This is a genomic window from Cyanobium sp. ATX-6F1 (assembly GCF_047395825.1).
Taxonomy (GTDB): Bacteria; Cyanobacteriota; Cyanobacteriia; order PCC-6307; family Cyanobiaceae; genus ATX-6F1.
This window is the reverse complement of record NZ_JBCEBF010000003.1, coordinates 111,764-168,238: the sequence shown is the minus strand read 5'-3', so window position 1 is coordinate 168,238 and position 56,475 is coordinate 111,764. Positions and strand designations below refer to the sequence as shown.

Below are 56,475 nucleotides of genomic sequence, written 5' to 3'. Positions count from 1 at the left end.
CTGAGCCTGCAGGATCCCCTGATCGAAGTGCTCGAGAGCGCCAAGGCACCCGTGCGTTCGGAGCGCATCGGCCGCCTGTTGCCGGTCTACGGGCTCACCGAGGGTTTAGGAGCAGACCGGCTGCGCCAGGCGATCCAGTCGCTGTTACCGGCCGTGAAGAGCTGGGGGGATCCGGTGCCCAGGGGGCTGCTCCAACAAGAGGGGCTCATGGATCTGCCTGCGGCCCTCCTCCAGATCCACGGGCCCAGCGACGCCGAGCAGCTGAGCGCCAGCCGTCGACGCCTGGTGTTTGATGAATTTCTGCTGTTGCAGCTCGGCCTGCTCCGCCGCCGCCAGGAGCTCACCAGCCGCCCGGCCCCACCCCTGGTCCTGCCGGCCGGCGAGGGCGGTCTGGTGCGCCGGTACCTGGACCTGCTGCCCTTTGCCCTGACGGGGGCCCAGCGGCGGGTGCTGGCGGAAATCCGCGCCGATCTTTCGCGGCCCCAGCCCATGGCTCGTCTGGTCCAGGGGGATGTGGGCAGCGGCAAGACCGTTGTGGCGGTCGCCGCGCTGCTGACCGCCGTGGAGGCCGGTCACCAGGGGGCTCTGATGGCACCGACGGAAGTGCTGGCGGAGCAGCATTACAACAAGCTCTGCGAGTGGATGCCCCAGCTGCACGTGACCGTGGCGCTGCTCACCGGATCCACCCCCCAGCCCCGTCGGCGGGCCCTGTTGCAAGACCTGGAGAACGGCAGCCTGCGCCTGCTGGTGGGAACCCACGCCCTGCTGGAGGATCCCGTTCGCTTCGATCAGCTGGCTCTGGTGGTGGTCGATGAGCAGCATCGCTTCGGCGTGCGCCAGCGCAACCGCCTGCTGGCCAAGGGCCTGCAACCCCATCTGCTGACCATGACTGCCACACCGATTCCCCGCACCCTGGCGCTCTCGATTCACGGGGATCTGGATGTAAGCCAGATCGATGAATTGCCCCCGGCCGCACGCCGATCCAAACCCGTCTGCTGCGGCCCGGGGGTCGCAGCGAAGCCTACGAACTGATCCGCGCACAGGTGCGCTCAGGCCAACGGGCCTACGTCGTGCTGCCGCTCGTGGAGGAATCGGAAAAACTCGACCTGCTCTCGGCCATCGAGGTCCATGCCCAGCTGCAGGAGCAGGTGTTCCCCGAGTTGCGGGTGGGTCTGCTCCATGGGCGTCTGAGCAGCGCCGACAAGCAGGCGGCGATCGGAGCCTTCGCGCGCGGCGAAACCGATGTACTGGTCTCCACCACGGTGGTGGAAGTGGGGGTGGATGTGCCGGAGGCCAGCGTGATGGTGATTGACCATGCCGAGCGCTTCGGCCTCTCTCAGCTGCACCAGCTGCGCGGTCGAGTGGGGCGGGGGGCGGCGGCCTCCCACTGCCTGCTGATCGACGACAGCAGCAACGCTGGCGCCCGCCAGCGCCTGGAGGTGTTGGTGCGCAGTGGCGATGGCTTTGAGATCGCCGAGATGGATCTGCGCCTGCGGGGCCCCGGCCAGGTGCTGGGCACGCGCCAGTCGGGGCTGCCGGATCTGGCCCTGGCCAGCCTGTGCGATGACGGAGCGGTGCTTGAGCAGGCCCGCGAGGCCGCCCGGCGCCTGCTGGCGGAGGACCCAACCCTGGAGCGCCATCCCGCCCTGGCCCAGGCCCTGGCCGAGCAGCGCCAGCGCAGCAGCGAAGCCGCCCAGCTCAATTAGGGCGGCAAGGCCGCTTCAATGGGCCCAGTCGTGCACCGTTGTCATGGCGCCACCTAGGCCCTGGAGCGCCATTCCGATCCAGGAGCGGCAGGATCCGCTGCAGGAGATCCCGGCGGTGCTGCTGCGGATCGAACCCCATCCCTACCAGGTCCTGGGGGCCCCCTACGGTCCTGGAGCCTCCCCGTTTCGACTTCGCCGGGCGGTGGTGAACAGGCTGGTGCAGGCTCAGTCGACTCTTGAAGCCCTCGCCCCGGGGCTGCGCCTGGCGATCTTCGATGGCTGGCGTCCGGTGGCCGTGCAGGCCTTCATGGTCGATCACGCCGTGGCCAGCACCTGCCAAGAGCGGGGAGTCGATACCGGCCAGCCCACCCCGGCACGCTTGGCGATCGAGCTGGAGGTGGCCCGCTTCTGGGCGCCGCCAAGCCTTGATCCCGCCACGCCGCCACCCCACAGCACCGGCGCCGCAGTGGACCTCACCCTGGCCGATGCCCAGGGGCTGCCGTTGAATCTGGGCTCCCCCATCGACGCCATCGGGGCCGTATCGGAACCTGACCACTTCGCTGAGGCCGCCGCTTCGAACCCTGAAGCTGAGGCCGCCCTCTGGCACGGCCGGCGTCAGTTGCTCCTTGAGGTGATGGTCTCAGCGGGCTTTCGCCGTCACCCGAACGAGTGGTGGCATTTCAGCCATGGCGATCAGCTCTGGGCGTGGCTCTCGGGGGCCGATGCCGCCTGCTACGGCCGCTACCTGGGCGAGGAGGGATCATCCTGAGCCTTCGGCTCGATCGGGGAGATCCGAGCTGGGTTCCGTTCGATCGGCGACATATCGAAGGCGGACGGTTTGGGGCTCGAGCCAGGGCCCGATCTGGGTGTCGTGGTGGCTGGTTTGACCGCTGCTGGCGTGACCGCCATTGGCTTGGGCGCTGTTGGTCTGGAGGCTGACGGCACGAGCGGTGCCGGCTGGGGGGTTGCCAGCACAGGTGAATCAGACGGCAGGGGAGCCGCTGCTGGCACCGTCAAGCCCATGGTTTCCCTCAGGCGCTCCACCTGATCAGCTTTGAGCAGGCCCTTCTCCAGGCAGACCTTGAGGCTGCGGGCCGTGATCTGGCGCTGCAGTGCGCTCAACTGCTCCAGTACCGCGGGCGGTTGATCGGCGTAGGCACCCAGCCCCTGGCGGTAGCCCGCCAGCAACTGCTCTGGCTTGCAGGCCTGTTGATCCGGCTGGTAATACCTGGTGGGGGATTGTGGCTGCGGGGGCATCGGCCGCTGGGCCAGCAGGGCCGCCGCTGCCAGCGCCAGCAGCGCACTCATGGACGCGCCGGCAAGGAGGCGGCATCCCCCTGGTTGAGCAGCTTCCAGACCTCATCGTTGCCCAGCCGGGTCACGAAGTCTCCGAAGCTTGTGCCCAGGCCCGTGGACTGCCAAGCGAGGAACAGGGGCTCGAGGATCGGTTCGAGCACCACCAGGGGCATCCTGAAAATGTATGGCTCGGCCAATCTGGTGAGTCCAGGACTTCCCCCAGCCAGAGCTGGTAATCCCCGTCAGCGGTACCCACCAAGCCGATCTCCGCCATGTAGGGCCTGGCGCAGCCGTTCGGGCAGCCCGTGACACGCACGAGCACGGAACGATCGATCCCAAGGCGTTTCAGCTGGCGGTCCAGACGATCAAGCACATTCGGCAAGATCCGCTCGGCTTCCGTCACCGCCAGCCCGCAATTGGGCAGGGCCGGGCAAGCGAGGGCATGGCGTGCCAGGGGCGGCGGCGCCTCTGGGCGGGCAAAGCCAAGCGCCTCGAGGGCGGTGCGCACGCTGCTGCGCTGGCTGCTGGCGATGTTGCAGAGAAGCAGATCCTGGTTGGGTGTCAGCCGCACATCCAGTTGGTAGGTGGCGATCAGATCACGCAGGCCGCGCTTGAGCTCGCCCTGCAGGCGGCCGCTGAGCACGGGCAGGCCCACGAACCAGAGGCCGTTGCCCTGGCGGTGCCAGCCCAGGTAGTCCACGAGCTTGCGTTTCGGCTCAGCCTTCAGCGGCAGCAGGGTGGAGCTGAAGTAGCGCCCCAGCTCGAGGCGGAACCAGTCGATGCCGCGGTCGTGGATCAGGTACTTCATGCGGGCATGTCGGCGCTGCTCCCGATCACCGTGGTCCCGTTGCAGGGCCACGATCGACTGCAACAGAGGCAGCACATCGGCGGCGGCCACATAACCGAGCGGATCGGCGATTCGGGCGAAGGTTTCCTCCTTGTTGTGGGTACGGCCCATGCCGCCACCGACATAGACGTTGCAACCCTTGAGACGCCCCTTGGTGTCGCTGAAGGCCACCAGTCCGATGTCCTGGGTGAGCAGGTCGACGGAGTTGTCGCCTGGAACGGTGACGGCGATCTTGAACTTGCGCGGCAGGTAGGTGTCGCCGTAGATGGGTTCGGCCCCATCGCCGCTGAACACGGGTCCTTGAGCCGGGCTCGTGCGCAGCTTGCGAATCCCAGCAGTGGGCTTGATGCGGTGGCTGAGCTCACCGTCGAGCCAGATGTCGAGGTAGGCCCCCTCGGCCGCCTGGGGCAAGAGGAGGTCGTTGATGCGCTCAGCCAACTGGCGGGCGGCCGGATAACCACCGCCCTCGAACGGAGCGGCCGGGGCCATCACATTGCGGTTGATGTCACCGCAGGTGGCCAGGGTGGAGCCCATGTGGCGCAGGATGGTGGCGATCACCTCCTTGAGGTCACCCTTGGCGATGCCATGCATCTGAAAGGTCTGACGGGTGGTGGCCCGCAAGGTGCCGTTGCCGAGCCGGTCAGAGAGTTCATCGATGGCCAGATAGAGCGGCACAGGGATGCGGCCACCGGGGCTGCGCAGCCGCAGCATCATCTGCCAGTCCTTTTCCTTGCCCTTCTGGCGGTTGTCGCGGTTGTCCTGCTGATAACTGCCGTGGAACTTGAGGATCTGAACGGCCGGCTCGGTGAAATGCTGACTCGTGTTGGTCAGTTCGCTCGCCATCGGTTCGCGCAGGTGTCCGCTTTCCGCCTTGAGGCGTTCGAACTTGCTCGGAGCCTTGGTCGGCTCAGAGGTGACGGTCACGGCAACTCACCCGAAGGCGTCGACCGTAGCGAATGGACGGTGCCAGCAACGTTGTTCAATACAGTCGTGGGCTGCTGAGACCTGCTTTCGTGGCCACCTTCCTGCTGGAAATCGGCACCGAGGAACTTCCGGCGGATTTTGTTCGTCTCGCCTTGCCCCAGCTGGAGGCGGCTGTTCGCCGCGACCTGAACGAACTGCGGCTCGCCCATGGGAGCCTGCGCAGCCTGGGCACACCCCGGCGACTGGCGGTGCAGGTGGAGGGGTTGCCGGCGGGCCAGGAGGATCTGCTGGAGGAACGCAAGGGACCACCGCTGGCCCAGGCGATCGTCAATGGCGAGCCCACTCAGGCGGCCATCGGCTTCGCTCGCCGCTGCGGCATCGAAACCTCCGAGCTGGAGATTCGCGAGACCCCCAAAGGTGCCTTCGTGTTCGCCCGCCAGCGCTCGATCGGACTCCCCAGCGCTGAGTTGCTGGTGGAGCGCATCCCCAGCTGGATCACGGATCTGCAGGGGCGCCGCTTCATGCGCTGGGGCGAAGGGGAGATCCGCTTCAGCCGCCCGGTGCGCTGGCTGGTGGCCCTGCTCGATGCGACCTTGCTCGAATTCCAGCTCGAGGGCAGTGATCCTCCGCTCAGGAGCACCCGCCACAGCCGTGGCCATCGGCTGCTGGCCGAGAGCGTTCCCCTGGAGCACGCCGAGTCCTACGCCAGCTCGCTGGCGGCGGCGGGGGTGCAGGTGGATCGGCTCGAACGTGCGCGCTGGATCCGTCAGGCGCTGGAGCAGGCCGCCGAGGAGCGTGGCGCCCGCCTTGACCTGCCCAGCGAACTGTTCGATGAGCTGGTCGATCTGGTGGAGTCCCCCAGACTGATTGAGGGCAGCATCGCCGAGCGCTACCTGGCCCTGCCGCCGGAGGTGCTCTCCACGGTGATGCGTCTGCACCAGCGCTACGTGCCCCTGATCCATGCCGAGGCGCCCAGCGATCCCCTGGCCCTCAGCGCCGAGGGGCGGCTGCTGCCGAGCTTTCTCTGCATCGGCAATGGCCTGGAATCAGCCGCCAGCACCGTGAGGCGCGGCAACGAGCGGGTGCTCAAGGCCCGGCTCGCCGATGCCGAATTCTTCCTGCGCTCCGACCGCAGCTTGAGCAGTGAGCGCCGCCTGGATGAACTCGATCGGGTGACCTTCGCCGAAGGCCTGGGCAGCCTGCTCGATCGCTCCCGGCGCCTGGAGTGGCTCACGGAGCTGTTGCTCGAAGCCCTGCCCCTGGAGGGCGACGTCTGCGCCCATGCACGGCGGGCGGCCCAGCTGTGCAAGCACGATCTGGTCAGCCAGCTGGTGGGTGAATTCCCCGAATTGCAGGGGGTGATCGGCGCCAAGTTGCTGCTCGCCGAAGGGGAGCCGCGGGAGGTGGCCCTGGCGGTGCTGGAGCATTACCTGCCACGGGGTGCCGGCGATGACCTGCCGAGCTCGGCCGCTGGGGCGGTGGTGGCCATGGCCGAGCGCCTGGAGCTGCTGCTGAGCATCTACGCCAAGGGGGAGCGGCCCACGGGTTCCTCCGATCCCTATGCCCTGCGACGTGCCGGCAACGGGCTGCTGCAGATTCTTTGGGAGCGAGGCTGGGCTTTGGATCTGGGTGCCATGCTCCGTCGCGCCTGCGCCCACTGGCACGACCTCTTCCCGGCCTTTGCTGTGGAGGCGGGGGCCCTCAGCGGCGAGCTGAGCCGATTCCTGCGTCAGCGGCTCCTGAGCCTGCTGGAGGAGCAGGGCTTCGCCCCCGATCTGGTGCAGGCGGTGGCGGGGGAGACCGTGCCGCTGAATCGGCTCCTCACCAACCCGAGCGATGCCCTCGGCCGCGTCCGCCTGCTGGCGGAACTGCGGCTGGAGGGACGGCTGGCGGCGGTGCAGGCCGTGGTGCAGCGGGCCTCGCGGCTGGCGGAGAAGGCCAGCCTGGCCAGCGATGTGCTCAGCCCCGAGGGTGTGGTGGATCCCGCCCTGTTCGAATCCGTCAGCGAGCAGGGCGTGCTGGATGTGCTGGTGGGACTTCAGCCCACGGCCGCCCCTTCGGGCCGCGCCATGGGCAGCGACCGCTACCGGCAGCTGGCGGCTAATCTGGCCGATGGGGCGGCGGCCCTGGCGGCCTTCTTCGATGGCGACACCAGCGTGATGGTGATGAGCGACGATCCCGCCGTGCGCACCAACCGCCTGAACCTGTTGGCGGTGCTGCGCAACCAGGCCTCCGTGCTCGCGGACTTCAGCCGTCTGGCGGGCTGAACCTGGCCCGTCTGGGTCGTTGCGGGGGCGCTCAGCTGAGCAGGGCCACCTCCACGCACAGGCCCGGGCCGAAGGCCATGGCCAGGCAAGGGCCGGGGGCCTGCTCCTGCCGCAGGCGCTCGAGGATGAACAGGATGGTGGCCGAAGACATGTTGCCGCAGCTCTTCAGCACGGATCTGGAGGGCTCGATCAGCTTGGGAGCGAGATCCAGGGCCTCCGTCACCGCCGAGAGGATGCGCGGCCCACCGGGGTGCACCGCCCAGGAACCAATCGTTTCGAGGCTCTGCCCCTGGCGGGAGAGCCAGTCCTGCAGCCAGGGCCGCAGATGTTCAGCGATCAGGGCCGGCACCTTGGCGGAAAGCGTCATCACAAAGCCGTGATCCTCGATGCTCCAGGACATCGCCCCCTGGCTATCGGGAATGAGCAGCGAACCACTGGCGATCAGACGCTGGAACCCTGTGGGCATTTCCTTGGCGCCCGTGGCAATCAGGGCCGCGGCGCCGTCGGCGAACAGGGCATTGGCGACGATCCGCTCGGGATGCCAGCCGTACTGGAGGTGCAAGGTGCACAGTTCGACGGCACAGATCAGCGCGCAGGCCCCAGGATCAGCGCCGATGAATCCAGCCGCGACCCTCAGGGCGTTGAGCGTGCCGTGGCAACCCATGAAGCCCACATGGGTGCGGGCCACCTCAGGGGCCAGTGGCAGCTCCCGCATCAGGGCCAGATCAAAGCCGGGCGCCTGGAAACCGGTGCAGGACACGGTGACCAGGTGGGTGATCCCCGTGGATGGGAGTTCGGCCTGCTCCAGGCAGCGGCGCACCGCCGCCAGGGCCAGGGGCTCGCTCTCGCGCCCGTAGCGCTCCATGCGCTCGCCTGTGCTCGGGCTGGTGGATCCAAAGAACGACTGCTGGCTGACGCTGCCGTCCTCGCCGGGTTCGAGCAGCACGCTGTGCCTCCTGCCGACGCCGGAACGCCGATGAATCGCCTCCAGCAACCTCAGCTCACTGGGAGCGGCGGGACGGTCCGGTGTGGCGACGGTCTGGGCGATCCGGCAGGCCTCGCTCTGGGCGATGTGATGGGCTGGCAGTGCGGTGCCGAGTCCGCGAATCATCAGGGCCATGGGCTCAGGGGATCGCGTGACGGTGGAAGGATCCATTGAGGTGGTTCAGGGCCGGTGTCACCAGGATGGGCAGATGGGTCGCGGCCAACAGCAGGGCGTGGCTGATCCGGGGACGACGCAGCGCAAACGCGAGGGTGTGGCAGAGCCGCTGCCTTCGTCCGATCAGGGTCGCGTGCCGATGGGCCCAGTCGCGCTCGAGGCGGGGATCCCAGTCGCTCAAACCCTGAAGCACCAGCGGCACCACCGCCAAGGCGCTGCTGAGCGCCCAGCCGATGCCTTCACCAGTGAAAGGTTCGACATAGCCCGCCGCGTCGCCGAGAACCATGAGGCGATCGGCCGCCAGGGGGTGCTGCTGCGGGTCAGGGCTGCCGTGACGCGCCAGGGACCACCACTGCCGAGGGGCAGGGGCTCGAATCCGGCCTCCTCCAGCACCTGCCGGGCCGCGGCGGCTGGACCACCACAGGTTTTCAGGTGAGTTCTCTCGAAGGCAGCGGCCAGATTGACCTGGCCGCTCTCCGTGCGCACCACGCCGACATAGCCATGGCGACCCACGGCCATATGGATCGTGCCTGATGTGTAGGAGCTTGGGGCGGCCTCAAGCACACATCCAGCACCGATCCTCGAGCTGGGGCTCACCCGGGAGCGGATCGGAGCAGGCGGCTGAAGGCAACGGTCAGCCAGACCCGTTGCAACGAGAACCACCCGAGCCGTGACGCTGCGCTGGCCCTGGGCGGAGCGCAGCTGCACCGAGCGGGCGCCCGGAGACGCAGCAGCCACGAGTGCCTCCGTTTGAGGCAGCAGCTGGGCTCCCGTGGCCTGGGCTTCCTCCACCAGGGCCTGATCCAGACGGCTGCGGGAAAGCGAACGGCCCTCGCTCAAAGGGAGGTCGGCGCTGCGCCCCCCAGGGCGAGCCGCAGACGCGCAAGCCTGACGCCCCCCAGTTGAGCGGGAAGATCGCCCAGCCCTGCGCTCTCAAGGGTCTTGAGGGCGTGGCCATTGAGGCAGGTTCCGCAGACCTTCCAGCGGGGAAAGGCCTGCTTCTCCACCAGGAGCACCCTCAGCCGCTGGGCCGCCAGCTGACGGGCCGCGAGGGCACCGGCGGGCCCGGCCCCGAGCACGATCACGTCCCAGTCGGGCCGACTCATCCTTGCGGTCCTGGTGCATCGCTTTGGCTCCACTGCAACAGGTAGCGCTCCGGCCAGCAGCGGCGCACCAGGGCGCCCTCAAGGCCAGCCTGGATTGCCATGGCGGATACCTCCTGGGTTTGGAACGCTCCCTGCACCGACACAGGACCGTCGTAATGGACGATGGCGGAGCGGCTCAGCAGGCGACAGGCCGACCAGGCCAGCACATACCCCAGCGGACTGCGGATCAGATCGTTGACGAGCACCAGGTGCCTGGTTGCCGCGGCCATGCGCCGAAGCAGGCCTACGGCGTCGTCGGTCTCGAGATGGTGGAGGAACAGCGAGCAGAGCAGGACGTCGTAGCCGCCTGGCAGCGGATCGCTGAGGGCGTCGGCCTTGAAAAATTCGCCTCCAGTCCCCTGGCAACGGCGTTTCCTGTGGCGACCGCCACGGCCTGCACACTGAGATCGCAGCCGTCGAAACGGATGTTCAGCCCCTCACGGCGGGCCAGCTCAGCGAGGGCCAGGGTGTTGTCGCCACCGCCGCAGGCAAGATCAAGAACCCTCAGTGGCCGATCGGGCAAGCGGCGGGCAAGGGCGCGAATCGGAGCGAACAGACTGCTGGCGGCACGGCTGAGGCCATTGATGCGCTGGAGACCCCGCAGGGCTTCGGCGTGATCCAGTGGATCGATTCCTGGATCATCCATCCACTCGGGCTGCAGGTTTCGTTCCTTGAGGTTGACCATGACAGCCATTCAAATGCCTTGAAGAAAACCTGGCGACGAAGGTAGCCAAGGATTCTGGCGCAGACTTGCCCTGCAGAATCCAAGGAATAGGATCAAAATTGTGGAAACATCTGAATACAGCCATGCTAGAAGCCTGGCTGCATGAGCGTGAACAGCACCGCGGTCGTCATCGTCAAGCTCTCAAAAAGGCATTGGAAAAGTCTAAAGAATCAGACAGAACCATTGTTCCCTCATCGAGGATGGCATCCATCGAAAACATCAGGCAGAGCATGCATCAAGCTGATGACATGGTTCTTGGCCTCACGCTGACGCTCAAGGCATTCGTCTATAGCCTCGTGAGCCGTCACAGAAAAGCTCTCACAGTCTGCTGACGCAGTCTTGTGATCGTCAGTCTGGGGAACTGATGAGTTCTCATCAAAGGCGTTCAGACCTCAGAAAGCCCCACCATAAGGAGGGGATTCAGTCTCACTTGGCAGCGAGAACCGGCTCCCGTTCCTCCTTGGACTCCGCGTCAGGCGACGACATCGAAGGGGCCGGCGTCTTGACGACGGGCTTCGATGCTTCAGCCATGGAGACCATGATCGCTTCGGCCTCCTCCGAGGAGCGCACGGCGCTGGCCACGGGCTTGTAACCCTCCGGCGCAAAGGCCTGGCCCCGCAGGTAGGCGCCGATGGTCAGCAGGGTCAGCTTGAGCGTCTGCCAGGGATTGACGGGCACCACGCGCTTATACAGGTAGCTGTCGAAGGTGAGCCGCTGCACGTCCTTGTCATCACACATCTCGACAAAGGCTTCCCGAGCCGGATCGTTGCTGTAAAAACGTTCTGGAGGATCTCCAGCACCTTGTAGGTGGCGCCGTAGGCCTTGTCCCACTTCTTGATGTAGACCTTGAGATCCTTATCCGTGGGGATGCGCGTGCCCTGGGCACTGGCGGCCACGATCTCCTCGGCGCACATGCGGCCACTCTTGGCGGCGAAATAAATACCCTCGCCCGAACTCTTGGTCACATAGCCCGCCGCATCACCCACCAGAGCCATGCGGCCCACCACACGACGGGGACGGGGATGCTCGGGAATCGGATGGGCCTCCACCTTGATCACCTCACCATTGAGCAGCCGTCGGCTGGCCCGCTGGCGGATCCCCTTCTGCAGACTCTTGATCAGGGACTGATTTTTTTGCATGGTCCCGGTGCCCACGGCCACATGGTCGTACTTGGGGAACACCCAGGCATAGAAATCAGGCGACACATCGGTACCGACGTACATCTCGGCCAGATCTTCATAGTGAGCCATTTCCTCCTTCGGCAGGCGAATGCGCTCCTGGAAGGCAATGGCCATGTTGTAGTCGCCGGCATCCATGGCCTTGGCGACGCGGCTGTTGGCCCCATCGGCGCCGACAATCAGATCCACCTCAAGGGTCTTGATCTCTCCTGTGGCGCCGCCAGCTGAATAGTCGGCATAGCGAAGGGTGTAGGGACCCTGGCGGTTCTTGCCGGTGTCGATCGATTGCACCAGGCCGTTCACCAGCTGGGCCCCCAGGTCGGCGGCACGGTTGCGCAGGAAGGCATCCAGCACCTCCCGGCGGCACATGCCGATGTATTCGCCCTGGTTCTCCAGATGGATGTCCACCTCGCGGTTGGAGGGGAAATCATCTTCATGTGGCGGACCTTGCGGTCGATGATCGATTCAGGCAGGTCGAACTCCGAGACCATGCAGAGCGGAATGGCGCCGCCACAGGGTTTGGCGTTGTCGAGCTTGCGCTCGAACAGCCAGGTTTTGATACCAGCCTTGGCCAGCACCTCCGCAGCACATGAACCGCTGGGGCCACCACCAACCACCGCCACTCGCAACATCTTGAAACCTGCTCTGCTGGAACGATGTTGACCGGAAGCTAACACCGTTCCTGGCCCCGCTGCTGGGCGTTTGGTCACTCACCCTTACGATCGCCTCAAAGCTTGAAACGAGGGCCGTGGCCCGACCGGCCTCGCGCGATGACATCCCCGTGGCACGGCGCAAGGTCAGCCCGGCGCTGCGCCGTCGGGGGCTGGCGACGGGCGATCAGCACCGCTGTCGTGCTTGTGGTCTTTGGGGCCGTGATGGTGGTGGTGTTCCCTGAACCGCTGAGGCGGTTGCTTGGGCCGCCACCGGTGAAGGGGTTGGCGGTCCGTCAGGGGCTCGACGGTCGCCTGTTAGGTCACTTCCCCTATCCCGAGGCCAAGGCCGCTGATCTGATCGAGGTGGCGCCCGGACTGACCCTGCGCCGCGAGGCTGCGGTCGCCCTGAGGGAACTGCTTCAGGAGGCGGCCGCCTCGGGCATTGATCTGCGGCTGCTCAGTGCCTTCCGCTCGGTTGCGCTTCAACAGCACCTGTTTTTCGATGTGAAGGCTGAGCGCAACCAGAGCGCCGAGGAGCGAGCCCAGGTGAGCGCACCGCCTGGCTTCTCCGAACACAGCACCGGCTATGCCGTCGATCTGGGCGATGGCAGCCGGCCCCAGACCAACCTCTCCGAGAGCTTCGACCAAACCAGGGCGTTCGCCTGGCTGGTGAAGAACGCCAACCGCCACCACTTCCAGCTTTCCTTCCCACGTCAGAACCGCCAGGGGGTGAGCTATGAGCCCTGGCACTGGCGCTTCGCGGGCTCGGCCGAAGCCCTCAAGCAATTTGAGGCCGCCCAGCGCTTCAACCGTTGATCAGCGGGCGACCCCGATGGAATCAGTGGCCCCCCCGCCTCAGGCTTTGTGGGGGTGGTGGTCAAACCGCCACGGACTCGATGATCCACCAAGGTTGAGCCGGGCTGCCGATGCTGAGTTCCCAGCCACAGAGGTCGCTGAGATAAAGTGTTGCTTCAGCTTTCCAGCAGGATGTCAGCGCTGAGCAGTCCCAGCAGCGCAGACCCAAATTCCCTCCCTGACAAGCATTACCGAGAAACCATCCATGAGCGGCGAGCACAAGAGCGCCCCGATCCGCAACATTGCGATCATCGCCCACGTCGACCACGGCAAAACAACCCTGGTGGATGCGCTGTTGAGTCAGTCGGGCATTTTCCGTGATGGCGAGGCCGTGCCCACCTGTGTGCTCGATTCAAACGATCTGGAACGGGAACGCGGCATCACGATTCTCTCCAAAAATGCTGCCGTCAACTACAACGGCATCCGCATCAACATCGTTGACACTCCCGGTCACTCCGACTTCGGTGGAGAGGTGGAGCGCGTCCTCGGCATGGTCGATGGCGCCCTGCTGATCGTCGACGCCAACGAGGGCCCCATGCCCCAGACGCGTTTCGTGCTCAAAAAGGCCCTGGAAAAGGGTCTGCGCCCGATCGTTTTCGTCAACAAGATCGACCGTGCCCGGGTTGACCCCGAGCAGGCCGTCGACAAAGTGCTCGACCTGTTCCTCGAACTGGGGGCCGACGACGATCAGTGTGACTTCCCCTATCTGTTCGGCAGCGGCATGGCCGGCTATGCCAAGCCCGACATGGCCACGGAAAGCGAGAACATGAAGCCGCTTTTCGATGCCATCCTGCGCCACGTGCCACCCCCGGTCGGTGATCCGGAAAAGCCCCTGCAGATGCAGGTCACCACACTCGACTACAGCGATTTCCTCGGTCGGATCATGATCGGCCGGGTGCACAACGGCACGATCAAGGCCGGTCAGACCGCCGCCCTGATCCGCGACGATGGCACGATCAAGCGGGGCCGCATCAGCAAACTCCTTGGCTTCGTGGGTCTCTCACGCGTCGACATCGAAGAGGCCCGCGCCGGCGATCTGGTTGCCGTGGCCGGCTTCGATGAGGTGAACATCGGCGAGACGATCGCTTGCCCTGACCATCCCGAAGCGTTGCCTTTGATCCGGGTGGATGAACCCACCCTTCAGATGACGTTCGTCGTCAACGATTCCCCCTTCGCGGGTAAGGAGGGCAAGTTCGTCACCAGCCGCCAGCTGCGGGAGCGCCTGCAGAAGGAACTGCTCACCAACGTTGCCCTGCGGGTCGAAGACACCGACTCTCCCGATCGCTTCGCCGTCAGCGGCCGGGGTGAATTGCACCTGGGCATCCTGATCGAAACGATGCGCCGGGAGGGTTACGAGTTCCAGGTCTCCCAGCCCAAGGTGATCTTCCGCACCATCGATGGCTCCCCCAGTGAGCCCTACGAAACCCTGGTGATGGATGTGCCCGAAGAATCGGTGGGCTCCTGCATCGAAAAGCTCGGTCTGCGCAAGGGCGAGATGCAGAACATGGAAACAGGTTCCGATGGCCGCACCCAGTTGGAGTTCGTGGTGCCTGCCCGCGGCCTCATCGGTTTCCGCGGAGAATTCGTGCGCGCCACCCGCGGCGAAGGGATCATGAGCCACTCCTTCTTCGAATACCGCCCGATGCACGGGGAGTTCGAGAGCCGCCGCAATGGCGTGCTGGTGGCCTTCGAGGAGGGCACCGCCACCTTCTACGCCCTCAAGGGCGCCGAAGACCGCGGTCAGTTCTTCATCACCCCCGGCACCAAGGTCTACAAGGGGATGATCGTGGGCGAAAACAACCGCCCCCTGACCTGGAACTCAACGTCTGCAAGGCCAAACAGGTCACCAACATCCGTTCAGCCGGCGCCGAGGTGCTCGACACCCTGCAGACACCGATCCAGATGACCCTCGAGCGGGCCCTGGAATACATCGGCCCCGACGAAATGCTTGAGGTCACCCCCGAGTCGATCCGGCTGCGCAAGCTGGCGGTGAAAAAGCCCGCCAAGCGTTGAACCCGGCTGCGGAAGGCCCGGAGCGAGATCCGCGATTCCAGGAAGGCCTGGAATGGTTCAATTCCGCTGACTGGTATCGATGCCACGATCTTTTCGAGGAGCTATGGCACGAAACCGTTGGCCCGGACCGCTCCGCGCTGCAGGGGCTTCTGCAGATCGCCGTGGCCCACCTGCACCTCGAACGGGGCAACAGCAATGGCGCCACGCTCCTGATCGGTGAGGGCCTCGGCCGTTTGGCGCCCTATGGCGATCACGCCCTTGGCCTCGATCTCCAGCCCTTCATAAAAGTTTTGACAGCCCGTCTCCAAGCCCTGCAACGGGGCGAGGTTGGAGCGGCCGACGCACTGCCCCCACTGGAGAAGCTGGCCTGATGGGCTCTGTAGATTGAGCGGTTTGAAGTGAAGGGTCGGTTGCGGTTGCTGTCCTGGCTTCGAAACTGCCGAATGCTGGTGGTGGGGTCGTTCACCCTGACGGCATGGATGGGGACCGGCGGCCTGTTGGGGGATGCCTGGGCCCAGGGGCCCTATTCGAGCCAAGTTGCCCCTGCGGCGCCGGCCATTCCCATGCCGATGGATTCCTCAGCGCCGGTTCAACCTTCCCTGGCCCCGCTGCGGCCGAACTCCCAGCGCATCGATGCCACCCCAGGCGCGCCCGCCGGCGCACCCGCAACGACGCTCGTTTCACCGACCGCTCCCGCAGGACCAGCGACCCCTGCGGCTGAGGGCACCACTCCGACAGCCACCGCCCCCGCCCCAGCGGCCAGGTCACGATCGATTCCGATCTCCAGCAGGCCGACCAGGCCACCGGCATCATCACCGCCACCGGCAACGTGCGCATCCTCTACCCCGATCAACGGGTGGTGGCGACGGCGCGCCAGGCCCAGTACTTCACCAAGGAAGATCGCGTGGTGCTCAGCGGTGATGTGGACGTAATCCAGGAGGGGGAACCACCTGCGGGCCGAGCGCGTGATCTACCTGATCAAGGCCGATCGAGTCATGGCCGAACCAGCCCCCGGCCAACAGGTGTTCAGCAAGATGGTGATTCAGCAGAAGGCTGCCGTTCCGGCGGCGCCGGCAAAACCGAGCCTCCCGCCCCCTTCAGCCCCCGTGGCTCCGGTAACCCCATGAGTCTGGCCCTGGAGAAGGTAGCTCTCTCCATTGGCGGCAGGCCCCTGGTCCAGGACCTGAGCCTGGTGCTGCACGCCGGAGAGGTGGTTGGTCTGCTTGGCCCCAACGGAGCCGGAAAGACCACCACCTTCAACCTCGTCACCGGACAGTTGCGTCCCGACCATGGGGTCGTGCGCCTCGACGGCGAGGAAGTTCAACACCTGCCGATGCCCAAACGGGCTCGCCTGGGCATCGGCTACCTGCCCCAGGAGGCCAGCGTCTTCCGCCAGCTCTCCGTCCGCGACAACCTGCTGCTCGCCCTGCAACAGAGCGGTACGGCCCGCTCCGGTCGCCGCGCAAGGCTCAATGATCTGATCGCTGAATTCCACCTGGGGGCGTTCCAGCACCGGCTCGGCTATCAGCTGTCCGGCGGCGAACGCCGCCGCTGCGAGGTGGCCCGAGCCCTGGCCGTGGGCAGCAGCGGCCCTCGCTACCTCTTGCTGGACGAGCCCTTCGCCGGTGTGGACCCCTTGGCGGTGGCCGATCTGCAGGAACTCATCGGTCGGCTCAAGGAACGGGGCATGGGGCTGCTGATCACCGACCACAACGTGCGCGAGACCCTCAGCATCACGGATCGGGCCTACATCCTCACCGAGGGTCAACTGCTGGCCTCGGGTCCATCGGCCGTGGTGGCGGCCGATCCGCTCGTGAAGCGCCACTACTTGGGCGAGAGGTTCGAGCTTTGAAGCCTTTTCACTACGACTTGAACAAACTCGCCCGTCGGTCCTGGCATCGCCTTCCGCTGATGGACCGCTGGTTGGCATTTGAGCTCCTTGGACCCTTGCTGTTCGGGATCGCAGCCTTCACCGCTGTCTCGCTTTCTGTGGGTGTGGTGTTCGATCTGGTTCGTCGCGTGGCCGAATCAGGCCTGCCGCTGCTGGCCGCGATCCAGGTTCTCGGTCTGCGGTTGCCTGGATTTCTGGTGCTCTCCTTTCCGATGGCCACATTGATGGCCACCCTGCTGGCCTACAGCCGCCTGTCGGCGAACAGTGAGCTGACGGCCCTGCGCAGCGTGGGGGTGAGCACCACAAGGATGGTGGTGGCTGCTCTGGTCGTCTCCATCTTGATGAGCATGATCACATTCATGTTCAATGACTTGATCGTGCCCAAGGCCAACCTGCAGGCGAGCGACACGCTCAATCTGGCACTTGGAAAGGCCATCGCAGGCGAGAAGGGGAGCAACATCATCTATTCGCGCTTCAGTCGTCGACTGGACAAAGAAAATGAAACTGGTTCGAGGAAGTATCTCTCTCAACTTTTCTATGCAGGTCAATTTGAAAAGGGAGAGATGAAGGAGGTAACTATTCTTGATTTCACACGTGAGAACAACACGCAGATTCTCACAGCCGAACGAGGCCTCTGGAACGAAGCCAAGGGTATGTGGGAATTCCGCAATGGCCGTGTGGTTGTGATTGATGCCAACTCCGACACCACCACCTCGGCCCGGTTCAACCGCTATCTCTATCCGCTTGATCAAGGTCCACTCAAGCTGGCGGATCTGCCCAAGGACGCGGCCAGCATGACCGTCGCTGAAGCCATGAGGGCCGAGCGCCTGGTCAGCGATGCAGGGGATCAGAAGGAAGCGCGGCGCTTGCGCCTCCGTATCCAGGAAAAATTCGCCTTTCCCGCCATCTGCCTGGTGTTCGGTCTGATCGGCAGCAGTCTGGGGGTTCGACCGGATGCCCGGACCAGTCGTAGCCAGGGCTTCGGGATCAGCGTTGTGTTGATTTTCTCCTACTACCTCATGTCGTTCATTTTCAGCTCCCTCGGTGTGAAGGGAACACTTTCCCCGATCTTGGGAGCCTGGCTCCCCGTGCTCATCGGACTAGGGTGCGGCTTGTTGCTCTTGCGTCAGGCCAGCCGCTGATCGGTAGGCACCGCGCCAGAATTGCTGAACTCCTATCGCGTTTCGTGAACGATCCCGTCATCGCCCTCGGTCTGACAGCCTTCGGCCTGCTGCTGTTGGCCCTGCCCCTGGCCTTCTGGGATGTGAGCACAGGCCGCAGCGGCCCTGCCGTGCGCCTCATGGTGGCCTCGGCGAATCTGGCCCTCACCGCCCAGCTCGTGCTGCGCTGGTGGGACTCCGGCCACTTCCCGATCAGCAACCTCTACGAATCGCTTTGTTTTCTGGCCTGGGCCTGCACCCTCACCCAACTACTGGTTCAGCGTTCCTGGCCTTCGCCGCTGGTGGCGGCCGCCTCCACCCCGATGGGTCTGGGTTGCGTGGCCTTCGCCAGCTTTGCGCTGCCGGACACCCTCCAGCAGGCCTCACCCCTGGTGCCAGCGCTGCGCTCCAGCTGGTTGATCATGCACGTGAGCGTGATCATGGTCAGCTACGCGGCTCTGCTGGTGGGCTCCCTGCTCTCGCTCGCCGTACTGTTCACCGGTCGTGGCCAGCAGCTGGAGTTGCGCAGCAGCTCGATCGGAAGCGGCGGCTACCGCCAGGCCCAGCTGGCCACGGCTGAGGGGGCAGGCCTTGAGCTCTCGAGCGTGGCCATCAGCGTCAGCGAACAACTGGACAGCCTCAGCTACCGCACGATCACCGTGGGCTTCCTGTTGTTGACCGTCGGCCTGGTGAGTGGCGCGGTCTGGGCCAACGAGGCCTGGGGCAGCTGGTGGAGCTGGGATCCGAAGGAAACCTGGGCCCTGATCTGCTGGCTGGTCTACGCGGCCTATCTGCACACCCGCCTGAGCCGCGGCTGGCAGGGACGCCGGCCCGCCCTGGTGGCCGTGGCCGGTCTGGTGGTGATCGTCGTCTGCTACATCGGCGTCAACCTGCTGGGCATCGGCCTGCACAGCTACGGCTGGTTCCTGAGCGCCTGAGGCGAAGCCGCAGCCGCAGCCGCAGGGCGGCTTGGTTCAGGAACCCCGCAGGATTGGGCGAAGCACCGGCAGCAAAGCGGACAACAGGCCCTTGGGCCTTCAGCTGATGGCAGGTGGTGGCAGACCTGTGGCTGGAAATCAGGCAGCAGGTCTTCAAGAATTGAACGAACAGGTGACCCAGGAGCAGCTCCCGGATCACCGGAATGATCTGTGTTGTCTCTGGGCCTTGGTTCAGGCGTGAACCGCCTGGGGACGGCGGCTGTTGCGGATGCCTGCAATCGCCTCGGCATAGCTGGGCTGGTTGAACACACCCGAGCCCGACACGATCGCATTGGCGCCCGCTTCGATCACCTGCCAGGCATTGCTGCCCTTGAGGCCACCATCCACCTCGATCCAGGGATCAAGCCCCTTCTCATCGCACATCCGGCGCAGGCTGCGCACCTTCTCCACCGCCGAGGGGATGAAGCTCTGTCCACCGAATCCAGGGTTGACGCTCATGATCAGCACCAGATCGCACAGCTCCAGGCAGTACTGGAGGGTGTCGAGGGGGTGCCGGGGTTGAGCACGGCGCCGGCCTGTTTGCCCAGGTCCTTGATCTGGCTGAGGTTGCGGTGCAGATGCGGGCAGGCTTCCACCTGGACGGAGATGAAATCAGCGCCGGCCTTCGCGAAGTCGGCCACATAGCGCTCCGGCTCGACGATCATCAGATGCACGTCCAGGGGCTTGGCGGTGACCGGCCGAAGCGCTTCAACGATCAAGGGGCCGATCGTGATGTTGGGAACGAAGCGGCCGTCCATCACATCCACGTGGATCCAGTCGGCACCGGCCTCGTCGACGGCACGCACATCGTCACCGAGGCGGGAAAAATCTGCGGAGAGGATCGACGGGGCGATCACCAGGGGCTTGGTGCTCATCGAAGGTGCCACCGGGGCGAGGGAGCCCACTGATTGTATGGAGCGGTCGTCGCCACTGATACAGTGAGCCCCGCTTCAAGCTTGAGAAGCATTGCCACGCCAGGATCCTGACGATTCCGCCAGCGGACTCGACAGGGCCTGGCTGGGTCGCTGCTCTTCTCGTTGACGCCCCTTTCTCCCCCACCCTGCCGGACTGCCGTGGATCGCACCCTCATCCAGGAAATTCTCGAAGTCGTTGAACAGGCCGCCATCGCCTCGGCCGAGTTGACGGGCCTGGGAATGAAAGACGAAGCCGACGCCGCCGCCGTGGAGGCCATGCGCAAGCGCATGGGCCAGATCCAGATGCAGGGACGCATCGTGATCGGCGAAGGGGAGCGCGACGAGGCCCCGATGCTCTACATCGGCGAGGATGTGGGCAGCGGCACCGGCCCGGGGGTGGATTTCGCCGTGGACCCCTGCGAGGGCACCAACCTCTGCGCCAATAACCAGCGTGGCTCCATGGCCGTGCTGGCCGCCTCCGATCGCGGTGGGCTGTTCAACGCCCCTGACTTCTACATGAAGAAGCTGGCCGCCCCCCGCCGCCAAGGGCAAGGTGGACATCCGCAAGTCCGCCACCGAGAACATCGAGATCCTCAGCCAGGTGCTCGGCCTGGCCAAGGGCGAACTGGTGATCGTGGTGATGGACCGTGCCCGCCACAAGGATCTGATTGCCGAGATCCGCTCCACCGGTGCCCGCGTGCAGCCGATTTCCGATGGTGATGTGCAGGCCGCGATCGCCTGTGGCTTCGCCGGCACCGGCACCCATGCCCTGATGGGCATCGGCGCTGCCCCCGAGGGGGTGATTTCCGCCGCTGCCCTGCGGGCCCTGGGGGCCACTTCCAGGGTCAGCTGGTGTATGACCCCGCCATCGCCCAGACCTCCGAATGGGCCGACTACACCGTGGAGGGCAACATCGCCCGGCTCAATGAAATGGGAATCACCGACATCGATAAGGTTTACGAAGCTGAGGAGCTGGCCTCCGGTGAGAATGTGGTCTTCGCCGGCAGCGGCATCACCGATGGGTTGCTCTTCGATGGGGTGAAGTTCGAAAAGACTGCGTCCGCACCAGCAGCCTGATCATCAGCACCCTCGACAACTCAGCCCGCTTCCACCAACACCATCCACATCAAGCCAGGTGCCCAGAGCATCGCTCTGCGCTGATCCGGTTCCCTCAGCGCCCACGAGGTCTGCCTCCATGCACATCGCCGTCATCGGTCTGAGCCATCGCACGGCACCGGTGGAGATCAGGGAGCGGCTGAGCATCCCCGAACAAAAACTCGAGGATTCGCTCCTGAAGCTCGGATCGGCGGACCAGGTGCTTGAGGCGTCGATCCTCAGCACCTGCAACCGCCTCGAGATCTATGCCCTGCTGCGCCACCCGGAGCAGGGCATCTCGGCTGTGGGCTCTTTTTGAGCGAGCACTCCGGCCTGGCGTTCAACGAACTCACCCCGCACCTGTTCACCTACCACCACGAGGAGGCGGTGGCCCACCTGATGCGGGTGACCGCAGGCCTCGACAGCCTGGTGCTCGGGGAAGGTCAGATCCTTTCCCAGGTCAAGAAGATGGTCCGGTTGGGCCAGGAGCACCGCTCCATCGGTCCGATCCTCAACCGCCTGCTCAACCAGGCGGTGAGCACCGGCAAACGCGTGCGCACCGAGACCAACCTGGGAACCGGCGCCGTCTCGATCAGCTCGGCGGCGGTGGAACTGGCCCAGCTCAAGGTCGGGCAGACCCGCGGTCTCGACGAACTGGTGAGCCTGGACCAGGAGCAGGTGGCAGTGGTCGGTGCCGGGCGCATGGCCCGGCTGTTGTTGCAACACCTTCAATCCAAGGGCTGCAGGGCGGTGGTGCTGCTGAACCGGACCGTCGAGCGGGCCGAGGCCCTGGCCGCCGATTTCCCTGACTTCCCGGTGCAATGCCGGCCACTTGAGGATCTCGACCATTGCCTGAGCACCTGCTCGCTGGTGTTCACCAGCACCGCCGCCGACCAGCCGATCATTGACGCAGCGCGGCTCTCGCTGCTCAATCGCCGCTCCTCGCTGATGCTCATCGACATCGGCGTGCCCCGCAACATCGGCTCCGATGTCCAGGCTCTCCCCGGCGTTGAGTCCTACGACGTCGATGACCTCCAGGAGGTGGTGGCCCGCAACCAGGAGGCCCGCAGGGAGATGGCGGCGGAGGCCGAGGGGATGTTGCAGGAGGAGAGCCGCCTGTTCCTGGAATGGTGGGATGGACTTGAGGCCGTGCCGGTGGTCAACCGTCTGCGCCTGCAGCTGGAGGACATCCGCGAGCAGGAGCTGCAGAAGGCCCTCAGCCGCATGGGCCCCGATCTCTCCGCCCGGGAGCGCAAGGTGGTGGAGGCGCTGAGCAAGGGCATCATCAACAAGATTCTCCACACCCCCGTCACCAACCTGCGTGCGCCCCAGGCGCGCCAGCAACGCCATGTGGCCATGAAGGTTTTGCAGGATCTTTTTGAGTTGCACGAACCCCTGAACGACCTCTGAAGAGGCAGCCGCTCCAGTACGGTGCTGGGACCCTGACACCCTCTGGGGTCAATCATTTATGAAGCGTGTCCTGGCCATCATTCTCGGCGGAGGAGCCGGCAAGCGGCTTTACCCCCTCACCAAGAGACGCGCCAAGCCCGCCGTACCCCTCGCCGGCAAGTACAGGCTGATCGACATACCGATCAGCAACTGCATCAACTCCGGTATCAACAAGATGTACGTGTTGACTCAGTTCAACAGTGCCTCCCTGAATCGTCACCTCAGTCAGACCTACAACCTCTCCGCCGGCTTCGGCCAGGGTTTTGTCGAGGTGCTGGCCGCCCAACAGACCCCTGAAAGCCCCAGCTGGTTTGAAGGCACCGCCGATGCGGTTCGCAAATACCAGTGGCTGCTCCAGGAATGGGATGTGGATCAGTACCTGATCCTTTCCGGCGACCAGCTCTACCGGATGGACTACAGCCTGTTCGTGAAGCACCACATCGCCACCGGCGCTGATCTCACCGTGGCGGCCCTGCCGGTGGATGCCGCCCAGGCGGAGGGATTCGGTCTGATGCGCACCGAATCCGAGGGGCGTATCCGCGAATTTCGTGAGAAGCCCAAGGGAGAGGCCCTGGAGGCCATGCGTGTCGACACCTCCCGTTTTGGGCTGACGGCTGAAGACGCCGAGAAGAAGCCCTTCCTGGCCTCCATGGGGATCTACGTGTTCAACCGGAGCACCCTGTTCGATCTCCTGGAGGCCCACCCAGGCTCCACCGATTTCGGCAACGAAATCATTCCGGCCGCCCTTGAGTCAGGCAATAATCTGCAGAGCTACGTTTTCAACGACTACTGGGAAGACATCGGTACGATCGGTGCCTTCTACGAAGCCAACCTGGCGCTCACCGTTCAACCGGATCCGGCCTTCTCCTTCTACGACGAAAAGTTTCCGATTTACACCAGACCCCGCCATTTGCCTCCGAGCAAACTCCTCGATGCTCAGGTGACCCAATCGATCATCGGCGAGGGATCAATGCTCAAAGCCTGCAGCATTCACCACTGCGTGCTGGGGGTGCGAACCCGCGTCGAAAGCGAGGTTGTTCTGCAGGACACCCTGGTGATGGGAGCCGATTTTTGAATCCAGCGAGGAGCGCGCCGTGCTGCGTGAACGGGGCAGCATCCCCATTGGGGTGGGCCGCGGCACCACGGTGCGCAAGGCGATCCTCGACAAAAACGTTCGCATCGGCCGCAATGTCACGATCGTCAACAAGGACCACGTGGAGGAAGCCGATCGACCGGAGCTGGGGTTCTACATCCGCAACGGCGTGGTGGTGGTGGTCAAGAACGGCTCAATCGCCGACGGCACCGTGATCTGACGGGGCCCTGGCTTCACCCTCCCGTGATCTGTTGCTGACAAGCAACCCCGGGGCATGTCCATCGGCCGTTCCTCTGGCCACACTGGTCCGCGAACACCACGGAATTGCCCACGCATGACAAAGGCTCACTTTGGTCTGATCGGGCTGGGGGTGATGGGGGAGAACCTGGTGCTCAACGCCGAGCGCAACGGCTTCTCGAGCGTCGTTTACAACCGCACCTACGCCAAGACCGAGGAGTTCCTCCATGGCCGTGGCGCCGGTAAGCAGATCATTGGCGCTGACTCCCTTGAGGATTTCGTCGCCAAACTGGAACGTCCCCGGCGAATCTTGATGATGATCAAGGCCGGTCCTCCAATCGACGCCACCATCGCCGCCATTGCCCCCTACCTGGAGGAGGGGGACTTACTGATCGACGGCGGCAACTCCCTCTACACCGACACCGAGCGGCGGGTGAAGGAGCTGGAAAGCCGCAGCTTCGGCTACATCGGCATGGGGGTGTCCGGTGGCGCCAAAGGGGCCCTGGAGGGGCCGAGCATGATGCCCGGCGGCACCCGAAGCGCCTACGACGCGATCGAGAGCCTGGTGCGCAAGATGGCCGCCCAGGTGGACGACGGCCCCTGCGTCACCTACATCGGCCCCGGCGGTGCGGGCCATTTCGTCAAGACCGTGCACAACGGCATCGAGTACGGGATCGAGCAGATCCTGGTCGAGGCCTACGACCTGATGAAGCGCTGCGCCGGCATGGATGGCCTGGCGATGGCCGAGGTGTTCGACGGCTGGAACCAGCTGGAGGAGCTCTCCTCGTACCTGGTGGAAATCACCGAGGTGTGCTTGCGCACCCGGGATCCCGAGGATGGTGGGGATCTGGTCGAGAAGATTCTCGATGTGGCCGGTCAGAAGGGCACCGGACTCTGGACCGTGGTCAGCGCCCTGGAGATGGGGGTGCCCGTGCCCACCATCTATGCGGCGCTCAATGGCCGGGTGATGAGCTCCCTGCACGCCGAACGCCAGGCGGCGGCGACCGTGATCGCCGCACCGGAGCCGGCGACGATCGACCTGGGTGAACCCTCCGAGGGCATGCCAGCCCTGCGCGATGCCATCACTCTCGCCTGCATCGCCAGCTATGCCCAGGGCATGGCCCTGATGGTGGAAGCCTCCGCCCTGCACGAGTACAACCTCAACCTCTCCGCCATCGCCCAGATCTGGAAGGGGGCTGCATCATCCGCGCCAAGCTGCTGCAGCGCATCCAGAACGCCTACGACGCCAACCCGGCACTGACCAACCTGATGGTCGACCCCTGGTTCGCCGAACAGGTGAATGCGCGACTCCCCGGCCTGCGTCACGTGGTGGCAGGGGCGGCCCTGGCCGGCATCCCCGTGCCCTGCCTGAGCAGCACCCTCGATTACATCGACAGCTACCGCACGGCGCGGCTGCCCCAGAACCTGCTCCAGGCCATGCGTGACTGCTTCGGGGCGCACACCTACGAGCGGGTCGATCGCCCCGGCAGCTTCCACTCCGAGTGGCAGCCTTGACCACCTACCGCCTGCGGATCAGCGACGACGCCACCGCTCTGGCCCACCAGGCCTGTTCCACGATCGCCGCTCGAATCGATCTGGCACTGGCCGAACGGGATCGGGCCCAGATCGCCCTCTCCGGCGGCAGCACCCCCGCCGAGACCTACCGGCTGTTGGGGCGCCAGCATCTGGCCTGGGGGCGGGTGGATGTGCTGCTCGGCGATGAGCGCTGGGTGCCGGCGGATGACCCGGCCAGCAACGCCCGGCTGTTGCAGGAGACCCTGCTGGTCCAGGCTCCTGGCCAGGGCGCCCGCTTCCATCCGGTCCCCACCGGGGAGACCACGCCCGAGCTGGGGGCCGCCGCCTTCGCCCATCTGCTGCGGCAGCTCTGCCCCGGGGATCCGCCGGTGTTTGATCTGATCCTGCTCGGTCTGGGGGATGACGGCCACACGGCCTCCCTCTTTCCCCATACCGCCGCCACCGATGATCGCGGCCTCTCGGTGACGGTTGGGATCGGCAAGGGCCTGGAGCGCATCAGCCTCACCGCCCCGGTGCTCAGCGCCGCCCGCCAGGTGGTGTTCCTGGTGTCAGGGATCAGCAAGCGTCAGGCCCTGGCCAGGCTCCTGGATCCCGATGAACCCGCCGAGCGCACCCCGGCCCGGCTGGTGCAACCCCGGGATCCTGTGCTGGTGCTGGCGGATCGGGACGCCGCTGGTGAGCTGCAGGATCAGGATCGGGCCGAACGCTCCGCTCCCTAGGCTGAAGGGAGCGGACCCGGTCGTGGTGCTGCCCCTTCCCATGATGGTTTCGGCGATGGTTGAGCATCCGAGCAGCCTGCCGATCAAGCCGCTGGTGATCGTTGCCGGTGACGGCTTTGCTGGCTGGCATGCCCTCAATGACACCGTCATGGGTGGCCAGAGCAGCGGGGGCTGCAGCATCAGCAACAAGGGACTGGTGATGGACGCTGAGGTGATCGAGGCAGGCGGCGGCTTCGTCAGTTGCCGGTCTCCCAAGTTCTCGCCTCCCCTGGATCTCTCGGCCTACAGCGGTCTGCAGATCGACCTGCGGGCCGATGGGCGCCGCTACAAGTTGGCCCTGGCCTGCGCAGATGGCCTGGGTGGACTGACCGAGCTGATCCCCGGCGGCCTGCGCTGGGTGGCTGAATTCGCCACCGAATCCAGCGGCCTCACCCAGGTGACCATTCCCTTCGCCAGCCTCAAAGCCAGCGTCCGGGCCAGGCCCAAGCAGCGACCCTGGTCCTTCGATGCCTGCCGCATCACCCGACTGCAGCTGCTGCACTCCAAGTTCAGTGACGATGGCGGTCTCAACAGTGGATTCAGGCCCGGCGACCTGCACCTGGGCCTGGAGGCGATCCGCGCCGTGCCGTGATTCCGCTCCAACTTGTGGCCGCCGCGGCTGACCTCTGCCTCAAGCCCCTGCGCCATGCGGTCGTTCCCCAGGTCCCGGAGGATCAAGAGGCGGCTGGTTCGCCCGACCTCGCCGGGGATCAAGACTGGGCGCTGCGCCTGCAGGCCAGGGATGGGGAAGGCCGGCGGCGGCCCGATCACGACATCGAGCTGGAGATTTATCGCAGTGGCACGCGCCACAACCTGATGCTCTGCCGGGCTGTGCCCGAAGATCAGCCGCTGCTCTGGCATGGCGGCCACCCCGTCTGGATGGATGGGGCCAACGGCCAGCGCTGTGAACGCCCACCCGACGGCGAGGCCCTCGAAGCCCTCGCCCGCCGTCTCCACGCCCTGCTCTGAGCTGATCAGAGCGTGGCCTAAAACACGATGTCGGTGACAGCTCCTTGGCTGCTACTGCTCACCAGGCGTGCGTACTTGCCGAGCACACCCGTGGTGTAGCGGGGCTCCGGCTTGACCCAGGCCGACCGGCGCCGGTCGAGCTCGGCCTCGTCCACATTGAGCTGAATCAGCAACTGCCTGGCATCCACGGTGATGCTGTCACCCTCCTGCACCAGGGCGATGGTGCCACCCACGGCGGCCTCGGGGGCGACATGGCCCACCACCAGACCGTAGGAGCCGCCACTGAAACGCCCATCGGTGATCAGCGCCACCGACTCCCCCAGGCCCTGCCCAACGATCGCAGCCGTGGGCGAGAGCATCTCGCGCATGCCGGGGCCGCCCACGGGACCCTCATTGCGCACCACCACCACGTCACCGGCCTTGACCTCACCGGCAAGAATCGCCGCCAGGGCGTCCTCCTCACTTTCGAACACCCTGGCCGGGCCGGTGAGCACGGGTGTCTTGATGCCGCTGATCTTGGCCACGGCCCCCTCGCTGGCCAGGTTGCCCGTGAGGATGGCCAGATGGCCCTGGGCATAGAGGGGATTCGACAGGGGCCGAATCACGTCCTGACCGGATGGGGGCACAGATGGCACATCCGCCAGCACCTCATGCAGGGTTCGGCCCTCGATCGTGCGGCAGTCGCCGTGCAACAGACCGGCCTCCAGCAGGAGCTTCATCACCTGGGGAATGCCGCCGGCCTGATGCAGATCCACGGTCACGAAGCGACCACTGGGCTTGAGGTCGCAGATCACGGGCACCCGCTGGCGGATCGTCTCGAAATCCCCGATCTCCAGCGGCACCCCGGCGGTGCGGGCGATCGCGAGCAGATGCAACACCGAATTGGTGGAGCCACCCACGGCCATGATCACGGAAATGGCGTTCTCGATCGCTTCGCGGGTGATCAGGTCGCGGGGGCGGATGCCTGCGGCGATCGCCTCAACCAGCACCTCCGCCGAACGGGCGGCGCTGTGAGCCTTCTCGGGATCCTCGGCGGCCATGGTCGAACTGCCGGGCAGGCTCAGGCCCATCGCCTCAAAAGCGGAACTCATCGTGTTGGCGGTGAACATGCCCCCGCAGCTGCCCGCACCAGGACAGGCGTTCTTCTCGATCGCCGTGAGCTCTTCCGCATCAATCCTGCCGCCTGCGTACTGACCCACCGCCTCGAAGGCGCTCACCACGGTGAGGTCGCAGGGGCCGAGTTTGCCCGGCTTGATGGTGCCGCCGTACACGAAGATCGCCGGAATGTTCATCCGCGCCATGGCGAGCATGGCGCCGGGCATGTTCTTATCGCAGCCGCCGATCGCCAGCAGACCGTCCATGCTCTGGGCATTGCAGGCGGTTTCGATCGAATCGGCGATCACCTCACGGCTCACCAGGGAATACTTCATCCCTTCTGTGCCCATGGAGATGCCATCGCTCACGGTGATGGTGCCGAAGGTCTGGGGCATGGCCCCGGCGGCGTGGGCCGCCAGCACGGCCCGCTCCGTGAGCTCGTTCAATCCCAGATTGCAGGGTGTGATCGTGCTGTAGCCATTGGCGATGCCGATGATCGGCTTGTTGAAATCACCGTCGCCGAAGCCCACCGCCCGCAGCATGGCCCGATTCGGCGAGCGCTGGACCCCTTGGGTGATGGCGGCGGAGCGAAGCATGAGAGCAGCGGTTCACTGAAAGAAACCTACTGATCGATGCATCCCACCCGGTTCAGGCAGGGGGCTGGGCCCAGCGCAGACCCAGCGCCAGCTCAGGCCTTGGGGGTCAGGCTTTCGAGCTGGCGGCGCACGTCTTCGATGGCTCGGTTGAGCTTCTGCACCTTGTTCTGGAGCTCATGGTCCAGTACGGGTTGGCGTCCCAGCACCACGGGTTCCTCAGAGCCGTTCTGCAACCGCGAGAGCTCAAGCCCCCGCCGCTGGCGCCGCCGCTGTTGGCGCCGCTCCGCCTCTGAGAGCAACCACCAGGCCAGAGCCGTGGCCCCGAGGACGGCCCCGGCCACGGCGCCGAGCAGAACGCCGCTGCTGCTGTCGTTGACTTGGGCGTTCCTGGCCATGGGAGATCGCTGCCTCTGGAATGTGTCTGGATCCCCTCAGCCTAGGTAGTGAGGGGTATCAGTTCCATAGAGCCGATCGCCCGCATCCCCCAGCCCCGGCACGATCTTGAAGGTCGAATCCAATTCGGCATCGATGCAGGCCGTGTAGAGGGTGAGGTCGGGAAAACGTTCCCCCAGCCGCTTCAAACCTGGAGCCGCCGCCAGGGCGGAGATCACCCGCAGCCGCTTTCCAGAAACCCCCTTGTGCTCGAGGCGTTCGAGCACCTGGCTGAGGCTTCCGGCCGTGGCCACCATCGGATCGAACACCAGTACCCCTACGCGCTCGCCGATCGTTTCGGGCAACTGGTCGAGGTACCAGGAGGCTTCACCGCTGCGCTCATCGCGGCGCAGACCCACGTGGGCCACCCGTGCCGTGGGCAGCACCGCCTGGGCCCCCTGCCAGAGGCCCAGGCCGGCCCGCAGGATCGGCACCACCAGGAGAGGCACCGCCCCATCCACCACCTGACCATCGGTTTCGGCCCGGGGGGTTTGGACCCTTACGGACCGGTGGGGCAGCCAATCCCGCAGGGCCTCGTAGGTGAGCCAGCGCCCCAGCTCAGCCATCGCCGTGGCGAACAGGGCCGGCGGGGTGGTCCTGTCGCGCAGCAAGGTCAACCAGTGACCGATCAAGGGGTGGGGCGGCACCACGACCCGCAGGGACATGCTCATCGAAGGGTCACGGTGCTGCGCAGGCCTGCCATAACTTGAGGATCCACGGTAAAGCTGCGCTGATGCAAGCTCTATTCAGCGTCATCACCCTGCTGGTACTGCTTCTGGGCGTGGCAGGGGGCTTGGTGGCACCGGCCTTGGTGGCACCGGCCTGGGCGATCACCGCCCCCGAAGTGCGCAGTAAAAACAACGCTCAGGACCTCAGCCCCGACAGCCACGGCCGAGATCTGCACCTCCAGGAATTCCTGAAGGCATCGCTGAGCGGCTTCGATCTCAGTGGCGCCGACCTCCGCGGTGCCGTGTTCAACAGCAGCGATCTCCAGGGCAGTGACCTGCGCGGGGCGGACCTCCAGGACGTGGTGGCCTTCGCCAGCCGCTTCGATCGCGCCGACCTGCGCGGTGCCGTGTTGCGCGACGCGATGCTCATGCAGAGCAAGTTCTTGGGGGCGTCGATCGAAGGGGCCGATTTCACCGATGCGGTGCTGGATCTGAGCCAGCGGCGCGCCCTGTGCAAGCGGGCGGAAGGGGTCAACCCGCGAACCGGCGTGGATACCAAGGACAGCCTGGAGTGCCGGTAGATTCGTCATCCGGTTCCGTTGGTGATCAGCCTGCGGAGGAAACGGGGAAAGACCGGTGGGGAGTTCGCTCCGAGTCCGGCACTGTCCCGCAGCTGTGAAGACCCTGGAGCCCATCGGGGCCCCTGCCGGTCTAGTCAGAACGCCCGCCGGATTCGACCCTTCCATTCCGGCGCGGACCGGGCTCCACCATGAACATTCCTGTTGAGGCGCCCTTGCGCCTCTCGATCTGGCGCGCAACTTCAGGCTTGGCCGTGGCACTGCTCCTGCTGGTGCTCCTGGGCGAAGCGCCCGCCTCGGCCCATCACCTGATGGGCTTGTTCCAGCTCAAGCCAGGGCCTGCGGCGGGAATTCTCAGCGGCCTGGGGCATCCCGTGCTCGGTCCTGATCATCTGCTGTTCCTGCTCTCCTTGGGGCTGGTGGGTCTGCAGCAGCCCCGTCGCTGGATCCTGGGCCTGCTCGCCACGGGTCTGGCGGCCTCAGGGCTGGGCCTCTGGCTGCCGGGTCTCCCTGGCGCAGAGCTGCTCGTGGCCCTCTCACTGGTGGCGGTGGGCCTGGTGCTCACAGGCCGCCTGCCCCGCTGGATCCTGCTGCCGGCTTTTGCGCTTCACGGCTACGTGCTCAGCGCCGCGGTACTGGGCTGGGAACCCACACCGATCGCCTTCTACCTGCTGGGCCTTCTGATCAGCCAGGCGCTCTTGCTGACCGCCGCCATCACCCTGGTGCGCCGCTGGGGCAGCCAGCTGAGCCCCTCCGATCTCAAGCTCGCCTCCGGGGTTCTGATCGGCATCGGCGCCAGCCTGGCCTGGACCAGCCTGGTGCCCTGAGATGGTCGCCACCCCAACCAGGCGCTTACCGGTCACTGTGGTGACAGGCTTTCTCGGCGCCGGCAAGACCACCCTGCTGCGGCACCTGCTCCTCCACAGCGGCAAGCGCCTGGCCGTTGTGGTCAACGAATTCGGCGAGGTGGGCATCGATGGCGACCTGTTGCGCAGTTGCGGCTTCTGCCCGGAGGAGGAACTGGGCGGACGACTGGTTGAGCTGGCCAACGGCTGCCTCTGCTGCACTGTCCAGGACGAGTTCCTGCCCACGATGCAGACCCTGCTGCTGCAGGCCGACCGCCTCGATGGCATCGTTGTCGAAACCAGTGGTCTGGCCCTGCCGGAGCCCCTGGTGCAGGCCTTCCAATGGCCCGAGATTCGCACCCGCACGCGGGTGAATGGCGTGGTCGCCGTCGTTGACGGTGAGGCCCTGGCCCAGGGAAGTGTGGTGGGCGATCCGGCAGCCCTCGAGGCCCAGCGGCGCGCCGACCCCAGCCTCGATCACCAGGACGATCTGGAAACCCTTTTCGATGAACAGCTGGAGGCGGCGGATCTGGTGCTGGTGAGCCGCGGCGATCGTCTCGATCCCGACCAGCTGGCCGTGGTCAGGCGCAGGTTGGCGGCAGGGCTGCGCCCCGGGGCGCGGGTGCTCACCATGGAGCGGGGGGTGGTGGATCCCCAGCTGCTGCTCGGGGTGGAGCTGCGGGAGGGTGGCAGCGATGCCCACAACCTCCCGCACCAGGACCACGATCATGACCACGGCCATGACCACGTCCACGTGCCGATGCAGTCGGTGGCGCTGACCCTTGAGGGTCCCTTCGAACGCAGCCGGCTGGAGACCATCCTGCTCGATCAGATTCGCCAGCAGACGATCCTGCGCCTCAAGGGACGGCTCTGGCAGGCCGGAAAACCTCGGCCGCTGCAGATCCAGGCCGTCGGTCCTCGCCTGGAGTGCTGGTACGACGCCGCCCCCGGCCCCTCGGCCAACGCCAGCCGCGAAACCCTTGAATTGGTGGTGTTGGGCCTCGACCTCGACGCCGGCCAGCTGGAGGCCGCCATCTTTCAATCAAGGGGCAGTTCCCCCTGGCGCAGACCCCATCCCAGCAGAGGGTCTGAGCGGCGATCCAGCGGCTGCTCACCACCTGAAGCGGGGCCCCGGGGCGCTTCAGGATCACCTGACCGCTGCCGTCGTGGCGGAAGTCAAAGCGTTTGGATCCAACCTGAAGGCGCCATTGCTGGCCCGGAGAGGCAACGGTCATCACACAGGCGCGCCAGGGCCCCTGGGCGATGCGGCAGTTGAGTGGGATCGGTTCCGCCGCTCCCTTCGCCGCGGCGGCAACCAGCACCAGGGCTCCCGCCAGCAGTTGACAGGCCAGATGGCAGACCCGTTGGCTTCCCTGCTGTGATCCGGTCATCCCCAGGTCTCCGGGGGAAGGTCTGTCTTCAAGCTGAAGACCAGCGGCCCCTGGAGGGCGGCAGGCTGCGAAGATTTAACAAACCAACCCCAGCTCTGGTGCCCCTCTTCACCGCCCGCGTCCTGGTCTCCCTGAGGCCATCGGTTCTCGATCCAGCTGGGGAGGCCACCCGGGCGGCGGCCGCCCGCCTGGGGGTCGATGGCCTCAGAAGCCTGCGCATCGGCAAGGCGGTGGAAGTGGAGCTGGAGGCTGCCGATTCCGCCAGCGCCCAAGCCCAGCTCGAACTCCTGAGCGACCGTCTCCTGGCCAATCCGGTCATCGAGAACTGGACGCTGGATCTCCAGCAGCCCTCCTGAGACCGGCGACCGAAATGACCCTTGGTGTGGTGGTGTTCCCCGGTTCGAACTGCGACCGGGACGTTCGCTGGGCGGCGGAGGGATGCCTGGGCATTCCCACCCGCTTCCTCTGGCACGAGGAGCGGGATCTCTCCGGACTGGAGGCGATCGTGCTGCCCGGCGGTTTCAGCTATGGCGATTACCTGCGCTGCGGCGCCATTGCCCGCTTCGCCCCGGTGCTGGAGGAGGTGAAGGTCTTCGCCGAGCGGGGTGGAGCGGTGCTGGGGATCTGCAATGGCTTCCAGGTGCTCACCGAGCTGGGTCTGCTGCCTGGGGTGCTGACGCGCAACCGAAATCTCCACTTCCTCTGTGAGCCGGCCCGCCTGAGGGTGGAGCCGGGTCCTTGCCGCTGGCTGAGCGGTTACGCCAGCGGCGAAACGATCACCTTGCCGATCGCCCACGGCGAAGGGCGATACCAGGTGGATCCCGAACAACTCAAGTCCCTGGAAGACCAGGGCTCGATCGTGCTGCGCTATGCCGCCAATCCCAACGGTTCGGTGGGCGATGTGGCGGGACTGAGCAATGGGGCCGGCAATGTGCTCGGTCTGATGCCCCACCCGGAGCGTGCCTGTGACCCGCTGACCGGTGGGGTGGATGGCCGCCGGCTGCTTGAGAGCCTGCTCGGCTGATGGCCCTCGGGCGCCGTGGGCTCTTGTTGGCTGGCGCGACATCTCTGCTGGCCAGTGGTGCACGCGCACTCGGCGGAAGTCGTGCTGCCCATGGCTCCGGCGGCCTGGCCTTTCCGCCACCTTTGGGGCCCGGCAGCCACCTGGTGGCGTTCAACCCCGCCAGTCGGCTGGAGCGCCCAGCCCCCTGGCTCGATCGTCTGCGTCTGCGGATCGAGGCAGAGGGCTGGCAGCTGCTGGTGCCCGAGCAGGTGTTCGGCCACTGGCGCTGGTTTTCACAGACCGACGAGCGCCGCAGCCGTGACCTGATGAGCCTCTGGAGCGATCCTCAGGTTCTGGGCATCCTGCAGGTTGGGGGAGGCTGGGGTAGCTCCAGGCTGCTGGAAGCCGGTTGGAGTGTTCCCCGGCGGCCGCTCTGGAATGTGGGTTTCTCCGATGCCAGTGCCCTGTTGCTGGCGCAATGGGCGGCTGGCCTCGGTGGCGGCGTTCACGCTGGCCTGGGGGGATCGGCCGCAGACGGGCAACGGCTGATGTCCCTGCTGGCCGGCCGCCCGGTAGCTCCCCTGCAGGGTCGAGCCGGCCGCACCGGCCGCGCGGAGGGGCCCCTGGTGGTGACCAACCTCACTGTGGCGACCCATCTGATCGGCACCCCCTGGCTGCCGGACCTCACGGGCGCGGTGCTGGTGCTGGAGGATGTGGGCGAAGCTCCTTACCGGGTGGATCGTCTACTGACCCAATGGCGTGCCAGTGGGCGATTGCGGGGCTGGCCGGCGTCGCCCTGGGGCGTTTCAGCTGGACACCTGAAGACGTCCAGCCCGGGGATCTGAGCATGGAAGAAGTGTTGCTCGATCGGCTCGGGGACCTAGGCATTCCCCTGGTTCTTGATCTTCCCGTGGGCCACGGCCAGCCCAATGCCGCACTGCCCATGGGACGAACGGCCCGCCTGGATGGGGGGCCGGCACGCTCAGCCTGCTCTGATCAGGGCCCCGTCAGCATCGGGCAGCGAGCGGGATGTATCTGGGCCCGGAGGCTCAGTTGACCGCGGCGAAGAACTCCTTGCTCTTGATGGGATCAGGATTCATCGTCTTCTCGCCAGGGGTCCAGTTGGCGGGGCAGACCTCATCGGGGTGAGACAGCACGTACTGGAACGCCTGAAGCACCCGCAGGGTCTCATCGACACTGCGGCCCACGGGCAGGTTGTTGATCGTGGAATGGTTGATCACGCCATCGGGATCGATGATGAACAGCCCCCGCAGGGCCACACCAGCCTCCTCATCGAGAACGTTGTAGGCCCGGGCAATCTCCTTTTTCAGGTCGGACACCAGGGGATAGGCGATGTCGCCAAGACCACCCTGTTTGCGATCGGTCTGCACCCAGGCCAGGTGGCTGAACTGGCTGTCCACCGAGATCCCCAGAACTTCGGTGTTGCGGCTGGTGAAATCGCCATAGCGCTCACTGAAGGCAATGATCTCAGTGGGACAGACGAAGGTGAAATCGAGGGGATAGAAGAACAGCACGACGTACTTGCCCCTGTACTGGGACAGGGTCACCTCCTTGAATTCCTGATCGACCACGGCGGTGGCGGTGAAATCGGGGGCGGGCTGGCCCACCCGGAGGGCTCCGGTGGTCGTCATGAAGTGTGGATGTTGAAGGTTTGGTTTGGCTGCCCCCGCGACGGAAACGGCCGGGCTGCGGGAGATAAAAGCGAAGTCGGTACGACTACTGCTTGTCAGGCAACAATTTATCACGGATCCTGGGGTGGCTGCCGCCATAGGCTGGTGGCCTGACCTCACCGCTTTGGTGCCCCGATGGCTTGGGATCCGGCCCTGCTTCGCAAATTCAACGCCACGGGCCACTTTCGGCTCTTGAACCAACTGCGCAGCGAACTCAAAGCCCATCCCCTCACCCGGGCCGCCGATGACCTGGCTGCTGGGGTGCGCCCGAGCCGCAGGGTTCGCGGCCTTGAGCCACGTTCCCAGGGTCAGGGCGGAGGCCGCTTCCGGCGCTCCCAGGGCCAGGGGTCGGCACCGGCAGAGATCAGACCTCAACCGATCTCCGATTCCAGCGGCTTTGACGCTGATGACACCCTTTCGGCCTCCAGTTTCCGCGATCGGCTCAACGCCATCGACATGCGCTGAGCCTGGCCAGAGCGCCATGAAAAAAGACCAACGTCTTCGGACCTTGGTCTTCCATTGGCAGATTCCCTGGTCAACAGGATGGCTCGGGGGAGACTTGAACTCCCGACCTTGGGGTTATGAATCCCACGCTCTAACCAGCTGAGCTACCGAGCCGCGGTGATCGGACTCTAGTTGATCGGGGGAGGGGAAAGGGGCTCAAACCCGCTGGGATCAGGCCTTACCGGGAAGGAACTGCAGGGGGTTCATGGCGCCCTGGCCGGGCGCATGGATCTCAAAATGCAAATGGGGGCCAGTGCTGTTGCCGGTGCTGCCCATGAGCGCAATCACGGATCCCTGGGCCACCTCATCCCCGACGGAGACCATCACACGGCTGTTGTGGCCGTAGCGCGACAGGCTGCCGTCCCCATGGAGGATGTCGACGACGTAGCCGTAGCCGCCGTTGCTCCAACCGGCGGCGGTCACCCGACCGGCTTTGGCCGCCACAATCGGAGTTCCGACATTGTTGGCCACATCAATGCCCTTGTGCATGCGCCCCCAACGCCAGCCGTAGCCGGAGGAAAACACACCCTGGGTGGGCCAGATCCAGCCATTGCCGCTGAAGGAGGGATCGGTCTGTTGGGGTTGACCAAAGCGGGGCATCTCTGGCCAGCTGAGACCGCCACTGCCGACGGGGTTGAGGCCAAGCACCATGCGGCTGCGCCCTGGAGCGGACTGGGCCAGACGAATCTGGGTGCCCACGGCCCAACGGGCGGCTTCCAGACCGGGGTTGAAACGCAGGATCTCCTGGGGGGTCAGCCCGTAGCGCTGGGCGGTCTTGAGCAGGCTGTCGCTGAAGCGAGGCGAGGCCGACGCCTCAATGGGAGGGGGGTCTGTATCGGTGGGTTACGACGTAGGTCCGAGGTGTCCAAAGAGGCGAGAAGCTTGGCCTTACGCGTCTGCTGAGAGGGAAGCACCAACCAATCACCGGGGTTGAACCGGTGGTCTTCATCAACCTCGTTGAGCTTGGCCAGCCTGGTTTCGTTGAGCTCCAGCTGCTGGGACAGCTCTTCGACCGAAACCTCGGAACGAACCTTCACCCACAGCTTCTCGGCTCTGGGAAGCGCAGCCAGTTCAATCGGAGGGGGAACCTCGAGGGCACCGAGCTCGAAACGCTCGGGCTTGGAATCAGCAATTCCTGGTATGGCACCAACGGCCAGGAGGCCGGTGATTCCCAGGAAGGGTAGGCCCGCCATCGACAGCCGTGTCAATGGATGGCGTATCAGGTTTTTCGAAGGCTTCATGCAAATTTCCCCATCGGACAAGACCCGTCGGAGAAGCCACTATCCCCGGGTCGGCCAGAGAGTAGCGGGTTGAACCATTCTCGGCAAGTTTTCGTGGGGAGTTCAGCGCGCGAAAAGTGGAAGAACCCAGTCAGGACAGGGCTTCCAGCTGGCGAAGGGCTTCGAACAGCACCACCCCCACCGCCACCGAGAGGTTGAGACTGCGCACTCCCCCGCCAGCCCTGGTGCCCCGGGGCATCGGGATCGTCAGGCAGGCATCGGCCTGCTCAAGCAGAGGTGCCGGCAAGCCATCCGTCTCGCGACCGAACAGGAGCCAGTCGTCAGGGCGGAAGGAGAAACGGTGGTGCTGGGCGCTGCCCTGGCTGCTGAGGGCCACCAGGCGGCCCCCTGGGCCAATCGCTGCCGCTCGAACTGCTCCAGGTCGCTGTGGCGCTCCAGCGAAACCCAGGGCCAGTAGTCAAGCCCGGCGCGCTTGAGCTGACGGTCATCGATCGTGAACCCCAGCGGTTCGATCAGGTGCAGTGGTGTGCCCGTGGCGGCGCAGGTGCGGGCCACATTGCCGGTGTTCGGAGGGATCTGGGGCTGGTAGAGCACGACCTGGGGCATGGATCAGCCCTCGGGCACAGGAACGCTGCAGGCCAACAGATCAATGGCCCGGCCATGGAGCACCAGCCAGGCGGCCCCCGCACGGTCCATCAGCAACTGCTCCAGGCGGCCGAGGCGATCCCGGAAGCGACCACCCACGGCGGTGGCCGGCACCACGCCCCAGCCGCATTCCTCGGCCACCAGCAGCATCGGCGCAGCGCAGGAGCCCACGGCGCTCAGCAACGCCTCTTGCCGAAGCTCCCACTCCCCATGGCCGAGATCAAGGTGATGGGCCAACCAGGAGCCCAGGGAATCGATCAACAGGAGGTGACGCTTCGGCGCCATCAACAGGAATTCCGGCAGGTCCGCCCCCACTTCGTGGGTGACCCAGGCCGCGGACCTGCGGCTGCGGTGCAGTCCCAGGCGGAGCTGCCACTCTTCGTCGCCCGGTAACTCGGGACCCGTGGCCAGGTACAGCACCGTGGAATCCTGCTGCTGGGCGAGGTGTTCGGCCCAACGGCTTTTGGCGCCACGGCTCGGGCCGGTGATGAGGGTGAGTTCAGCCCCCACCGTTCATGTTGCGCAGGGTGGCGACCGAGGAGGGCGAGACGCGGTTGAGGTAGCGGAAGATCCAGTACTTGAAAACTGTCGCCAGGATCACGGGGAAGGTGGCGATGAAGAGCAACACGAAATTCTCCTGCTCCGGCAGTCCAAAATGGCTGGCGATACCGCCGAGAAGCACGGTCCAGCCCTCAGGGCTGTGAAAACCAACGAAAATGTCGGTGAACAGGATGATCGCGAAGGCCTTGGCGCTGTCGCTGAGGCCGTAGATCACCTCGTCGAGGAAGCCCCGCAGCACGCGCAATTCCTGGCGTCCGAACAGGCAGACCAGCAGAAAACCGATCAGGCCAAAGCCATCGGCGATGACGTTCTTGAGCGCCTGACTGCTCTCCCCCACGGCCTCTTCGTTGAGCGCAATCGCCCTGGTGGCCAGCTTCTCCCTCAGCTCCACGGGTGTTGGCAAGGGCAGACCCGTCAACAGAGCCTCAAACTCCAGCTGAGAGCGATAGGCGCGCAGCCTCTCGGCCGCTTCTTCGGCCATGTGGGGCCGTGGCTGACTCAGGAATGACTGGCTGATCGCCAGCTTGTCCATAACCGGCGCGATCACGTAGGTGCGGCTTAACTGCTGAACCAGCACCGGCACCAGGATCAACAGCAGCAGAATGCGCAGCGACACCAGGGTGGAGTCGCGCCGGCGGCGGAAACCGGCCACCACCGTGGCCTCCGCCTCCGGGTCCAGCTGACGCCTGACCCGATCAAACGCCCCCAGCAGGCTGCGCGGCAACATCTCGGGCGAGCGGCTGAGGCTGGGCAGCGGGCTGCGGCCCAGGTAACGGGCCGTGACCGACTCGATCAGCTGCAGCTGGCGCAGTTCCTGGCCGTCGAACTCCGCTCGCTTCGGCTCAAGCTCATCGAGCGCCTGGCGACAGAACCACAAGGGCGGCGCGGAACCGACGCAGCATCTGGGCCTTGGTGGAGCGCGGAATGCTGAGTTCCAGCTCCGGGCGTACGGGCCTGTCGTTGTAGTACTCCAGCTCGAGGCTCTGGATCAGCAGCGCCGCCTCATAGGCCCGCTCCAGATCGTTGCTCAGGTCCTGGGCCTGGGCCTTGCCGAACGTTCCCATCCAATCGGTCAACCCCATGAATTGATCAACGGGAGAACACCCACCAGGTCAGCATCGGCACGATTGTGCCAACGATGAGCAAAACAATCACCCAGGTGAAGGCATGGCTGGACGCGGTCTCATCCGCGGTGGGGATGTTGGATTCGATGATTTCTATAAGTTGCTGCACGGGCGGACCGGGGTCCTCCCCACCGGAGAGCACCACCTGCAGGCGCTGGAGCGCATCGATCGAGGCCTGGCGATAACGGGAACCGTCCCGCAGGGGCTGTCCCATCGTGGCGGCCGCCGTGCTCTCCAACAACGCCGGAGGAAGCTGCTCGAGCAGCTCGGGTGAGGCGCCGATGGCGGCGGAGTTGTTCTGGGTCTCGATCAGCAGCAGCAGCGTGGCGTCATCGGGTTCCGCATCGCTCCATCGCCCCACCAGCTGCTCGGTCAGTTCAGGGAGGGAAAGGCCGTAATCCAGGCGGCCCACGGTCAACAGGTGGGCGTCGATGTGATCAGCCGAGAGTTGCTTCAGGCGACGATCCAGATCGGCAATCGCGGCACGGCTGAGCACGTCGGACGTGTCCAGCACCCGCTCGGCAGGGGGCTGGGCGGAAAATCATCCAGAGCCATCGCCCAGGCGGCGGGGGCCGGCAGCAGGCCCAGCAGCAGACCCAGCAGCAGAGCCGGCAAGGCCAGGAGAAGGCGTCGAAGGGCGCGGACCACAGGCCTGCGGTGAAAACGTTGCACCAGTTTGCCGTCAGGGGCACGACCTGTCGCGGGGATGAAGCCAGCGGAGGGCCCTCCCTGTGCCAGCGTTGGAGGCGGTGCCGGCTGTGGAGGCCATGGGGATGCCCCTCCCCGCAAGGGTGACGCTGGCGGCGGGGGTGCTGGGGCTGTCCCTCTGCCTGAGCAACCAATGGACGACGGCGGAACTCAGCCCTGCCCTGCAGCGATCAGGCGTGCTCGCCGGTCTGCTCTCGGTGGGTCTGATGCTCGTGGCCCTGCTCTGGACCAGGGCGGTTCCGGAGGCGCCGGAGCGGGTGGAGCTCCCAGGCGATCAGGGCCTCGATCTGGTCGGAGATTTACCTCAGACCATCGCCGAGGAACTGGGCTGGGGCAGCCAGATGCTGCTCACCGCGACGCCGGCGGCCTCGGTGTTGGTCCATTGGCAGGGACGCACGCTGCTGCGCCGTGGGGTGCTGGCTCAGGCCTCCTTCAACCCCGGGGCGATCTGCGCGCGTGCCGCCTCCACCGATCGGGCCATCTCACTGGTCAACCTGGCCCTCTACCCAGGCCGCGATGAATTCAAAGGCCTTCCCGAGGGCGTTCCGGCGGTGCTGATCCAGCCCATGGGCCCCCAGGGCTGGGTGCTGCTGGGGGGCTGGTCGGCGCGCTGCTTCAGTCGCAGCGATGAAACCTGGCTGAAGGGCTGGTCCCAGCGGCTCAGAACGTCACTGGAGCGCTGGGACGCTGCTGGGGAGCCTTCGGTGGCAGCTCCAGGCGGGAGCTGACCCGACCCCCCGGGGTGGTGAACACCGCCAGACCTTTTTCGCCCAGGCTGCCGTTCACTTCGCTCGAGCGGGTCAGCTGCCTGTTGGCAGTGCGCCGCATCACGACGCGCCCGCTCGCGTTGAAGGCCTGGGTGGTCCAGTTCCAGCGACAGACCTGGGCCTGGAGCCACTCCCCCGGCTGACGCAGGTCGCAGGCCTGCGGGACGTGCACGATCTGCTCCTTCTGGAGAATCTCGAAGGCGGCTCCCCGGATGTGGAGTTGGCCGATCACGGCCGTGAAGGGCACCGTGCTGCTAATCCGCTGGCTGCCGAACTCCCAGCGGCTGGGACCGGCCTCAAGTGCGGCCTTCTGGGCCCTGTCGGTGAGCCTGACGGGCTTCTGGAAATCGAGCCACTGCTGGCGGGTGTTGCCCACCAGAGCGGAGGCGGTGAGCACCTGAGAGCTGCCTTTCCTTCCCTGCCGCTCACCCCGCACCGGGCCGCTGCCCTGGAGGTTGCCGCTGCCGGGGTTCCAATCGGCCTTGGTCAGCTTGAGCACGGTTTGGGGTGGACCCTGACGCTGGCCCTGGGGCTTGGACGTTCCTTCCCAGCGCTCCAGACGAGGCTGGCCCCGCAGTTCAATGCGATCAAGGTCCAGGCGAAAACGGGCGTTGGTGGCACTGAGTCGCGACTGCTGGTCGAAGGCCACCGGTCGGCGGTCGATCTCCATCAGCTTCTGGCGTGGAATCCAGCGCACCCGATCGCCGGTGATCAGCACGGGCCGGTTGCTGATCACCTCGATGCGCACGCCCTGCTCAAGGGTGATCTGCTCACCATCATTGAAAACGGTGCCTTTAGCCGCCTGCACGCGATACCGAGCCTGCCCATTGGCATAGATCACCCCTTGCGGCTCCCGCGCGAAGGCCAGGCGAGCGGTCATGTCGTAACGGGCCTCGGGGCTGCGCAATTCCCAGGCGGGTCGTCCCTTGGAATCCTGCTGCCGCAGGTTGAGGCTGCGGAACACGAACGGCAGGGGCTTCTCCTGGACCACCGGCGCCGACCAGCAGCCCGCCAGGGGCAGCAGCAGGGCCAAGCTGAGCAGATGGTGGCGTTTCACAGCGGACCGTCCAGCTCGAGCCGAGCCATCACAGGCTGGGGCTCCGGAAGGGGCAGGGCGGGCTGAAGGCCACCCCAACGCAGGCGCTCCAGCCAGGGGGAAGGGCTCGGAATGCCAGCAATTTCTGGCGGGGCTCCAACGGTTCCTGGGCCCTCGATCACGCTCGGCGTGCCACTGGCCGCCGGCGGTTGACCCAGCTGGGCCAGCATCCGCTCCGAAAGCTCCGGCACCAGTGCAGCGATCAACAGGGCCACCAGCCGGGCCGACTCCAGCACGGCGTAGAGGTCCTCCCCCACCACCGCGAGCTGACCCTCTTGTTTGATGCGGCTCCAGGGAGCCCGTTCGTTGAGGAAGCCGTTGGCGCTGATCGCCAGGTGCAGGGCCGCCTCGGCGGCCGCCTGGAAATCAAGACGATCCATGGCCTCGATCACCACAGGACCGGCCCGCCCAGCGGCCTGGGCGAGGGGATGGTCGCTCAAGGCGGCGGCGCCGGGGGAGGCACGGCGCCATCGAACCAGCGACGTGCCATCGAAGAGGTGCGGTTGAGCAGATTCCCGACCGTGTTGGCCAGATCATTGTTGACCAGGTCGACGAAGCGCTGCTGCTGGAAGTCACCGTCATCGCCGAAGGCGATGTCGCGAAGGAGGTACCAGCGCACGGCATCGCGGCCGCAGCGCTCGAGCAGCACCGCCGGATCGAGCACGTTGCCCAAGGATTTGCCCATCTTCTGGCCCTCACGGGTGAGGAAGCCGTGGCCGAACACTTGCTTCGGGGGCTCCAGGCCCGCCGAGAGCAGCATCGCTGGCCAGTAGACGGCGTGGAAGCGCAGGATGTCCTTGCCGATCACGTGCAGGCTGGCGGGCCAGCCACGGGCCAGGGCGATCTCCAGATCCGGCTCATCGCCTGGCTCCAGCAAGGCCGTCAGGTACCCCAGCAGGGCATCGAACCAGACGTAGAAGGTGTGGCCCTCGTGGCCGGGCACGGGGATGCCCCAGGGCAGATTGACCCTGGAAATCGAAAAGTCGCGCAGGCCCTGGCCCACGAAGTTCTCCACCTCCCGTCGCCGGCTGGGTGGCTGGATGAAACCCTCCCGGGCGACGAGCGCCTCGACCGGGGCCTGGTACCTCGAGAGGCGAAAGAACAGATTGAATTCATCACGCCACTCCAGGGGCCGCCGATGGGTGGCGCACTCCGGGTCCTGAGCCTCGTGGGGGTCGTCCTTGAACTCTTCGCAAGCCACGCAGTACCAACCCTGCTGGCGTCCCTCAACGATGTCGCCATTGGCCTCCACCCGGGCGAAGAACTGCTCGACGAGGCGACGGTGACGTGGATCGGTGGTGCGGATCAGCCGGTCGTTGCTGATCTGCCAACGCTCCCAGAGCTCCCGGTACTGGGAACTGACGGCATCGCAATGGGCCTGGGTACTGAGCCCCGCCGCCTCAGCCGTGCGCTGGATCTTCTGGCCGTGCTCATCACAACCGGTGATGAACAGCACCTGCTCGCCTTTGAGCCGCCGATGACGGGCCACCGCATCACAGGCCAGGGTGGTGTAGGCGCTGCCGAGGTGGGGCTTGTCGTTGACGTAATAGAGCGGTGTCGTGAGGGTGAAGGTCATCGGCGCTCAAGGGGGGCCGCTGCGCCGCCAAGGCGGTCCCGTGCCGAGGAGGCATCATGCCCCAAACGCAGACCCCTGAAGCGATGGGCGATCAACCCGGCCACCGGACCACCTTGCCGGAGGTGGGTTGATGGGGTTTGAGCAAGATCGGGCCGCCGTGGTGGTCTGGGGTGGCGGCAGCGGTGGGGTGGCGGCGGCCCTGCAGGCGGCCCGCAGCGGCGCCGACACCTTGCTGCTCACCCCCGGATCCTGGCTCGGGGGCATGGTCAGCGCCGCTGGGGTCTGTGCCCCCGACGGCAATGAACTGAGTCCCTGGCAGACGGGTCTGTGGGGGGCGCTGCTGCGGGCCCTCCAGCAGGAGGAGCCCGAGGGCCTCGACCACAACTGGGTGAGTTGTTTCGGCTACAGGCCAGCCACTGCCGAAAGGGTGATCCAGCGCTGGGTGGCGGCCGAACCGCAGCTGCGCTGGTGGCCTGGCTGCGGGCTGAGGGCTGTGCAACGCCAGGGAGCGCGGATCACGGCTCTGGAGCTGGATACCCCCGATGGTCCCCGGCGCGTGGGCCTGGAGCTGGTGGTTGATGGCAGCGACCGCGGCGATCTGCTGCCCCTGGCCCTGGCCCCCTTCCGCCTGGGCTGGGAACCCCAGGAGCAGTGGCAGGAGCCCAGCGCCCCCGCCCGAGCGCGCCTGGAGAGCGAGCCCTTCTTCCAGCAGCAGCCCGTGCAGTCGCCCACCTGGGTGGTGATGGGTCAGTTGGGAACGGGCGATCCCCCAGACCACCCCGGCCCCCTGGCGGCTCCGTTCGAGCCAGCCACCGAAGCCTTCGGCCTCGAGCGCACCTTGACCTACGGGCGCCTGCCCGGGGGACTGGTGATGCTGAACTGGCCCCTCCATGGCAACGACTGGCACGGGGACCTGGGGCGGGCCTTCAGCGGTGATCCGGCCCAGGAGGCCGCCCTGGCCATGGAGATGCGCTCGCACAGCCTGCGTTTCCTGAGCGCCCTCGAGGAAGCCAGCGGGGGCTGGTTGCGACCCGGCCAGGCGTTTCCAGCCAACAACCAGCCACCGGGAGATCGAGACGATCTGTTGGGTGACCAGAGCCTGGCCCTGATGCCCTACTGGCGGGAAGGCCGCCGGCTCGTGGCCCGTGCGTTGGTGAGGGAACAGGACCTGCTGCCCTTGGGGCCAGGCGCCTCGATCGCTCCTCTGCCCATCGATCAACAGGGCAGGGTGCAATCGATCGCCGTCGGTAACTACGTCAACGACCACCACTACCCAGGCCCTGACTGGCCCCTGGCCCCCAAGTCCTGCCCCTGGGGCGGGCGCTGGAGCGGCACCCCTTCACGATTCCCTACGGAGCCCTGGTCAGCGCCGAGCTGGAGAACCTGCTGGCCGCCGACAAGGCGATCGGCACCAGCCACATGGCCAATGGAGCCACCCGTCTGCAGCCCCTGGTGCTCAATGTCGGCCAGGCGGCGGGCCTGGCGGCAGCCCTGTGCGTGCGGCGGGGTCTCCTGCCGGCGGAGCTGCCGGTGCGCGAGCTGCAGGAGCAACTGATTGGCGATGCCCAGGCCCCCGCGGGCCCCTTGCCCCTCTGGGACACCCCCTGGCACCACCCCGCCTGGGCCGCGCGGCAGCGGGCGCTGCTGGAGCACCCCGAGCGTCTGGGTTCCAACGGGCTCTGGCCCGGTGGACCTGGAACGCCGATGCAGCGGCCACCGGCCGAGCGCGGCGAAACGCTGTGGGCAGGCACCCTGATTCCCGATGGCCAAGGCCGCTACCGCCTGGAAACCGCATCGGCCGACTGGCCCGTGATCACCCTGGAGCCGGACCTCCACCACTGGCTGCAGCAGCTGGAACGCCCCAGCCAAGTGGCGCTGATCGCCACCGCCAACCCCTGGGGCCCCTGGTTGCGGGCCTCAGCCCTGGCCGCCTGAGCGAACGGCCTGGAGGCGCAGCCGATCTGCCAGGGAATCCACCTCACCCACGCGCACCTCAAGCGAATCACCGGGCTCGCAACCCTCCGGCACCGTCGCCGCCAGATCCATGGCAAGTTCGTCGAGATGCACCAGGGCGAGGCAGTCCTGCTGGCGCAGCCAGCGCAGAAAAAGGGCAGACCAGGAGCGGCCGGGATGGCGCTCGAACCACACCTGCTGCCAGTGGCGCTGGTCGTCGCGGGCAATCTGGACCGTCTGGCGCAGGACTGGATCGAGTTGATCGAGCAACGACCCAAGGGTCGCTTGATCGAGGCTCGCCTCCCCGCCTGCTGAGCTTGAAGTTGGCGTTGGACGATCAGGTCGCCATAGCGGCGGATCGGAGAGGTGGCCTGGACGTAGGCCGGCAACCCCAGACTGAAATGGGGAGCTGGCTGGGTGCCGGTGAGGCCACGGGAGAGCCCCCGACGCAGCAGCGCATGGCGCACCGGAGCTGATTCCAGGTGCTCCAGTTCGGCAGCCGATGGAAGCGGGCTGACCGGTTGGCTGCGGTAGGGCAGGGCGAGGCCTTCACGGGAGCCGTAGTCGGCCACCACCGCGCCGGCCAGGATCATCGCCTCAGCCACCAACAGCCGCGCCGGCGAGGGCTCCACCACCTCCAGCACCGCTTCCTCACCCTCCCGGCAGATGCGCCCTTCGCTCTGGTCCAGCAGCAGGGCCCCCTGGCGCAGGCGCCAGCGGCGACGGTTCTCCAGCAGGGTGTGAATCTCGGCCAGATCGGGATCCTCCGGGGGCGCGAGATCGATCAGCTCATCCCCGTCTTCGTAGCTCAGCCGGTAGGTGGGCCGCACCCAGCTGCGGCGGAGCTCATAGCCCGCGACGCTGCCGTCGTCATCGAGGTCGATGCCGTAGCTCCAGGCGGCGCAGCGCTCCCCTGGCGCAGGCTGAACGGGCCCGCCGCCAGCTCCAGCGGAAACATCGGCACACTGCCCTCCGCCAGGTAGAGGCTCGTGGCCCGGCGCCGGGCTTCCAGATCGAGCGGACTGCCGGCCGTCACAAGCCGCGACGGATCGGCGATGTGCACCCACAGGCGCCCGCGGCCATTCGCCAAGCGCTCGAGGGCGAGACCGTCATCGATCTCTCTGGTGAGCGGATCGTCGATGGTGAAGGTGCGCAGGCCCGTGAGATCCAGCCGCTGACTGTCACCGGGCTGGGGCTCGACGCTGCGTTGGGCCAGCTCCCGGGCCTGGGCGATCAACTCAGGCGAAAAGCCATCCGACCAGACGCTCCGGCGCAGGGAGGGCAGGCTATGGGGTTGCCACTGGCCCAGGTCCACCAGCAGATGGCGCAGGGCTCCCGGTTCCGGGGCCACCTTGGCCTGCTGGAGAGCTTTGAGCAGCTCAGCGCCCAGGGGTTGATCCTGCTCACCGGAGCCCCAGGCCAGCAACTGCTCCAGTTCCTGGCGTTGGGCCGGCAGCAACTGCGCCGGATCGATCGGCCTGCGGCGGCGCAGGCTCTGATGCCAAAGCTCTTGGCGCTGGGCGAGCAGCTGCTGGCGACGCCGGCCATGGCGCAGGGCGCGAAGGTCCGCGAGCGGTCGCGCTTGGACGTCCCCCTGACGCCATCGGAACAGATCCTGGCCCGGGCGTTGCAACTCCAGCCAGCAGGCGGCGCTGGCCACGGGGCTGCTGTGACCCGCCACCAGAGCCACGAATTCGGCGAAGGGCAGGGTGGAGCCATCGGAGGCCAGCAGAAGCCAGGCTGCCCCCCAGTCTCGGGCGAGGGGTTGGGCCGTCAACAACGCCGCTTCGCTGATCTCCCAGGGGGCTGAGCCCAGGCGGCGGACGGGTTCAAGGCCCTGGGGCAAAGCCTGAATCAGATCCAGCTGCCTGAGGGGGAGCTGCTGAACCTTGCCCTCAGGACCCACCAGCACCTCGGCGCGGCTGCCGTGTAGGGAACTGATCAGGGCGAGCCTGGGACCGTGTCGGTCGCTCAGCCCCACCAGATCACCGGTTTGCACGCGGGTTCAGGGGGAAGGGTGCTGGGCAGGTTCACCCTGCCGGCGTGGGCTCAACCCTCGGGGTTCACAAAGGGCAGCAGGGCCACGATGCGGGCGCGCTTGACCGCGTTGGTGAGGTCGCGCTGCTGCTGGGCGGTGAGGCCAGTGAGCCGGCGGGGGAGGATCTTGCCGCGTTCGGTGATGAACTTCTTGAGCAGATCGACATCCTTGTAGTCGATCGGATCGCCGGGCTTGATCGGCGAAAGGCGCTTCTTGAAGAAGGAGCTGGTCATGGGAGAAGAGAGCGGAACGGGGAACGGAACAAGGAGCTGGGCCTCACTTGATCTCTTTGTGGATCGTGGGCTTGTTGCAGTGAGGGCAGAACTTCTTGAGTTCGATCCGTTCGGTGGTGTTCCTGCGGTTCTTCTCGGTGGTGTAACGGGACACCCCGGGGGACCGTTTGGCGGGGTTGGACCGGCATTCGGTGCACTCGAGAGTGATCACGATCCGGACGCCCTTGTTCTTGGCCATAGGAAGGACGTTGCGCCGCTGATGCGTAGCGATGTTGACAGTGGACCACCATACCAACCCACCCGAGCGCCCAAGGTCCGTTCCTTAGGATCACCCCTTCTGCGATCAGGGTTCGATGCGGGTCTCGCTCCGGTGGCTCAGGGAGCTTGTGGCCTGCGACACCCCGGTGGACGAGCTGGCCGAGCGGCTCTCGTTGGCGGGCTTCGAGGTCGAAGCGATCGAGGATCTGGCCGCCCAAGCCGCCGGGGTGGTGGTGGGCCTCGTCGAACGGCGGGATCCCCACCCCAACGCCGACAAACTCAGTGTCTGCAGCGTCAACGTCGGGTCCGAGCAGCCCCTGCAGATCGTCTGTGGGGCTGCCAACGTGCGGGCGGGCCTCCACGTCCCTGTCGCCCTGGTGGGCGCCCATCTGCCGGCGGTGGAGCTCACCATCAAACCCGCCGAGCTGCGCGGAGTGGCCAGCAGCGGCATGATCTGCTCCCTGCGGGAACTGGGGCTGGTCGATGGCTCCGATGGCATTGCCGTACTCGATGAACTGCTGGAAGAGGTTCCTGCTTTGGGCTCACCAGTGGGTCCCAGCCTTGGCCTCGACGATCAGGTGCTGGAGCTGGCGATCACGGCCAACCGACCCGATGGCCTCTCGATGCTCGGGATCGCCCGGGAGGTGGCCGCCCTCACCGCTTCCCCCTGACCCTGGCCCCGGCGGCACCAACCTTGGCCGGCGAACCCCTGCCCGTGAGCCCTGCGGTCCAACGGGCGATCGAGCTGGGGGGACTGTTCAGCGTCTCGGCCCTGAAGGGAGTGCGTGTCGGGCCATCACCGCGATGGTTGCAACAACGCCTGGAGCGGGCAGGTTTACGCCCGATCAACAACGTGGTGGACATCACCAACCTGGTGATGCTCGAAACGGGCCAGCCCCTCCACGCCTATGACAGCGACCGCCTGGCGGACTTGGGCGGTGACACCTTGCGGTTGGAGGCTCTCGGTTTGCGCCAGGGGGAGAAGGGTGAAGGTTTCGAGGCCCTCGATGGCAGTCAGCTGAGCCTGGATGAAGAAGCCCTGGTGGTCACCTATGCGAACCAGCCGATCGCCCTGGCCGGAGTGATCGGGGGAGCGTCCAGCTCCGTGCATGACGGCACCACCAACCTCTGGCTGGAGGCGGCGGTGTTCGCGCCCCAGCAGGTGCGCCGCAGCGCCCGAAGCGCAGGCCTGCGATCCGAGGCCTGCGCCCGCTTTGAAAAAGGCCTGCCCAGGGAGGTGACCCTCCTGGCTGCGAACCGGGCCGTGCAGTGGTTGGTCGAACTGGCCGGTGCCGAACCTGTGGGCCGCTGGCTGCACCAGTTGCCGGAGCGGCCGCGGGAACCGCTGTGCCTGCGCCGTGATGCCCTGCACCAGCTGCTGGGCCCGGTGGTGGATGACGGCGTCAGCGATGACCTGCCCGATGGTGCCATCGAGCAAACGCTTCAGTCCCTCGGCTGCGTTCTGGAGCCGATCAACGGAGGCTGGAGTGTCAACGTGCCTCCGTCGCGGGCCCTGGATCTGGTTCGCGAGGTGGATCTGATCGAGGAGGTGGCGCGGTTGGTCGGCTACGACCGCTTTGCCGCCCACCTGCCCGATCCGCTCAGCCCCGGTGGCCTGCGCCCCGAGCAGGAGGTGGAACGTCGTCTCCGGCGGGCCCTCTGCCAGGCCGGTCTGCAGGAAACCTGCTCCCTATCGCTGGTGGAGGCGGGCCCCGGGCGCATTCCCCTGGCCAACCCGTTGCTGGCCGACTACGGCCACCTGCGCGACAACCTGGTCGATGAATTGCTCCAGGGCGCCCGCCGCAATCTCCAGACGGGAGCACCCGGTTTCTGGGCTTTCGAAATCGGCCATGTGTTCAGCCAGCTCGCTGGGAGCACCCCCCAAGGGGAGCTCCAGAGGCTGCAGCTGGCAGGCGTGATCACCGGCCGACGCAGCGCCGAGCTCTGGTCAAGCGGCGGCAAGGCCATCAGCCCCAGTTACTTCGAAGCACGTGGTGCCCTGGAGCGGGCCCTGGCCAGCCTGGGGGTCGAGAGCGAGGATCGCCCTCTTGCCAATCACCCCCGGCTCCATCCGGGCCGAGCTGCCGAGCTGGTGATCGAGGGGCGCGGGGCCGGCTGGTTCGGCCAGCTCCATCCCGCCCAGGCCGAAGCCCTGGACGTTCCCGAAGCCACCCATCTCTTCCAGCTGGATCTGACTCCCCTGCTGACGGCCGCCACCCGCCGGAACCGCTGGACACCCAGTTACAGCCCCTACGCCACCGTTCCCGCCGCGGAGCGCGATCTGGCCCTGGTGGTGCCGCGCGAGTTGATCGCTTCTCGTCTGATTCAGGCGATCCGAAAGGCCGGCAAACCCCTGCTGGAGCATGTGGAGCTGGTGGATCGCTACGAGGGTGAGCAACTGGCCGCCGGTCGCTGCAGCCAGGCCTTCCGGCTTCGCTACCGCGATGCGAGCCGCACCCTCACCGATGCGGAGGTCGAGGCGGTCCATGGCCGCATCCGCGAAGCCCTGGAAACGCAGTTCGACGCTCAGTTGCGCTGAAGGATGGCGAGGCTTTCCACGTGACTGGTCTGGGGGAAGAAATCCACCGGTTGCACGCTGGTGAGCGTTAGGCGCCCCTCGGCGCAGAGCATCGCCAGGTCACGGGCCAGGGTGGCGGGGTTGCAGCTCAGGTAGGCCACCCGCTCCGGCGCTGAGGCGGCGATGGTCGCGCAGACGCCAGGGAAAGTCCCTTGCGCGGCGGATCCAGCAGCAGGGCGTCGGCCCCATCGAGGGCCTCGGCCAGGGAGGTCTCCACGTCGGTGGCCTCAAATTGGCAACGCTCCAGACCATTGCGCTCGGCATTGGCACGAGCCTGTTCCACCGATCCTGGGTGCTGCTCCAGCCCCAGGACCGAGGCTCCCGCCGCCGCCAGAGGCAGGCTGAAGGTACCGATCCCGCAGTAGGCATCCACCAGGCGAGTCCCAGCCCGCACGGCCAGTGCCTCGATCAGCGACGGCACCAGACGCTCTGCCTGGGCCGTGTTCACCTGAAAAAAGTGTCGGCAGCGATGCGCAGGTCCTGGCCTGCAAAACGCTCCAGCAACCAAGGGCGACCCGCCACGGTTTCGGTTTCGGCCCCGAAGAGGGTGTTGGACGCTGTGGGCTGAAGGTTCAGGCACACCCCCACCAACTCCGGCCAGCGCTCCATCCAGGCCGCCGCGAGGACAGGCAGATCGGGCAGGTGGCGGTGGCTGCTGATCAAGGTGATCAGCAGCTCACCGGTGTGGTGGCCAAGGCGCAGGGCCAGGTGCCGCAGGCCCCCTCAGCGCTGAGATCCGCATCCACGGGCCAGTCGCTCTGCTCCAGGTCGAGCTTGATCGGGGCGATCAAGCGATCCAGCCGAGGATCCAGCACCGGACAACGGTTCATGTTCACGATGCGGTGACTGCCACTGCGGTAGAAGCCAGCCCGCAACGTGCCATCTTCTGTGCGCTCGAGGGGGATCACGGCACGGTTGCGGTAACCAAGGAACGCCTCAGACGACAGGATCGGCGCAACGTTCAGTTCGAAGCCGCCGATCCGTCGCAGCGCCTGCTGCACCATGTCTTCTTTCCAGCGAGCCTGGGCGCCATCCTCGAGATGCTGCACCGAGCATCCGCCGCAGCGGTCGGCCAGGATGCAGGGGGCCGCCGCCGATCGGGGCTGAGCAGCAACGTGGAGCGGTGCTCCGCCAGCAGATGGCGCTTGGCACGGTGGCGCACGATCACGTCCACGGTTTCACCGGGGAGGGCCCCATCGACGAACACCACCTGATCAGCGCTGCGGCCGACGCCCTGACCCTGATGGTTGAGACCAGTGATCCTCACAATGAGGCGCGTTCCGGGGCTGGGGGCTGGAGAATCCATGAAGGGTCTGAGCCGCGCTCTCGGACCTCGACCCTATCGGTGACGCAGGCGGACCCAGGGAGCGATTGGATGCGAAGGGGCGTTACACCTCATCGGAAAACCGTTTCAGGCGAGGGGCACACTGGATAAAGTTCCAAAGTTCATGGTGCCGTAGATGAGCGTCGTTCGGGATCTGATCCTCCAAGCAGACGACGAGTTGCGGTACCCCAGTGGCGGTGAGCTGCGCTCGATCGTTGACTTTCTCTCGGGCGGATCAACGCGCTTGCAGGTTGTGCGCTCGCTCACGGACAACGAAAAGAAGATCGTCGACGAAGCCGCCCGACAGCTCTTTACCCGTAAGCCCGACTATGTGGCCCCCGGCGGCAATGCCTACGGACAGAAACAACGGGCCCAGTGCCTGCGCGACTTCAGCTGGTACCTCCGCTTGGTGACCTACGGGGTTCTGGCCGGCAGCACGGAGCTGATCCAGAAGATCGGCGTCGAAGGGGCCCGCGAGATGTACAACAGCCTGGGTGTGCCCCTTCCGGGCATGGTCGAATCGATGCGCGCCCTCAAGGAGGCTTCCCTCGTTCTGCTCTCCACGGACGAAGCCGAGCTGGCAGGCCCCTACTTTGACTTCCTGATCAAGAGCCTCCAGACCCCCAACTGAGCCCAGGGTCACGAACCCATCCACAAACCAGTCGAACGATGGCTGTGGCGATGGGAAGCGACCATGCGCACGGGCAACGTTGACAAGGCCGCTTCAATCGTCTCATTCAAGGATCGCTGCAAGACCAGGTAGTAGTCTCAGGCGAGAATTGCAGGAACAGAATTAGGCAGAATCAATCTTGGCGGCCCTAAGGGAATACATGAGTCGCCCAGGCGGCACCACCACCATGGCCATGCCGCCTGGGCTGAAATCAGAGCCAAAACGCTGATGACGCGATCGATCGCCTGTTCGGCGACAACCGTCACAAGTGGATCACTTGATTCCCAGATCAAGTCCTTGCATTCAACCCAGATGAGACGGTTGGATCAATGTCGCTTGGCAGCGGCGGGATGACCTTCCCCATCCGACGAACGGATTGTCGCATTGGTCTCACTTGATTCAGGCCACAAGGCGCGAAGCAAGTACCAAATGAGATCGACGGCACCACTTGGCCCAGGGCCCTCCGCGGTGGCGCCAGCAGAACCCTGCCCCAAAGACAGACATCAACGTAATTGGTGGCTCACATGAAGGCGTTCATCCGGTCAGGGTCTTCGCCCCTGGAGCGATGGGCCACCGGGCAGGGACAAGGGCGGGGTCCGGGGAAAGGCCAAGGGCTCGATACCGGTCGATCCAGAGCATCCCATACGGGATCCATAATAAGTCTTGAATTAAGTCAAATCCAAGACTTATGGATCACGCATTATGAAGGTCCCGCCATCGTCGCCAGTGCGCGTTTCACCCAGGCCTGACCTGGTGATGTGAGCGCATTTCGCAGCACAGCACCCTTGAACGTCGGCCGATGGGTCACCCAACACCGCGAAGGAATCTGTCGTCAGATGGTTCACAACTGCGGTGGAAACGAACATCGATGGGCGCCTGCCATGCAGACGCGAACCAAGGAGTTCCCTGGCTCTCCATCGATCCTGAGACCATGGACCAATCGATTTGTCTCAGTGCTCTCATACTAGTCCATTTACTAATCTAGGAATGCCTCGCAAGTGCGACTTGCGATACTTTCCTGTGGCCCATGGGCGCTGTAGCCATGGGAAGTCTCGAGCTGAGCGCGACGTCGACCGATTGCCCCCTTTGGAGGATCCCACTCTTGCGTACCTGTGTTTGACACAGGTACGCAAGCTCAAAAACACAGCTGTGGCAATGCTTCTTGGGCATCCATTAAGCCTTGGACAACCGCGACCCCATGGACTGGACAGCTCCTGCACCGTTCAAGGAGGCCCCGATCAGGAATTGGTCACGGCCTTCCGCTCTAAGGATCAAGCCCGTCGAGCTGAGCACCCTGGCCCGATGGGGTCCATGGAGGCCTGGCCCATGAGAGATCAACATCGTCGTCCCATCGCAAGGAGAACTTGATGGGATCGGCACACAGGGTCACGCAAACCGCGCCACTCCCAGCACAGGGCCGCAAGCATGGCGACGGCCAGAATCACGTCAAAAACAATTCTTGACAGCTAACTGTTCAGCTTCAGGCAATGCGGAATCGCAGTCATTTCCGCTTGAAGACTGTTCACGAGCACAACAGTTGCTTTCGCTCATCAGAGCCTGCTTCCTTGAGCGGTTTTTATCATTGATCTGTGGAATGAATGCAGATTGCCGAAAAGAATCATTCAGTGTGTTGAACAACGCCTACCGCAACTCCTCGGAGTTGATGGCTGATGTTGATCATCGACCTAAGACAAACTGATAAAGACCATGATCGATGCGCCGGGACCTCGCCGCCAACGCTCGACGGGAACATGGTCGCACCATTCCCAATGATCCCAACTACGACGCTTAGCAGGTCTAGACTCAATTCTTAGTCGCGTCAAAATAGACGAGTCTCACTCCCTGGCCATTCGCCCGGCCGAGAGAGTCCAAGGCGGTACTCACTCATTTCTCAGTTTATCTATTTGAGACGCATGATGAGTCAAGACACTAGACCCATTCGCAACACAGTGGATCCTTCCTGAGTTCATGGATCGTGCTTGAGGCGCACCCTTGGGACCAGGCCCCTGGCTGATCTTATGTCTCAGGCGAGACCAGTGTGATCAGGCCGGTTGGCGGTACAACTCCTTCAGCAACTGATAGGCCTCGTTCAAGCGCCGCATCGCCTCCACCGAGCCACCGGCATCGGGATGGTGGCTCGCGGCCTGCAGCCGGTAGGCCTCTCGGATGGCGGCCAGGGTGAGCCGGTGCCCCGCCGTGGTCGGCAATTGCAACAGCTTCAGCGCTCCATGCAGGGTCATGGTGTTTTCCAGGGCCTGGAACGATGTGCCCCTGGGGCGCCGTCGGAAGCGGTGGACGAAGCGTCGAATCAATGTGGGGATGCGCAGGGTCAACGTGTTGGCACTGAAGGGATCCTCCAACAGACCGGCCGCCACCACCACCCGTGCGAACGATGGCTCCTGGGGGGCCCAGGCGGGAGCAATCCCCTGGATGATCTGCTCGGTCAGGCTCCAACTGAACGGCCGACCTTCGCTCTGGTCCGATTGACGCCAGATGTCCTGGGCCAGCCAGACCATGGAAGCCTCCAGCACCGCAGGGTTGGCGGGCTTGCCATACACGTCGATCCAGTGATCCTCGGCTGTGCGCAGGGCCCGCTCCAGCTCCCCGGGCTGGACGAGGGCCAGGGGCTCCTGGCCGTTGCTGATCGCCGGCCGAGGGTTGAGACTGCGCCTGACCTGGTTCGTCTGACGGCGCACAAAACCAGGCAGATCGATCCCTCCGGACCCTGATCGCGGCGCTCTGCTGGCGGTTGACTGTGCCCATCCATCGGCCTCCCCGTCAGCAATGTCCTCTGGATCAAAATCCAACGCCAGCTCAGATTGAGCCTCTCGGCTGACCAGCACCAGGGCACCACGCTCATGGAAGGGCGCATCGCGGCTCGCATCTTCCTCGAGGACGTCCTGGTCTTCCTGGCCTGGAAGCACCATTTCCAGCAGTCGCTCGAACAGGTCACCGCGCTTGCGCAGACCCCACTCCTTTTTGAGTGCATCGAGTTTGGCAAGCATCTCGATTGGAAGATCGACCGAAATGCGTCGTCTGTCCTGATCAGTGGGGTCGGCCACAGGGTGCGGGTCGGCGGTGGCTCAGCGCCCCATCAGATTCCTGATGATCCGCTGTTGGGCGTCCACCGCCTGCTGGTAGCGCTCAATCAGGGTCTGACTCATGCGGGCCGGTGGAATGAACGCCGGAGGCATTTGGTTCACACCGGCGGAGGGGTTGCCGATCAGGGAATTGTTGATCAAGGGCGGAGGCGCTACAGGCCTGCTCCATGGGGCCGCCGGGTTGGTGCGCCGTCGATTGGCCGACGCCGATGGGGTTCGGGGCTTGGCGCCGGGGGTGGTCTTGGCTGCGGGGTTGCCATTGGCCGCCACCTCCGGCGGTGCAGGCGCCGCTGCCGCCGGGCGGGCCGCTGCCGCCCGGGCGAGTTGCACCTGGCGCTCCCGCTCGAACAATTGGGCCAACTGCAGTTCGGGCACCACGCTGAGCAGGTGTCCTGGTGTGCAGTCGGCGGGATAAACAAGGCTGACCTTGACCGTGTTGATGACACCGGGTCGCAGGTTCAAGGTCGTCAGGGCAAGGCTTTCGCCGGAACGCATGCCCACGTGGACCTCCCGGTAGCCCTCTGCGGTCTCGATGCCGATCGAGCCTCGAAAGGCCGTGAAGTTCCGGCCATTAGGGGTTGGATGGCTCAAGGCCAGCACGTAGGGGCCATTGCCCACCAGATTCAGCTGGACGTCGTAGCGCACCCCGTAGGTGCCGACGTTGTCGAGGGAGGAATCCAGCATGCGGCTGGCCAAGGGATTCACCTGAACTTCGCCAGTGCCGAAGTTGTGACGGTTGGTGCTGGTCAAGGGCACATGCAGGGGGCCTGGCGCAGGTCGTAATTCAGCGAAGCCTGGTAGGCATCGCCGTAGGCCACGCCGGCAACCCGGGAGAAGACCCGCCCGCTTTCGATGTCGGCCAGCCGGTTCAGGTAGATCCGCCCGGGTGCCAGCACCCCCTGGTCCAACACGGCCACGATGTCGTAGTCGTTCTGGGGATTCTCCGCGGCGAC

At 65.7% G+C, this 56,475-nt stretch carries 46 protein-coding genes, 1 tRNA gene, 16 pseudogenes and 1 riboswitch (2 of these 64 only partly in view); of the genes and pseudogenes, 28 read left to right on the top strand and 35 right to left on the bottom strand.

The window, feature by feature from the left end:
• A pseudogene (recG, locus tag AAF143_RS12285) lies at window positions 1–1,706 on the top strand (ATP-dependent DNA helicase RecG) (it extends 800 nt beyond the left edge of the window).
• 43 nt (window positions 1,707–1,749) lie between these two features.
• The gene (locus AAF143_RS12280) at window positions 1,750–2,475 is read left to right on the top strand and encodes a M15 family metallopeptidase (protein ID WP_255007588.1); all 726 of its coding nucleotides are present in this window, start codon (window positions 1,750–1,752) and stop codon (window positions 2,473–2,475) included.
• On the opposite strand, the gene AAF143_RS12275 is transcribed toward AAF143_RS12280, so the two are convergent.
• The gene (locus AAF143_RS12275) at window positions 2,448–3,014 is read right to left on the bottom strand and encodes a hypothetical protein (protein ID WP_255007586.1); all 567 of its coding nucleotides are present in this window, start codon (window positions 3,012–3,014) and stop codon (window positions 2,448–2,450) included. The genes AAF143_RS12280 and AAF143_RS12275 overlap by 28 nt on opposite strands.
• Window positions 3,011–4,773: pseudogene (gene sir / locus AAF143_RS12270) on the bottom strand (sulfite reductase, ferredoxin dependent). The gene AAF143_RS12275 and the pseudogene sir overlap by 4 nt, the downstream one beginning before the upstream one ends.
• An 89-nt stretch (window positions 4,774–4,862) precedes the next feature.
• Between sir and glyS the strand changes: the two are divergent.
• Window positions 4,863–7,040, top strand: coding sequence for a glycine--tRNA ligase subunit beta (gene glyS / locus AAF143_RS12265; RefSeq protein ID WP_255007582.1), 2,178 nt, complete (start codon window positions 4,863–4,865; stop codon window positions 7,038–7,040).
• Between the two features lie 31 nt (window positions 7,041–7,071).
• Here glyS and AAF143_RS12260 read toward each other — a convergent pair whose 3' ends face one another.
• The 6 genes from AAF143_RS12260 to AAF143_RS12235 are packed head-to-tail and all read right to left on the bottom strand — an operon-like array spanning window position 7,072 to window position 10,029.
• Entirely contained in the window at window positions 7,072–8,151 is a 1,080-nt protein-coding gene (locus AAF143_RS12260; RefSeq protein ID WP_414027106.1) for a type III polyketide synthase, read from the bottom strand.
• A gap of 13 nt (window positions 8,152–8,164) precedes the next feature.
• A complete protein-coding gene (locus AAF143_RS12255; protein ID WP_414027105.1) occupies window positions 8,165–8,392 on the bottom strand; it encodes a hypothetical protein in 228 nt (75 codons plus the stop codon).
• Window positions 8,377–9,039: an NAD(P)/FAD-dependent oxidoreductase gene (locus AAF143_RS12250; protein ID WP_414027104.1), complete on the bottom strand. Its 663-nt coding sequence runs from the start codon at window positions 9,037–9,039 to the stop codon at window positions 8,377–8,379. Before AAF143_RS12250 ends, AAF143_RS12255 begins: the two co-directional genes overlap by 16 nt.
• Window positions 9,036–9,305, bottom strand: coding sequence for an FAD-dependent oxidoreductase (locus AAF143_RS12245; RefSeq protein ID WP_414027103.1), 270 nt, complete (start codon window positions 9,303–9,305; stop codon window positions 9,036–9,038). Before AAF143_RS12245 ends, AAF143_RS12250 begins: the two co-directional genes overlap by 4 nt.
• Window positions 9,302–9,574: a hypothetical protein gene (locus AAF143_RS12240; RefSeq protein WP_414027102.1), complete on the bottom strand. Its 273-nt coding sequence runs from the start codon at window positions 9,572–9,574 to the stop codon at window positions 9,302–9,304. Before AAF143_RS12240 ends, AAF143_RS12245 begins: the two co-directional genes overlap by 4 nt.
• Before the next feature lie 14 nt (window positions 9,575–9,588).
• Window positions 9,589–10,029 carry a methyltransferase domain-containing protein gene (locus AAF143_RS12235; protein WP_414027101.1) on the bottom strand — a complete coding sequence of 147 codons (441 nt, stop codon included), beginning with the start codon at window positions 10,027–10,029 and terminating at the stop codon, window positions 9,589–9,591.
• Window positions 10,030–10,151: 122 nt separating this feature from the next.
• Here AAF143_RS12235 and AAF143_RS12230 point away from each other — a divergent pair, with 122 nt between their 5' ends.
• Window positions 10,152–10,400, top strand: coding sequence for a hypothetical protein (locus AAF143_RS12230; RefSeq protein WP_255007569.1), 249 nt, complete (start codon window positions 10,152–10,154; stop codon window positions 10,398–10,400).
• A gap of 94 nt (window positions 10,401–10,494) precedes the next feature.
• On the opposite strand, the pseudogene chlP reads toward AAF143_RS12230, so the two are convergent.
• Window positions 10,495–11,878 (bottom strand): annotated as a pseudogene (chlP, locus tag AAF143_RS12225) (geranylgeranyl reductase).
• Between the two features lie 138 nt (window positions 11,879–12,016).
• Between chlP and AAF143_RS12220 the strand changes: the two are divergent.
• From AAF143_RS12220 to ccsB, 6 genes and pseudogenes are all read left to right on the top strand, one after another.
• A complete protein-coding gene (locus AAF143_RS12220) occupies window positions 12,017–12,715 on the top strand; it encodes a D-alanyl-D-alanine carboxypeptidase family protein (RefSeq protein ID WP_414027100.1) in 699 nt (232 codons plus the stop codon).
• 244 nt (window positions 12,716–12,959) lie between these two features.
• A pseudogene (gene typA / locus AAF143_RS12215) lies at window positions 12,960–14,767 on the top strand (translational GTPase TypA).
• Window positions 14,764–15,138, top strand: coding sequence for a DUF309 domain-containing protein (locus AAF143_RS12210; RefSeq protein ID WP_255007562.1), 375 nt, complete (start codon window positions 14,764–14,766; stop codon window positions 15,136–15,138). Before typA ends, AAF143_RS12210 begins: the two are co-directional and overlap by 4 nt.
• A gap of 752 nt (window positions 15,139–15,890) precedes the next feature.
• Window positions 15,891–16,619 (top strand): LPS export ABC transporter ATP-binding protein, encoded by a 729-nt coding sequence (lptB, locus tag AAF143_RS12205; RefSeq protein ID WP_255007559.1) that lies wholly within the window; start codon window positions 15,891–15,893, stop codon window positions 16,617–16,619.
• 59 nt (window positions 16,620–16,678) lie between these two features.
• Entirely contained in the window at window positions 16,679–17,800 is a 1,122-nt protein-coding gene (locus AAF143_RS12200) for an LptF/LptG family permease (RefSeq protein WP_255007750.1), read from the top strand.
• 44 nt (window positions 17,801–17,844) lie between these two features.
• Window positions 17,845–18,756, top strand: coding sequence for a c-type cytochrome biogenesis protein CcsB (gene ccsB / locus AAF143_RS12195; protein WP_255007558.1), 912 nt, complete (start codon window positions 17,845–17,847; stop codon window positions 18,754–18,756).
• Between the two features lie 231 nt (window positions 18,757–18,987).
• Here the strand turns inward: ccsB and rpe are convergent.
• Window positions 18,988–19,670: pseudogene (gene rpe / locus AAF143_RS12190) on the bottom strand (ribulose-phosphate 3-epimerase).
• A gap of 198 nt (window positions 19,671–19,868) precedes the next feature.
• Here rpe and glpX point away from each other — a divergent pair.
• From glpX to AAF143_RS12155, 7 genes and pseudogenes are all read left to right on the top strand, one after another.
• Window positions 19,869–20,870: pseudogene (glpX, locus tag AAF143_RS12185) on the top strand (class II fructose-bisphosphatase).
• Between the two features lie 34 nt (window positions 20,871–20,904).
• Window positions 20,905–22,214, top strand: a pseudogene (locus AAF143_RS12180) (glutamyl-tRNA reductase).
• Window positions 22,215–22,272: 58 nt separating this feature from the next.
• Window positions 22,273–23,566: pseudogene (locus AAF143_RS12175) on the top strand (glucose-1-phosphate adenylyltransferase).
• A 114-nt stretch (window positions 23,567–23,680) separates the two neighbouring features.
• Window positions 23,681–25,098: pseudogene (gene gndA, locus AAF143_RS12170) on the top strand (NADP-dependent phosphogluconate dehydrogenase).
• On the top strand, window positions 25,095–25,838 hold the full coding sequence (pgl, locus tag AAF143_RS12165) for a 6-phosphogluconolactonase (RefSeq protein ID WP_255007749.1): 744 nt from the start codon (window positions 25,095–25,097) through the stop codon (window positions 25,836–25,838). The pseudogene gndA and the gene pgl overlap by 4 nt, the downstream one beginning before the upstream one ends.
• A gap of 55 nt (window positions 25,839–25,893) precedes the next feature.
• A complete protein-coding gene (locus AAF143_RS12160) occupies window positions 25,894–26,469 on the top strand; it encodes a CIA30 family protein (protein ID WP_255007747.1) in 576 nt (191 codons plus the stop codon).
• Window positions 26,466–26,846 (top strand): hypothetical protein, encoded by a 381-nt coding sequence (locus tag AAF143_RS12155; RefSeq protein WP_255007538.1) that lies wholly within the window; start codon window positions 26,466–26,468, stop codon window positions 26,844–26,846. The genes AAF143_RS12160 and AAF143_RS12155 overlap by 4 nt, the downstream gene beginning before the upstream one ends.
• Window positions 26,847–26,863: 17 nt before the next feature.
• Here the strand turns inward: AAF143_RS12155 and ilvD are convergent, their stop codons facing one another.
• The 3 genes from ilvD to upp all read right to left on the bottom strand — a co-directional run bounded on the left by ilvD (window position 26,864) and on the right by upp (window position 29,640).
• On the bottom strand, window positions 26,864–28,537 hold the full coding sequence (ilvD, locus tag AAF143_RS12150; RefSeq protein WP_255007537.1) for a dihydroxy-acid dehydratase: 1,674 nt from the start codon (window positions 28,535–28,537) through the stop codon (window positions 26,864–26,866).
• A 92-nt stretch (window positions 28,538–28,629) separates the two neighbouring features.
• Complete coding sequence (locus AAF143_RS12145) at window positions 28,630–28,932, bottom strand: hypothetical protein (protein WP_255007536.1); 303 nt, start codon at window positions 28,930–28,932, stop codon at window positions 28,630–28,632.
• Between the two features lie 36 nt (window positions 28,933–28,968).
• Window positions 28,969–29,640, bottom strand: a complete 672-nt coding sequence (upp, locus tag AAF143_RS12140) for a uracil phosphoribosyltransferase (RefSeq protein ID WP_255007528.1) — start codon at window positions 29,638–29,640, stop codon at window positions 28,969–28,971.
• 62 nt (window positions 29,641–29,702) lie between these two features.
• Here upp and AAF143_RS12135 point away from each other — a divergent pair, with 62 nt between their 5' ends.
• The 6 genes and pseudogenes from AAF143_RS12135 (at window position 29,703) to AAF143_RS12110 (ending at window position 34,511) form a co-directional block, all read left to right on the top strand.
• Entirely contained in the window at window positions 29,703–30,218 is a 516-nt protein-coding gene (locus AAF143_RS12135) for a pentapeptide repeat-containing protein (RefSeq protein WP_255007527.1), read from the top strand.
• Window positions 30,212–30,384, top strand: a riboswitch (cobalamin riboswitch). It overlaps the preceding gene by 7 nt.
• 22 nt (window positions 30,385–30,406) lie before the next feature.
• Window positions 30,407–31,042: a HupE/UreJ family protein gene (locus tag AAF143_RS12130; protein WP_261358864.1), complete on the top strand. Its 636-nt coding sequence runs from the start codon at window positions 30,407–30,409 to the stop codon at window positions 31,040–31,042.
• 1 nt (window position 31,043) lies between these two features.
• Entirely contained in the window at window positions 31,044–32,336 is a 1,293-nt protein-coding gene (gene cobW, locus AAF143_RS12125; protein WP_414027099.1) for a cobalamin biosynthesis protein CobW, read from the top strand.
• Window positions 32,337–32,549: 213 nt separating this feature from the next.
• On the top strand, window positions 32,550–32,807 hold the full coding sequence (gene purS / locus AAF143_RS12120; RefSeq protein WP_255007522.1) for a phosphoribosylformylglycinamidine synthase subunit PurS: 258 nt from the start codon (window positions 32,550–32,552) through the stop codon (window positions 32,805–32,807).
• A gap of 14 nt (window positions 32,808–32,821) precedes the next feature.
• Window positions 32,822–33,475 (top strand): phosphoribosylformylglycinamidine synthase subunit PurQ, encoded by a 654-nt coding sequence (purQ, locus tag AAF143_RS12115; RefSeq protein ID WP_255007521.1) that lies wholly within the window; start codon window positions 32,822–32,824, stop codon window positions 33,473–33,475.
• Window positions 33,475–34,511: pseudogene (locus tag AAF143_RS12110) on the top strand (S66 peptidase family protein). Before purQ ends, AAF143_RS12110 begins: the two are co-directional and overlap by 1 nt.
• On the opposite strand, the gene AAF143_RS12105 reads toward AAF143_RS12110, so the two are convergent.
• Window positions 34,504–35,106 (bottom strand): peroxiredoxin, encoded by a 603-nt coding sequence (locus AAF143_RS12105; RefSeq protein ID WP_255007519.1) that lies wholly within the window; start codon window positions 35,104–35,106, stop codon window positions 34,504–34,506. The pseudogene AAF143_RS12110 and the gene AAF143_RS12105 sit on opposite strands and share 8 nt — an antisense overlap.
• A 174-nt stretch (window positions 35,107–35,280) precedes the next feature.
• Here AAF143_RS12105 and AAF143_RS12100 point away from each other — a divergent pair, with 174 nt between their 5' ends.
• Window positions 35,281–35,610 carry a hypothetical protein gene (locus AAF143_RS12100; RefSeq protein ID WP_255007518.1) on the top strand — a complete coding sequence of 110 codons (330 nt, stop codon included), beginning with the start codon at window positions 35,281–35,283 and terminating at the stop codon, window positions 35,608–35,610.
• Window positions 35,611–35,689: 79 nt separating this feature from the next.
• On the opposite strand, the gene AAF143_RS12095 is transcribed toward AAF143_RS12100, so the two are convergent.
• From AAF143_RS12095 to AAF143_RS12065, 7 genes and pseudogenes are all read right to left on the bottom strand, one after another.
• Window positions 35,690–35,763, bottom strand: a tRNA-Met gene (locus tag AAF143_RS12095).
• A 57-nt stretch (window positions 35,764–35,820) separates the two neighbouring features.
• Entirely contained in the window at window positions 35,821–36,348 is a 528-nt protein-coding gene (locus AAF143_RS12090; RefSeq protein ID WP_414027098.1) for a M23 family metallopeptidase, read from the bottom strand.
• A 672-nt stretch (window positions 36,349–37,020) separates the two neighbouring features.
• A pseudogene (locus AAF143_RS12085) lies at window positions 37,021–37,496 on the bottom strand (tRNA (cytidine(34)-2'-O)-methyltransferase).
• A 3-nt stretch (window positions 37,497–37,499) separates the two neighbouring features.
• On the bottom strand, window positions 37,500–38,045 hold the full coding sequence (locus tag AAF143_RS12080) for a bifunctional adenosylcobinamide kinase/adenosylcobinamide-phosphate guanylyltransferase (RefSeq protein ID WP_255007514.1): 546 nt from the start codon (window positions 38,043–38,045) through the stop codon (window positions 37,500–37,502).
• Window positions 38,035–39,178 (bottom strand): annotated as a pseudogene (gene pxcA, locus AAF143_RS12075) (proton extrusion protein PcxA). Before pxcA ends, AAF143_RS12080 begins: the two are co-directional and overlap by 11 nt.
• A 7-nt stretch (window positions 39,179–39,185) precedes the next feature.
• Window positions 39,186–39,734, bottom strand: coding sequence for a photosystem II repair protein Psb32 (gene psb32 / locus AAF143_RS12070; protein WP_414027097.1), 549 nt, complete (start codon window positions 39,732–39,734; stop codon window positions 39,186–39,188).
• The gene (locus AAF143_RS12065; RefSeq protein WP_414027096.1) at window positions 39,674–39,835 is read right to left on the bottom strand and encodes a hypothetical protein; all 162 of its coding nucleotides are present in this window, start codon (window positions 39,833–39,835) and stop codon (window positions 39,674–39,676) included. The genes psb32 and AAF143_RS12065 overlap by 61 nt, the downstream gene beginning before the upstream one ends.
• Before the next feature lie 116 nt (window positions 39,836–39,951).
• On the opposite strand from AAF143_RS12065, the gene AAF143_RS12060 reads away from it, so the two are divergent.
• Complete coding sequence (locus tag AAF143_RS12060) at window positions 39,952–40,656, top strand: cofactor assembly of complex C subunit B (protein ID WP_315859604.1); 705 nt, start codon at window positions 39,952–39,954, stop codon at window positions 40,654–40,656.
• Here the strand turns inward: AAF143_RS12060 and lptC are convergent.
• On the bottom strand, window positions 40,589–41,752 hold the full coding sequence (lptC, locus tag AAF143_RS12055; RefSeq protein WP_255007508.1) for an LPS export ABC transporter periplasmic protein LptC: 1,164 nt from the start codon (window positions 41,750–41,752) through the stop codon (window positions 40,589–40,591). The genes AAF143_RS12060 and lptC overlap by 68 nt on opposite strands.
• Window positions 41,749–43,367, bottom strand: a pseudogene (locus tag AAF143_RS12050) (methionine--tRNA ligase). The gene lptC and the pseudogene AAF143_RS12050 overlap by 4 nt, the downstream one beginning before the upstream one ends.
• A 130-nt stretch (window positions 43,368–43,497) precedes the next feature.
• Here AAF143_RS12050 and AAF143_RS12045 point away from each other — a divergent pair.
• Window positions 43,498–45,302: pseudogene (locus AAF143_RS12045) on the top strand (FAD-dependent oxidoreductase).
• On the opposite strand, the gene AAF143_RS12040 reads toward AAF143_RS12045, so the two are convergent.
• The 4 genes and pseudogenes from AAF143_RS12040 to rpmG all read right to left on the bottom strand — a co-directional run bounded on the left by AAF143_RS12040 (window position 45,285) and on the right by rpmG (window position 47,829).
• Entirely contained in the window at window positions 45,285–45,590 is a 306-nt protein-coding gene (locus AAF143_RS12040) for a hypothetical protein (protein WP_414027539.1), read from the bottom strand. The pseudogene AAF143_RS12045 and the gene AAF143_RS12040 overlap by 18 nt on opposite strands.
• Window positions 45,591–45,694: 104 nt before the next feature.
• A pseudogene (locus tag AAF143_RS12035) lies at window positions 45,695–46,635 on the bottom strand (RNB domain-containing ribonuclease); the annotation flags it as partial.
• 734 nt (window positions 46,636–47,369) lie between these two features.
• Window positions 47,370–47,591 carry a 30S ribosomal protein S18 gene (gene rpsR / locus AAF143_RS12030; RefSeq protein WP_255007500.1) on the bottom strand — a complete coding sequence of 74 codons (222 nt, stop codon included), beginning with the start codon at window positions 47,589–47,591 and terminating at the stop codon, window positions 47,370–47,372.
• Window positions 47,592–47,634: 43 nt separating this feature from the next.
• On the bottom strand, window positions 47,635–47,829 hold the full coding sequence (rpmG, locus tag AAF143_RS12025; RefSeq protein WP_255007498.1) for a 50S ribosomal protein L33: 195 nt from the start codon (window positions 47,827–47,829) through the stop codon (window positions 47,635–47,637).
• A gap of 115 nt (window positions 47,830–47,944) precedes the next feature.
• Between rpmG and pheT the strand changes: the two are divergent.
• A pseudogene (gene pheT, locus AAF143_RS12020) lies at window positions 47,945–50,388 on the top strand (phenylalanine--tRNA ligase subunit beta).
• On the opposite strand, the gene AAF143_RS12015 reads toward pheT, so the two are convergent.
• Genes AAF143_RS12015 through AAF143_RS11995 form a run of 5 tightly spaced genes read right to left on the bottom strand, consistent with a single transcriptional unit; the run spans window position 50,376 to window position 51,694 of the window.
• Entirely contained in the window at window positions 50,376–50,528 is a 153-nt protein-coding gene (locus AAF143_RS12015; RefSeq protein WP_414027095.1) for a hypothetical protein, read from the bottom strand. The pseudogene pheT and the gene AAF143_RS12015 overlap by 13 nt on opposite strands.
• A complete protein-coding gene (locus AAF143_RS12010; RefSeq protein ID WP_414027094.1) occupies window positions 50,516–50,875 on the bottom strand; it encodes a methyltransferase domain-containing protein in 360 nt (119 codons plus the stop codon). Before AAF143_RS12010 ends, AAF143_RS12015 begins: the two co-directional genes overlap by 13 nt.
• Window positions 50,872–51,090: a hypothetical protein gene (locus AAF143_RS12005; RefSeq protein ID WP_414027093.1), complete on the bottom strand. Its 219-nt coding sequence runs from the start codon at window positions 51,088–51,090 to the stop codon at window positions 50,872–50,874. Before AAF143_RS12005 ends, AAF143_RS12010 begins: the two co-directional genes overlap by 4 nt.
• A 5-nt stretch (window positions 51,091–51,095) precedes the next feature.
• Window positions 51,096–51,431: a hypothetical protein gene (locus tag AAF143_RS12000; protein WP_414027092.1), complete on the bottom strand. Its 336-nt coding sequence runs from the start codon at window positions 51,429–51,431 to the stop codon at window positions 51,096–51,098.
• A complete protein-coding gene (locus tag AAF143_RS11995; protein ID WP_414027091.1) occupies window positions 51,389–51,694 on the bottom strand; it encodes a TRAM domain-containing protein in 306 nt (101 codons plus the stop codon). Before AAF143_RS11995 ends, AAF143_RS12000 begins: the two co-directional genes overlap by 43 nt.
• A 193-nt stretch (window positions 51,695–51,887) precedes the next feature.
• On the opposite strand from AAF143_RS11995, the gene AAF143_RS11990 reads away from it, so the two are divergent.
• Window positions 51,888–52,382 (top strand): allophycocyanin subunit alpha-B, encoded by a 495-nt coding sequence (locus AAF143_RS11990; RefSeq protein ID WP_255007491.1) that lies wholly within the window; start codon window positions 51,888–51,890, stop codon window positions 52,380–52,382.
• 2,081 nt (window positions 52,383–54,463) lie between these two features.
• Here AAF143_RS11990 and AAF143_RS11985 read toward each other — a convergent pair.
• From AAF143_RS11985 to AAF143_RS11975, 3 genes are all read right to left on the bottom strand, one after another.
• Entirely contained in the window at window positions 54,464–55,426 is a 963-nt protein-coding gene (locus AAF143_RS11985; protein WP_255007488.1) for a J domain-containing protein, read from the bottom strand.
• A 78-nt stretch (window positions 55,427–55,504) separates the two neighbouring features.
• Window positions 55,505–56,272 carry a DUF3370 family protein gene (locus tag AAF143_RS11980; RefSeq protein WP_414027090.1) on the bottom strand — a complete coding sequence of 256 codons (768 nt, stop codon included), beginning with the start codon at window positions 56,270–56,272 and terminating at the stop codon, window positions 55,505–55,507.
• Window positions 56,269–56,475: the 3' portion of a DUF3370 family protein gene (locus AAF143_RS11975; RefSeq protein ID WP_414027089.1), read on the bottom strand. 609 nt of this gene lie beyond the right edge of the window; only the last 207 of its 816 coding nucleotides appear in the window; its start codon lies off the right edge, out of view — the gene reads right to left on this strand; its stop codon occupies window positions 56,269–56,271. Before AAF143_RS11975 ends, AAF143_RS11980 begins: the two co-directional genes overlap by 4 nt.

What these genes read in the sequence shown, in the direction of transcription:
- AAF143_RS12000 (WP_414027092.1), bottom strand. Translation starts at nt 51,431, where the DNA reads ATGGTGCAGCAGGCGCTGCGACGGATCGGCGGCTTCGAACTGAACGTT.
- rpmG (WP_255007498.1), bottom strand. Translation starts at nt 47,829, where the DNA reads ATGGCCAAGAACAAGGGCGTCCGGATCGTGATCACTCTCGAGTGCACC.
- AAF143_RS12130 (WP_261358864.1), top strand. Translation starts at nt 30,407, where the DNA reads ATGAACATTCCTGTTGAGGCGCCCTTGCGCCTCTCGATCTGGCGCGCA.
- AAF143_RS12240 (WP_414027102.1), bottom strand. Translation starts at nt 9,574, where the DNA reads ATGGCCGCGGCAACCAGGCACCTGGTGCTCGTCAACGATCTGATCCGC.
- AAF143_RS12230 (WP_255007569.1), top strand. Translation starts at nt 10,152, where the DNA reads ATGCTAGAAGCCTGGCTGCATGAGCGTGAACAGCACCGCGGTCGTCAT.
- AAF143_RS11985 (WP_255007488.1), bottom strand. Translation starts at nt 55,426, where the DNA reads ATGCTTGCCAAACTCGATGCACTCAAAAAGGAGTGGGGTCTGCGCAAG.
- AAF143_RS12160 (WP_255007747.1), top strand. Translation starts at nt 25,894, where the DNA reads ATGGTTGAGCATCCGAGCAGCCTGCCGATCAAGCCGCTGGTGATCGTT.
- AAF143_RS12100 (WP_255007518.1), top strand. Translation starts at nt 35,281, where the DNA reads ATGGCTTGGGATCCGGCCCTGCTTCGCAAATTCAACGCCACGGGCCAC.
- AAF143_RS12200 (WP_255007750.1), top strand. Translation starts at nt 16,679, where the DNA reads ATGGACCGCTGGTTGGCATTTGAGCTCCTTGGACCCTTGCTGTTCGGG.
- AAF143_RS12135 (WP_255007527.1), top strand. Translation starts at nt 29,703, where the DNA reads ATGCAAGCTCTATTCAGCGTCATCACCCTGCTGGTACTGCTTCTGGGC.
- AAF143_RS12235 (WP_414027101.1), bottom strand. Translation starts at nt 10,029, where the DNA reads ATGGTCAACCTCAAGGAACGAAACCTGCAGCCCGAGTGGATGGATGAT.
- AAF143_RS12105 (WP_255007519.1), bottom strand. Translation starts at nt 35,106, where the DNA reads ATGACGACCACCGGAGCCCTCCGGGTGGGCCAGCCCGCCCCCGATTTC.
- ilvD (WP_255007537.1), bottom strand. Translation starts at nt 28,537, where the DNA reads ATGCTTCGCTCCGCCGCCATCACCCAAGGGGTCCAGCGCTCGCCGAAT.
- AAF143_RS12145 (WP_255007536.1), bottom strand. Translation starts at nt 28,932, where the DNA reads ATGGCCAGGAACGCCCAAGTCAACGACAGCAGCAGCGGCGTTCTGCTC.
- rpsR (WP_255007500.1), bottom strand. Translation starts at nt 47,591, where the DNA reads ATGACCAGCTCCTTCTTCAAGAAGCGCCTTTCGCCGATCAAGCCCGGC.
- lptB (WP_255007559.1), top strand. Translation starts at nt 15,891, where the DNA reads ATGAGTCTGGCCCTGGAGAAGGTAGCTCTCTCCATTGGCGGCAGGCCC.
- AAF143_RS12220 (WP_414027100.1), top strand. Translation starts at nt 12,017, where the DNA reads ATGACATCCCCGTGGCACGGCGCAAGGTCAGCCCGGCGCTGCGCCGTC.
- cobW (WP_414027099.1), top strand. Translation starts at nt 31,044, where the DNA reads ATGGTCGCCACCCCAACCAGGCGCTTACCGGTCACTGTGGTGACAGGC.
- purQ (WP_255007521.1), top strand. Translation starts at nt 32,822, where the DNA reads ATGACCCTTGGTGTGGTGGTGTTCCCCGGTTCGAACTGCGACCGGGAC.
- AAF143_RS12260 (WP_414027106.1), bottom strand. Translation starts at nt 8,151, where the DNA reads ATGATTCGCGGACTCGGCACCGCACTGCCAGCCCATCACATCGCCCAG.
- upp (WP_255007528.1), bottom strand. Translation starts at nt 29,640, where the DNA reads ATGAGCATGTCCCTGCGGGTCGTGGTGCCGCCCCACCCCTTGATCGGT.
- AAF143_RS12280 (WP_255007588.1), top strand. Translation starts at nt 1,750, where the DNA reads ATGGCGCCACCTAGGCCCTGGAGCGCCATTCCGATCCAGGAGCGGCAG.
- AAF143_RS11990 (WP_255007491.1), top strand. Translation starts at nt 51,888, where the DNA reads ATGAGCGTCGTTCGGGATCTGATCCTCCAAGCAGACGACGAGTTGCGG.
- AAF143_RS12245 (WP_414027103.1), bottom strand. Translation starts at nt 9,305, where the DNA reads ATGAGTCGGCCCGACTGGGACGTGATCGTGCTCGGGGCCGGGCCCGCC.
- AAF143_RS12275 (WP_255007586.1), bottom strand. Translation starts at nt 3,014, where the DNA reads ATGAGTGCGCTGCTGGCGCTGGCAGCGGCGGCCCTGCTGGCCCAGCGG.